This window comes from Mesorhizobium sp. M0894 (genome assembly GCF_040319725.1).
Lineage (GTDB): Bacteria > Pseudomonadota > Alphaproteobacteria > Rhizobiales > Rhizobiaceae > Mesorhizobium.
This window is the reverse complement of sequence record NZ_JAMYOG010000003.1, coordinates 336,162-391,103: the sequence shown is the minus strand read 5'-3', so window position 1 is coordinate 391,103 and position 54,942 is coordinate 336,162. Positions and strand designations below refer to the sequence as shown.

55 protein-coding genes, 1 tRNA gene and 2 pseudogenes (2 of these 58 running past the window's edge) are annotated in these 54,942 nt (G+C 63.6%); 36 read left to right on the top strand and 22 right to left on the bottom strand.

Features of this window, described 5'->3' with window-relative positions; translation table 11 throughout:
• The 5 genes from pcaF to NKH91_RS08200 form a co-directional block, all read left to right on the top strand.
• On the top strand, nt 1-88 hold the end of the coding sequence (pcaF, locus tag NKH91_RS08220) for a 3-oxoadipyl-CoA thiolase (RefSeq protein WP_352494090.1). Its footprint begins 1,118 nt before the window's first position; 88 of the gene's 1,206 nt are visible here — the last part of the coding sequence; the start codon falls outside the window, past its left edge; it ends in the stop codon at nt 86-88.
• Nucleotides 89-255: 167 nt separating this feature from the next.
• Nucleotides 256-1,287 (top strand): BMP family protein, encoded by a 1,032-nt coding sequence (locus NKH91_RS08215; RefSeq protein WP_023721351.1) that lies wholly within the window; start codon nt 256-258, stop codon nt 1,285-1,287.
• Nucleotides 1,288-1,470: 183 nt separating this feature from the next.
• Entirely contained in the window at nt 1,471-2,976 is a 1,506-nt protein-coding gene (locus tag NKH91_RS08210) for an ABC transporter ATP-binding protein (RefSeq protein WP_352857113.1), read from the top strand.
• Complete coding sequence (locus NKH91_RS08205) at nt 2,976-4,031, top strand: ABC transporter permease (protein ID WP_023721349.1); 1,056 nt, start codon at nt 2,976-2,978, stop codon at nt 4,029-4,031. The genes NKH91_RS08210 and NKH91_RS08205 overlap by 1 nt, the downstream gene beginning before the upstream one ends.
• Nucleotides 4,028-4,972 carry an ABC transporter permease gene (locus NKH91_RS08200; RefSeq protein WP_352480999.1) on the top strand — a complete coding sequence of 315 codons (945 nt, stop codon included), beginning with the start codon at nt 4,028-4,030 and terminating at the stop codon, nt 4,970-4,972. Before NKH91_RS08205 ends, NKH91_RS08200 begins: the two co-directional genes overlap by 4 nt.
• 14 nt (nt 4,973-4,986) lie before the next feature.
• On the opposite strand, the gene NKH91_RS08195 is transcribed toward NKH91_RS08200, so the two are convergent.
• Nucleotides 4,987-5,754, bottom strand: coding sequence for an SDR family NAD(P)-dependent oxidoreductase (locus NKH91_RS08195; RefSeq protein WP_352480998.1), 768 nt, complete (start codon nt 5,752-5,754; stop codon nt 4,987-4,989).
• A 268-nt stretch (nt 5,755-6,022) separates the two neighbouring features.
• On the opposite strand from NKH91_RS08195, the gene NKH91_RS08190 reads away from it, so the two are divergent.
• Together NKH91_RS08190 and NKH91_RS08185 are read left to right on the top strand one after the other, a co-directional pair.
• Nucleotides 6,023-6,178: a hypothetical protein gene (locus NKH91_RS08190; RefSeq protein WP_292657228.1), complete on the top strand. Its 156-nt coding sequence runs from the start codon at nt 6,023-6,025 to the stop codon at nt 6,176-6,178.
• Between the two features lie 131 nt (nt 6,179-6,309).
• Nucleotides 6,310-7,257, top strand: a complete 948-nt coding sequence (locus NKH91_RS08185; protein WP_352480997.1) for an LLM class flavin-dependent oxidoreductase — start codon at nt 6,310-6,312, stop codon at nt 7,255-7,257.
• A 34-nt stretch (nt 7,258-7,291) separates the two neighbouring features.
• Here NKH91_RS08185 and NKH91_RS08180 read toward each other — a convergent pair whose 3' ends face one another.
• Genes NKH91_RS08180 through NKH91_RS08170 form a run of 3 tightly spaced genes read right to left on the bottom strand, consistent with a single transcriptional unit; the run spans nt 7,292 to nt 10,195 of the window.
• A complete protein-coding gene (locus tag NKH91_RS08180) occupies nt 7,292-8,242 on the bottom strand; it encodes a dihydrodipicolinate synthase family protein (RefSeq protein ID WP_280940428.1) in 951 nt (316 codons plus the stop codon).
• Nucleotides 8,232-9,227 (bottom strand): Gfo/Idh/MocA family protein, encoded by a 996-nt coding sequence (locus NKH91_RS08175; RefSeq protein WP_023721344.1) that lies wholly within the window; start codon nt 9,225-9,227, stop codon nt 8,232-8,234. The genes NKH91_RS08180 and NKH91_RS08175 overlap by 11 nt, the downstream gene beginning before the upstream one ends.
• On the bottom strand, nt 9,224-10,195 hold the full coding sequence (locus NKH91_RS08170) for a Gfo/Idh/MocA family protein (protein WP_352883943.1): 972 nt from the start codon (nt 10,193-10,195) through the stop codon (nt 9,224-9,226). The genes NKH91_RS08175 and NKH91_RS08170 overlap by 4 nt, the downstream gene beginning before the upstream one ends.
• Nucleotides 10,196-10,292: 97 nt before the next feature.
• On the opposite strand from NKH91_RS08170, the gene NKH91_RS08165 reads away from it, so the two are divergent.
• From NKH91_RS08165 to NKH91_RS08135, 7 genes are all read left to right on the top strand, one after another.
• The gene (locus NKH91_RS08165) at nt 10,293-11,006 is read left to right on the top strand and encodes a FadR/GntR family transcriptional regulator (RefSeq protein ID WP_031194640.1); all 714 of its coding nucleotides are present in this window, start codon (nt 10,293-10,295) and stop codon (nt 11,004-11,006) included.
• A 32-nt stretch (nt 11,007-11,038) separates the two neighbouring features.
• Nucleotides 11,039-12,619: an ABC transporter substrate-binding protein gene (locus NKH91_RS08160; RefSeq protein ID WP_352883946.1), complete on the top strand. Its 1,581-nt coding sequence runs from the start codon at nt 11,039-11,041 to the stop codon at nt 12,617-12,619.
• Nucleotides 12,620-12,685: 66 nt separating this feature from the next.
• Complete coding sequence (locus tag NKH91_RS08155) at nt 12,686-13,645, top strand: ABC transporter permease (RefSeq protein WP_352480994.1); 960 nt, start codon at nt 12,686-12,688, stop codon at nt 13,643-13,645.
• Nucleotides 13,645-14,547 carry an ABC transporter permease gene (locus tag NKH91_RS08150; RefSeq protein WP_352883949.1) on the top strand — a complete coding sequence of 301 codons (903 nt, stop codon included), beginning with the start codon at nt 13,645-13,647 and terminating at the stop codon, nt 14,545-14,547. Before NKH91_RS08155 ends, NKH91_RS08150 begins: the two co-directional genes overlap by 1 nt.
• Before the next feature lie 18 nt (nt 14,548-14,565).
• Nucleotides 14,566-15,483, top strand: a complete 918-nt coding sequence (locus NKH91_RS08145) for a dihydrodipicolinate synthase family protein (RefSeq protein ID WP_352883952.1) — start codon at nt 14,566-14,568, stop codon at nt 15,481-15,483.
• Complete coding sequence (locus NKH91_RS08140; protein WP_352845508.1) at nt 15,480-16,490, top strand: ABC transporter ATP-binding protein; 1,011 nt, start codon at nt 15,480-15,482, stop codon at nt 16,488-16,490. The genes NKH91_RS08145 and NKH91_RS08140 overlap by 4 nt, the downstream gene beginning before the upstream one ends.
• Complete coding sequence (locus NKH91_RS08135) at nt 16,490-17,458, top strand: ABC transporter ATP-binding protein (protein ID WP_352845292.1); 969 nt, start codon at nt 16,490-16,492, stop codon at nt 17,456-17,458. Before NKH91_RS08140 ends, NKH91_RS08135 begins: the two co-directional genes overlap by 1 nt.
• Nucleotides 17,459-17,474: 16 nt before the next feature.
• Here the strand turns inward: NKH91_RS08135 and NKH91_RS08130 are convergent, their stop codons facing one another.
• From NKH91_RS08130 to NKH91_RS08120, 3 genes are all read right to left on the bottom strand, one after another.
• Nucleotides 17,475-18,230, bottom strand: coding sequence for a haloacid dehalogenase type II (locus NKH91_RS08130; RefSeq protein WP_352788026.1), 756 nt, complete (start codon nt 18,228-18,230; stop codon nt 17,475-17,477).
• 249 nt (nt 18,231-18,479) lie between these two features.
• Nucleotides 18,480-18,800 carry a DUF167 family protein gene (locus tag NKH91_RS08125; protein ID WP_352845291.1) on the bottom strand — a complete coding sequence of 107 codons (321 nt, stop codon included), beginning with the start codon at nt 18,798-18,800 and terminating at the stop codon, nt 18,480-18,482.
• Between the two features lie 9 nt (nt 18,801-18,809).
• Nucleotides 18,810-19,100 (bottom strand): YggT family protein, encoded by a 291-nt coding sequence (locus NKH91_RS08120; RefSeq protein ID WP_023678162.1) that lies wholly within the window; start codon nt 19,098-19,100, stop codon nt 18,810-18,812.
• 164 nt (nt 19,101-19,264) lie between these two features.
• On the opposite strand from NKH91_RS08120, the gene NKH91_RS08115 reads away from it, so the two are divergent.
• From NKH91_RS08115 to NKH91_RS08090, 6 genes are all read left to right on the top strand, one after another.
• Nucleotides 19,265-19,340: transfer RNA gene (locus NKH91_RS08115), tRNA-Ala, on the top strand.
• A gap of 629 nt (nt 19,341-19,969) precedes the next feature.
• Entirely contained in the window at nt 19,970-20,869 is a 900-nt protein-coding gene (locus tag NKH91_RS08110; RefSeq protein WP_352845290.1) for a DMT family transporter, read from the top strand.
• The gene (locus NKH91_RS08105; RefSeq protein ID WP_023721330.1) at nt 20,866-21,495 is read left to right on the top strand and encodes a LysE/ArgO family amino acid transporter; all 630 of its coding nucleotides are present in this window, start codon (nt 20,866-20,868) and stop codon (nt 21,493-21,495) included. Before NKH91_RS08110 ends, NKH91_RS08105 begins: the two co-directional genes overlap by 4 nt.
• 65 nt (nt 21,496-21,560) lie before the next feature.
• The gene (locus NKH91_RS08100) at nt 21,561-22,400 is read left to right on the top strand and encodes a hypothetical protein (RefSeq protein ID WP_031194636.1); all 840 of its coding nucleotides are present in this window, start codon (nt 21,561-21,563) and stop codon (nt 22,398-22,400) included.
• Between the two features lie 51 nt (nt 22,401-22,451).
• Nucleotides 22,452-23,138 (top strand): LOG family protein, encoded by a 687-nt coding sequence (locus NKH91_RS08095; RefSeq protein ID WP_352494101.1) that lies wholly within the window; start codon nt 22,452-22,454, stop codon nt 23,136-23,138.
• Complete coding sequence (locus NKH91_RS08090; RefSeq protein WP_023721327.1) at nt 23,135-23,356, top strand: hypothetical protein; 222 nt, start codon at nt 23,135-23,137, stop codon at nt 23,354-23,356. The genes NKH91_RS08095 and NKH91_RS08090 overlap by 4 nt, the downstream gene beginning before the upstream one ends.
• On the opposite strand, the gene NKH91_RS08085 is transcribed toward NKH91_RS08090, so the two are convergent.
• From NKH91_RS08085 to NKH91_RS08070, 4 genes and pseudogenes are all read right to left on the bottom strand, one after another.
• Nucleotides 23,353-25,407 carry a M3 family metallopeptidase gene (locus tag NKH91_RS08085; RefSeq protein ID WP_023721326.1) on the bottom strand — a complete coding sequence of 685 codons (2,055 nt, stop codon included), beginning with the start codon at nt 25,405-25,407 and terminating at the stop codon, nt 23,353-23,355. The genes NKH91_RS08090 and NKH91_RS08085 overlap by 4 nt on opposite strands.
• A gap of 90 nt (nt 25,408-25,497) precedes the next feature.
• On the bottom strand, nt 25,498-25,908 hold the full coding sequence (locus NKH91_RS08080) for a hypothetical protein (protein WP_023721325.1): 411 nt from the start codon (nt 25,906-25,908) through the stop codon (nt 25,498-25,500).
• Between the two features lie 11 nt (nt 25,909-25,919).
• Nucleotides 25,920-26,564, bottom strand: a complete 645-nt coding sequence (locus tag NKH91_RS08075; protein ID WP_352845289.1) for a carbonic anhydrase — start codon at nt 26,562-26,564, stop codon at nt 25,920-25,922.
• 155 nt (nt 26,565-26,719) lie between these two features.
• Nucleotides 26,720-27,503 (bottom strand): annotated as a pseudogene (locus NKH91_RS08070) (3-hydroxybutyrate dehydrogenase).
• Nucleotides 27,504-27,714: 211 nt separating this feature from the next.
• Between NKH91_RS08070 and NKH91_RS08065 the strand changes: the two are divergent.
• Together NKH91_RS08065 and NKH91_RS08060 are read left to right on the top strand one after the other, a co-directional pair.
• A pseudogene (locus NKH91_RS08065) lies at nt 27,715-28,499 on the top strand (acetoacetate decarboxylase).
• Nucleotides 28,492-29,649, top strand: a complete 1,158-nt coding sequence (locus NKH91_RS08060; protein WP_352845288.1) for a patatin-like phospholipase family protein — start codon at nt 28,492-28,494, stop codon at nt 29,647-29,649. The pseudogene NKH91_RS08065 and the gene NKH91_RS08060 overlap by 8 nt, the downstream one beginning before the upstream one ends.
• 24 nt (nt 29,650-29,673) lie before the next feature.
• On the opposite strand, the gene NKH91_RS08055 is transcribed toward NKH91_RS08060, so the two are convergent.
• The 3 genes from NKH91_RS08055 to NKH91_RS08045 form a co-directional block, all read right to left on the bottom strand.
• Nucleotides 29,674-30,699 carry a transporter gene (locus tag NKH91_RS08055; RefSeq protein ID WP_352480984.1) on the bottom strand — a complete coding sequence of 342 codons (1,026 nt, stop codon included), beginning with the start codon at nt 30,697-30,699 and terminating at the stop codon, nt 29,674-29,676.
• Between the two features lie 84 nt (nt 30,700-30,783).
• Nucleotides 30,784-32,388 carry an inorganic phosphate transporter gene (locus tag NKH91_RS08050; protein WP_352845286.1) on the bottom strand — a complete coding sequence of 535 codons (1,605 nt, stop codon included), beginning with the start codon at nt 32,386-32,388 and terminating at the stop codon, nt 30,784-30,786.
• Between the two features lie 120 nt (nt 32,389-32,508).
• Nucleotides 32,509-33,045, bottom strand: coding sequence for a TetR/AcrR family transcriptional regulator (locus NKH91_RS08045; protein ID WP_352641294.1), 537 nt, complete (start codon nt 33,043-33,045; stop codon nt 32,509-32,511).
• Between the two features lie 150 nt (nt 33,046-33,195).
• Between NKH91_RS08045 and NKH91_RS08040 the strand changes: the two genes are divergently transcribed.
• Together NKH91_RS08040 and NKH91_RS08035 are read left to right on the top strand one after the other, a co-directional pair.
• Nucleotides 33,196-34,455 carry an efflux RND transporter periplasmic adaptor subunit gene (locus tag NKH91_RS08040; protein WP_502898976.1) on the top strand — a complete coding sequence of 420 codons (1,260 nt, stop codon included), beginning with the start codon at nt 33,196-33,198 and terminating at the stop codon, nt 34,453-34,455.
• Entirely contained in the window at nt 34,452-37,535 is a 3,084-nt protein-coding gene (locus tag NKH91_RS08035; RefSeq protein WP_352883961.1) for an efflux RND transporter permease subunit, read from the top strand. The genes NKH91_RS08040 and NKH91_RS08035 overlap by 4 nt, the downstream gene beginning before the upstream one ends.
• A 70-nt stretch (nt 37,536-37,605) precedes the next feature.
• On the opposite strand, the gene NKH91_RS08030 is transcribed toward NKH91_RS08035, so the two are convergent.
• Complete coding sequence (locus NKH91_RS08030) at nt 37,606-38,070, bottom strand: L,D-transpeptidase (protein WP_352845283.1); 465 nt, start codon at nt 38,068-38,070, stop codon at nt 37,606-37,608.
• Between the two features lie 601 nt (nt 38,071-38,671).
• Here NKH91_RS08030 and NKH91_RS08025 point away from each other — a divergent pair.
• Complete coding sequence (locus NKH91_RS08025) at nt 38,672-38,839, top strand: hypothetical protein (RefSeq protein WP_023721318.1); 168 nt, start codon at nt 38,672-38,674, stop codon at nt 38,837-38,839.
• 78 nt (nt 38,840-38,917) lie between these two features.
• On the opposite strand, the gene NKH91_RS08020 is transcribed toward NKH91_RS08025, so the two are convergent.
• On the bottom strand, nt 38,918-39,604 hold the full coding sequence (locus NKH91_RS08020; RefSeq protein ID WP_352588153.1) for a winged helix-turn-helix domain-containing protein: 687 nt from the start codon (nt 39,602-39,604) through the stop codon (nt 38,918-38,920).
• Nucleotides 39,605-39,650: 46 nt separating this feature from the next.
• Between NKH91_RS08020 and NKH91_RS08015 the strand changes: the two genes are divergently transcribed.
• Together NKH91_RS08015 and NKH91_RS08010 are read left to right on the top strand one after the other, a co-directional pair.
• Nucleotides 39,651-40,430, top strand: a complete 780-nt coding sequence (locus NKH91_RS08015) for a response regulator (protein WP_198030534.1) — start codon at nt 39,651-39,653, stop codon at nt 40,428-40,430.
• Nucleotides 40,431-40,469: 39 nt separating this feature from the next.
• Nucleotides 40,470-42,557 carry a PAS domain S-box protein gene (locus tag NKH91_RS08010; RefSeq protein ID WP_352845281.1) on the top strand — a complete coding sequence of 696 codons (2,088 nt, stop codon included), beginning with the start codon at nt 40,470-40,472 and terminating at the stop codon, nt 42,555-42,557.
• Nucleotides 42,558-42,650: 93 nt separating this feature from the next.
• On the opposite strand, the gene NKH91_RS08005 is transcribed toward NKH91_RS08010, so the two are convergent.
• Entirely contained in the window at nt 42,651-43,055 is a 405-nt protein-coding gene (locus NKH91_RS08005) for a hypothetical protein (RefSeq protein ID WP_023721314.1), read from the bottom strand.
• A gap of 420 nt (nt 43,056-43,475) precedes the next feature.
• Between NKH91_RS08005 and NKH91_RS08000 the strand changes: the two genes are divergently transcribed.
• Nucleotides 43,476-44,678: an aromatic ring-hydroxylating oxygenase subunit alpha gene (locus tag NKH91_RS08000; protein ID WP_352480981.1), complete on the top strand. Its 1,203-nt coding sequence runs from the start codon at nt 43,476-43,478 to the stop codon at nt 44,676-44,678.
• 31 nt (nt 44,679-44,709) lie between these two features.
• Here the strand turns inward: NKH91_RS08000 and NKH91_RS07995 are convergent, their stop codons facing one another.
• From NKH91_RS07995 to NKH91_RS07985, 3 genes are all read right to left on the bottom strand, one after another.
• Nucleotides 44,710-45,462 (bottom strand): DUF429 domain-containing protein, encoded by a 753-nt coding sequence (locus NKH91_RS07995; RefSeq protein WP_502898978.1) that lies wholly within the window; start codon nt 45,460-45,462, stop codon nt 44,710-44,712.
• Between the two features lie 107 nt (nt 45,463-45,569).
• Nucleotides 45,570-46,454: a pyridoxal kinase PdxY gene (gene pdxY / locus NKH91_RS07990; protein ID WP_023721311.1), complete on the bottom strand. Its 885-nt coding sequence runs from the start codon at nt 46,452-46,454 to the stop codon at nt 45,570-45,572.
• Between the two features lie 11 nt (nt 46,455-46,465).
• Entirely contained in the window at nt 46,466-46,717 is a 252-nt protein-coding gene (locus NKH91_RS07985; protein WP_023721310.1) for a hypothetical protein, read from the bottom strand.
• A 162-nt stretch (nt 46,718-46,879) separates the two neighbouring features.
• Between NKH91_RS07985 and NKH91_RS07980 the strand changes: the two genes are divergently transcribed.
• The 6 genes from NKH91_RS07980 to ppa all read left to right on the top strand — a co-directional run bounded on the left by NKH91_RS07980 (nt 46,880) and on the right by ppa (nt 51,225).
• Nucleotides 46,880-47,518 (top strand): LemA family protein, encoded by a 639-nt coding sequence (locus tag NKH91_RS07980; protein ID WP_352883965.1) that lies wholly within the window; start codon nt 46,880-46,882, stop codon nt 47,516-47,518.
• A gap of 85 nt (nt 47,519-47,603) precedes the next feature.
• On the top strand, nt 47,604-48,413 hold the full coding sequence (locus NKH91_RS07975) for a TPM domain-containing protein (RefSeq protein WP_502895830.1): 810 nt from the start codon (nt 47,604-47,606) through the stop codon (nt 48,411-48,413).
• A gap of 50 nt (nt 48,414-48,463) precedes the next feature.
• Nucleotides 48,464-49,306, top strand: a complete 843-nt coding sequence (locus tag NKH91_RS07970) for a TPM domain-containing protein (RefSeq protein WP_352845502.1) — start codon at nt 48,464-48,466, stop codon at nt 49,304-49,306.
• 10 nt (nt 49,307-49,316) lie between these two features.
• Nucleotides 49,317-49,955 (top strand): TPM domain-containing protein, encoded by a 639-nt coding sequence (locus NKH91_RS07965; RefSeq protein ID WP_352494107.1) that lies wholly within the window; start codon nt 49,317-49,319, stop codon nt 49,953-49,955.
• 117 nt (nt 49,956-50,072) lie between these two features.
• Nucleotides 50,073-50,579, top strand: coding sequence for a GNAT family N-acetyltransferase (locus NKH91_RS07960; RefSeq protein ID WP_023678138.1), 507 nt, complete (start codon nt 50,073-50,075; stop codon nt 50,577-50,579).
• A 115-nt stretch (nt 50,580-50,694) separates the two neighbouring features.
• Nucleotides 50,695-51,225 (top strand): inorganic diphosphatase, encoded by a 531-nt coding sequence (ppa, locus tag NKH91_RS07955; RefSeq protein ID WP_023721304.1) that lies wholly within the window; start codon nt 50,695-50,697, stop codon nt 51,223-51,225.
• Between the two features lie 17 nt (nt 51,226-51,242).
• Here ppa and NKH91_RS07950 read toward each other — a convergent pair whose 3' ends face one another.
• Both NKH91_RS07950 and NKH91_RS07945 read right to left on the bottom strand, forming a co-directional pair.
• Entirely contained in the window at nt 51,243-51,833 is a 591-nt protein-coding gene (locus NKH91_RS07950; protein ID WP_352845280.1) for a hypothetical protein, read from the bottom strand.
• Between the two features lie 97 nt (nt 51,834-51,930).
• Entirely contained in the window at nt 51,931-52,536 is a 606-nt protein-coding gene (locus NKH91_RS07945) for a TetR/AcrR family transcriptional regulator (RefSeq protein ID WP_352845279.1), read from the bottom strand.
• 82 nt (nt 52,537-52,618) lie between these two features.
• On the opposite strand from NKH91_RS07945, the gene NKH91_RS07940 reads away from it, so the two are divergent.
• A complete protein-coding gene (locus tag NKH91_RS07940; protein ID WP_352494109.1) occupies nt 52,619-53,902 on the top strand; it encodes an MFS transporter in 1,284 nt (427 codons plus the stop codon).
• A gap of 366 nt (nt 53,903-54,268) precedes the next feature.
• On the top strand, nt 54,269-54,942 hold the 5' portion of the coding sequence (locus NKH91_RS07935) for an alkaline phosphatase D family protein (protein WP_352787997.1). 901 nt of this gene lie beyond the right edge of the window; 674 of the gene's 1,575 nt are visible here — the first part of the coding sequence; its start codon is at nt 54,269-54,271; its stop codon lies beyond the right edge, outside the window.

The window sequence follows — 54,942 nt, the reverse complement described above, 5'->3', positions numbered from 1 at the left end:
ACTGCGCGAACGCGGCGGCCGCTACGGCCTCGCGACCATGTGCATCGGTGTCGGCCAGGGCATAGCGGTGGCGCTGGAGAGATTGTGAGCGAGCAACTCCGGCCGTTCTGAAGGTGCGGCTGCGCGAATTCCCACGTCGTTCCGCCCTTCAAATTTGACCATGTGGACAAAAGCCGGGCACCGTTCCATAGTTCCTTCGCTGATATTCCAGAGAAGAGAGCCGGCTCGACACGGCGCCAATCAGAGGGGCATGCAATGGACAACGGGAAGAGCAGAATCCAATCGAAACGCGAAGGGCTTTCGCGACGCAACGTGCTGGAGCTGGGCGCGCTCGGCCTTGCGGCGGCGATGCTGCCGGGCAGCGCCTTTGCTAAGACCAAGAAGCTGAAAGTGGCGGCGATCTTCGCCACGCCGATCGAGGAGCCGTGGGACAACCAGATCCACGTCGCCCTGCAGAAGGCCGAGAAGGAACTCGGCATCGAGTACAAATGGTCGGAGAAGGTGCAGACCGCCGATTTCAGCCGTGTCATGCGCGAATATGCGCAAGGCGGCTATGAGCTGGTGCTGGGCGATGCCTTCGCCGCCGAGCGCGAATCCCGCAGGACCGCCAAGCAGTTCCCGAAGACCGCCTTCCTGTTCGGCTCCGGCGCCGGGCCGGCCGAGCCGAACTTCGGCGTTTTCGACAACTGGATTCACGAGCCGGCCTATCTGTCCGGCATGATCGCCGGAAAGATGTCGAAATCGGGCACGATCGGCGCGGTCGCGGCTATGGGCATTCCGGAAGTGAACCGGCTGGTCAACGCCTTCTTTGCCGGCGCCAGGGAGGTCAATCCCAACATCAAGAAGAAGGTCGCCTTCATCGGCTCGTTCTTCGATCCGCCAAAGGCAAAGGAAGCGGCTGTTGCCCAGATCGACGCTGGCGTCGACGTCATCTATGCCGAGCGCTTCGGCGTCATCGAAGCGGCGGCGGAGAAGAAGATCCTCGCCATCTCCAACATGTCGGACCAGTCGAGCCTCGGCCCCGACACGGTGATCACCGGGCCGGTCTGGGACATGTATCCGACCGTCGAGCAGGCGATCAAGCTGGTCAAGGCCGGGGTCTTCACCGCGCAGGATTACGGCGATTTCTCGCGCATGGCCAAGGGCGGCTCCTACCTCGCGCCGTACCATAAATTCGACAAGACGCTGCCGGCCGAGGTCAAGGAATTGGTCGAGAGGAAGAAGGCCGAGATCCTCGACGGCAATTTCCGAGTCGACGTGGACGAGAATACGCCGGTCTCGGACTGAGTGCGCCCGCCCCTCCCCCTTGAGGGGAGGGTGGCCCGCAGGGCCGGGTGGGGTCCTCCGCGACGCGCTCCGTCTCTTAAGTCAAAAGTCGAGGCGGTTGAGGCGACCCCTCCCGCCTCGCTTCGCTCGGTACCTCCCCGCAAGGGGGAAGGGTATCCGCGCCATCTCTCACCAGGAGTGCCCTTGCCCGCCCCTCTCATCGAAATGCGCGGCATCACCAAGAGCTTCGGCGCCGTCAAGGCGAACGAGGCCGTCGATCTCAGCGTCGCGCCGGGTGAAATCCTCGGGTTGCTCGGCGAAAACGGCGCCGGCAAGACGACGCTGATGAACGTGCTGTTCGGCGCCTATGCGCCCGACGCCGGCGAGATCCTGGTGCAGGACCGGCCAGTGGCGATCAACAGCTCGGCCGATGCGCTGGCCGCCGGCATCGGCATGGTGCACCAGCATTTTCATCTCGCACCGCGACTTTCGGTGCTGGAGAACCTCTTGATCGGCATTCCCGGCAGATCGGGCCGGATCGACCGCGCCGGGGGGCTGGCGCGGCTCGCCGAGATCGGCCGCCAGCATGGGCTGGCGCTCGACCCGGACCTTCCCGTTTCGGCGCTGTCGGTCGGCGAGCAACAGCTGCTCGAAATCGTCAAGGCATTGTTTCGCGGCGCAAGGCTGCTGATCCTCGACGAGCCGACGGCGGTGCTGGCGCCAACCGAGGTCGACGGACTGTTTTCGGCGCTGCGCTCGATGGCGGCACAGGGGCTCGGCATCATCTTCATCTCGCACAAGCTCAACGAGGTGCGGGCGCTGACGCATCGCTGCGTCGTGCTCAGGCACGGGCGCGTTGCCGGCCGCGTCGATACGCCGGCCAGCACGATATCTTCGGAGATGGCGCGGCTGATGTGCGGCCACGAGATCGTGCCTCCGGCCAGGGGACCGTCGACACCGGGTCCGGCGGTGCTGACCCTCGATGGTATCTCGACATCGCATCATTCCGGCATGGCGCTGCGCGATGTGTCGCTGTCGGTACGCGGCGGCGAGATCCTCGGCATTGCCGGCGTCTCCGGCAACGGCCAGCGGGCGCTTGCCGAGGTCATCTCCGGCGTGCGAGCGCCCGATGCCGGCCGCATGACGATAGCCGGCAAAGCCGTTTCGCGGTTCTCGCCGAGCGCAGTGCAGGCGCTCGGCCTTGGCCGCATCCCGGAAGACCGTATGACGACCGGGCTGGTCACCAATCTGCCGCTTGCCGATTCGATGGTGCTGCCGCGCATCGGCACGGTGGCGTTCAGCCGCAACGGCCTGCTCAGACAGGATGCGATCCGCACCTTCGCCGAGGCGCAGATCAAGGCCTACGATATACGTTGCCCCGGGCCGATGACGCGCGCCGGGGCGCTGTCCGGCGGCAATCTGCAGAAGGCGCTTTTGGCGCGCGAACTCGCCTTCGACCCAAAGGTGCTGATCGTTTCGCAGCCGACACGCGGCCTCGATATTGGTGCCGCGCGCTTCATCCACGAAAAATTCCTCGACATGCGCGCCAAGGGCTGCGGCATTATCGTTATCGGCGAGGACCTGGAAGAGTTGCTGATGCTCTGCGACCGCATTGCCGTGATGTATGAGGGCCGCATCGTCGGCACGCTGAACAGCGCCGATGCCAGCGTCGCCAGACTCGGGTTGATGATGACCGGGGCGGAGGCCTGATGTTCCGTCTCGAGGCCCGCACCTCAACGCCCGCCTGGTTCAATCTGGCGCTGCCGCTGCTCGCCATCGGCGCGACGCTGATCCTGTGCAGCGGCCTCATTGCATTGGCCGGCGCCGGCGTCGTCGAGGCATATGGCGTGATGTTTTCGGCGTCGTTGGGCGACAGCTACGCCATCACCGAAACGCTGGTGCGTGCCGCGCCGATGATCTTCACCGGTCTTGCCGTGGCGGTCGCTTTCCGCGCCAAATTCTGGAACATCGGCGCCGAAGGGCAATTGCTGGCCGGTGCGGTGGCGAGCTGTGCCGTCGGCGCCATCCCGATGCCGGGGCCGCTCGCCATGTTGCTGATGGCGCTGGCGGGCGCCGCCGCCGGCGCGGCCGTCGCCCTGATCCCTGCCACACTGCGGGTAAAATTCAGGGTCGATGACGTGGTCAGCTCGCTGCTGCTCAATTCGGTCATTTTCTACGCGCTGATGGCGCTGATCGAGGGCCCATGGAAGGATAGTTTCAGCGGCTACCCGATCTCGCCGCCGATCGAGGATTCAGCGAATTTCCCAGTGCTGCTCGAAGGCACGCGACTGCATCTCGGCGTCGTCGCGGCGCTGGTCGCCGCACCGGTCATCTGGTTCGTGGTCGCGCGCACGACGCTTGGTTTCCGCATCAGGGTCACCGGCGAGAACCCGGAAGCCGCGCGCTATGGCGGCATCAATGTCGAGCGGGTGCTGATTTCGACGGCGCTGCTATCAGGCGCGCTGGCCGGCCTTGCCGGCGTCGGCGAGGTCGGCGGCGTGCATTTCCAGGTGATGAGCGACATCTCGCCGGGCTATGGCTATTCCGGCATCGTCGTCGCCATGCTGGCGAGGCTCAATCCGCTCGGCGTCGTGCCGGCGGCGATCTTCCTTGCTGCCGTCATGACCGGCGCCGAGGCGATGTCGCGGGCGACCGGCGTTCCGGCCTTCCTCAGCGATGTCATCCAGGGAACGGCGCTGCTCGCCATGCTGGTGGCGCTGCTGTTCACCGCCTATCGCATCCGTCGCGTGGGAATAGCCAAATGAGCGTGGTGCTGGAGCAGATATTCCAGGTCGGCTTCCTGGCCGCCATCATCCGCATCGCCACGCCGCTTGCCTTCGCGACGCTGGGCGAGATGTTTTCCGAGCGCGCCGGCGTGCTCAATCTCGGCATCGAAGGCATCATGCTGTTGTCGGCAATGACCGGCTTCACCGCGGCGAGCCTCAGCGGCAGCCTTTGGCTTGGCGTGCTCGCCGCCGTGCTGACCGGCGCGCTGATGGGCGCCGTGCATGCGCTGTTCACGGTGGCGCTCGGCCTCAGCCAGCATGTCTGCGGCATCGGCGTGACGCTGTTCAGTTCAGGCCTTGCCTATTTCCTCTACAGGCTGATCTTCGGCCAGCAATCGGTACCGCCGAACATCAAGGGGTTCGAGACGCTGCCGATCCCGATATTATCCGGTATTCCGGTGCTTGGGCCGGCGGTGTTCAACCAGTTTTCGCTGGTCTACATGGCAATGCTGTCTATTCCCCTGGCCGCCTTCGTGCTCTACCGCACGCCATGGGGCCTGTCGGTCCGCATGGTCGGTGAAAACCCGCGCGCCGCCGATTCGGCAGGCGTCAGCGTCATCGCGACGCGCTCCCAGGCGGTGATCCTCGGCGGCGCCTTGATGGGGCTTGCAGGCGCCTTCCTGTCGATGGCGCAATTCAACGCTTTCACCTTCGGCGTGGTTTCCGGGCGTGGCTGGGTGGCGATCGCACTCGTCGTCTTCGGCCGCTGGGATCCATGGCGCTCGGCAGGCGCCGCACTGCTGTTCGCCTTCGTCGACGCGCTGCAATTGCGCATGCAGGCAAGTGGGCTCGGCCACATTCCTTATGAGGCGTTCCTGATGCTGCCCTTCATCTTCACCATCGTCGCCATGGCGGTGATGTCGCGCAATGCGGTGGCTCCTTCGGCACTGCTCAAGCCGTTCCGGCGCGAAGAGCGGTAGCGGCGCGCCGTCGTTCACATCGCGGTAAAGCCGTTATCCACGAACAGATGGGCGCCGTTGACGAAGCTGGCCTCGTCGCTGGCCAGGAACAGGGCTGCCCTCGCCACCTCTTCCGGCTCGCCGATCCGCCCCTGCTGCGCCGCCATTGCCGCGTCTGAGACATCGACGCCGAGTTTGTCGAGATCGGCGACCTCGCGCAGGCCATGCGGCGTCCTGATGAAGCCGGGGCAGACCGCATTGCAGCGGACGTTGCGGTCGCGGAATTCGACGGCAATGGCACGCGCGAACATGTGGCAGGCACCCTTGGTGGTGTCGTAAAGCACCTCCATCGGCGTCGCCGCCACCGCCGAGATCGACGAGGTGCAGACGATGGAACCGCCGCCGGCGGCGATCATGCCGGGCAGCACGGCGCGCGTCATCAGGAACATCGAACGCACATTGACGGCATGCAGCCAGTCCCATTCCTGCAGCGTGGTCTCCAGGAAGGGTTTGATGACGATGGTGCCGGCATGGTTGAACAGAACCGTGACCGGGCCGAATTTTTCCATCACGCCCTTCACCGCCGCTTCGACCTGCCGCTCGTCCGATACGTCGGCGACCCAGTGCTCGGCGACCTGGCCGCGTTGCCTGATTGCCGCTGCGGTGGCAGCCGCCGCTTCGCCGTTGCGGTCGATGATCGCCACCTTGGCGCCCTCCGCCGCGAAAAGCTCCGAGGCCGCACCGCCCATTCCCGTCGCGCCGCCCGAAATGATGGCGACCTTGCCGGCCAGTCTTGTACCCATGTTTTGCTCCCTGCTGCCTTGCCGTGACGTCGCGGCTTTCCGCTCAAGCAGCGATGCTATCCCTCATCCATTGGATGGCCAAGGAGCCACAGACACATGGACCGGACGTTTTCTGCCGTCACCCCGGCACGCCTCAAAAAGGCAGCGCTAAGCAGTAAAAGCACTAATTTGTCTAGCAGTTGGAGAAAATTGTTCTAAAGATCGCGCGAAAATAGCACTCGACAAAGTCTACTGATTTTATAGATTAAGCGCCGAGACGGAGGTCGATATGTCCTATAGCCAGAACGCTCAGACTGCCCGCAAAGGCCAAAGGCTGAGTTCCGACCAGGTATGGCGGCCGGCCTACGCCGGCGCTTTCGCTTATCTCGTCTTTGCCCTTGCGTTCGTATTCACCGGGGCAGTGGTACTGGGGCTGATCCCCTGATTTGTAAAGGCTCTGATCGTCGAGGCTTCCTCGGGATAGCGGCCTGCCGTTTGCAGAAATTCCGGAGTTGAATGAACCGAATGCCGGTGCGCTTTCGCGCGCCCTGATTCAACGTGATGGAGGAGATGGCAATGCCGATCGAGTTCACGCATGTTCCCGGTAAGATCCACGCTGCCGACGCCAGCTTTTTCTACGACTTTGTCGAGACCGCGACGAAGCTGTCACTGATCGAGGATGCCGGATTCCAGAAGATCGTCATCGACGACCAGGCCGGGCTGCTGACCAATATGGACCTTGCCGCCCAGACGCTGGACCGGACCTCCTCCCTCGAGGTCGTGCTCACGCATTGGGCGGGCGTGATCGAACCAACCGTGGCGGCGCGGCAGCTCGCTGCCCTCGACGCGAGAAGCCGTGGCCGGCTGTCGCTCAGGATGCTCAGCGAGCCGCTGAGCGACGACGATGCCGAGGCACGTCCGGCCGGCCATACGGTGGTCTGGCAACGCATCGACGAATATCTGGTGCTACTGAAGCGGTTGTGGTCGAACGACAGGCCGTTCGACCATGAAGGCGCCTTTTACAGCGTCAACGGCGGCTATGTGCCGCGCAAGGGGCCGCATGGTGCCGACGTGACCATCCGCATGGGCGGACAGTCGGGCACGGCGCTCAGGGTCGCGGGCAGGCATGCGGATGTGTTCGAGCTGGCGCCCGGCTCGCTTGCAGAAATCCGACAGTCAATGGAGCGCGTACGCGGCGCTGCCGCCGAACACGGTCGGGCCGGCAAGCTGCGTTTCGCGCTTCCCGTCCGAATCCGTTCGGAAGATAAGCCGGCCGCTTCCTGCCAGAAGGCGCTCGAACTTGCCGGGCCGCCGGCGCAGGTCGCGCTGTCGCTGCTTTCCTACGCCGCTTTGGGGATCAAGGAGTTCATGATCGTCGGCGTCGACAGGCCGCGCGAGATTGCGACTGCCGGCCGCGAGGCGATCGCACTGCTGCGCAACTCGCTGGCGCGGCGCGAGGCCGATATCCCTCAGCCGGGGGCGTTTGCGTCCCGTGCGACACAGGGCGCGAGAGCCGGCTGCTGAAGAGCCCCCGTCGTCCCGCGCCTTGCTGACGGGTCTACCACCATTCCGGGAAAGCCGCGTGAGCGGCCCTGGCCAGCGTCGGGATTTCCTGATCGGGAACGGAGCTGTAGGGCCAGAGCAGTCGCGGGCCGAGTGGCGCCCAGCCGCCGGCCGCCGCCATCGCCTTGTCGAGCGCTGCATCGCTGACATTGTAACGGGTGCGAAACGGTAGGACATGTGCGGCGAGGAAGGCCTGTATGCGGGCCTCGACCTCGGCAGCGGCGGCCATGTCGGTGCGGATCATCTGCCACCACTGTACCGCACCCTTCGGGTTGAGGCAGGCAACGTTGGAATAGCTGCCATGGGCTCCCCCAGCATAGCCTGTCGCCAGCGTGTGGCCGGGGACGAAGACGGAGAATCCGTCCAGTTTGTGGCGCATATCGGCATACCAGTCGGCGTCACCGCCCGGCAGTTTGGCGCCGACCAGCGACGGCACCGCCGCGCGCAGCCGGGCGATGCCTTCGAGTGTCAGGCGACGCTTGGCGTGCGGCGGGTTGTAGAGCACCAGCGGCGTTTCGGGCGCGGCCTCGCAGAGGCGGCCGACAAAACGCATGACCTCGTCGTCGCTGGGCGGCCACCAGTCGGGCAGTGTGAATTGCACCGCCGCCGGGCCAAACGCCGAGACCCGCGTCAGCCGCTCCAGTGCGACGCGCGGATTGGACTGGCTGATGCCGATCTGGAAAGGAAGGCGCGCGCCGCCGGCTGTTGCGGCGACCAGCCCACAAAGCCGGTCGAATTCGGGCTCGGTCTGGCAATGGAATTCGCAGGCCGTGCCATTGGAATAGACGCCGTCGACGCCTGACGCGCAAAGCCGCGCGATCGTCTCTTCCGTCGCCTGCCAGTCGATCGCTCCGCGATCGTCGATGGCCAGCATCACCGCGCCCCAGACGCCGCGCGGTGCGTGTGCGGGCAAGCGGGCCAGATGGTCGTCGAGGTCAGCGTGCACCGGCGATCTCGTGTTCGTGGCGGGTTTCGTTCGACGCGAAGGCAGCCTCGATAATGCCGATGATCTTGCGTGCATAGAGACCGTCGACCGGCACCGGCGTGTCGTCGGCAATGGCATCGCGCATCGCGCTCCATTCGCGCACCAGCGCGTTGTGCATCCAGTTCGGTTCGAATGAACCGGGCAACTCGGTCCAGACCGTATCGCGTCCAAGCATCGTGCCGCGATCCATGTCGATGCGCAGCGTTCCCTGCTCGCAGACCAGATCCATGGCGTAGGTGGTAGCGCCGGTGCGATAGCCGATGCTCTGCACCTGGCCGATGCCGCCGCCGGCGAAGCGCAGCCCAAGCAAGGCGCTGTCGTCTGCTTCCTGGTCATGGAACTTGGCGCCGAGCATGCCGCTCACCGACACGACATCGTCATCCATCAGCCAGACCAGGCGGTCGAGCGCGTGGATGCCGGCCGTCAACAGCATGCCGCCGCCGGTCGACTTGCGCAGATGCCAGTCGCGGCGATTGTGCTCCATCCATAGCTTGATGATCCAGCTCGATCCGATGAGCGGCCGGCCGAGCTCTCCTTGCTCCAGCTTCTGCCTGGCTGCCATGCAGGGCAGGGCGAAATGCATGAGATGGGCGACCATCAGCTTGACGCCGCTATCGGTTACGGCGGCGTTGATCGCGTCGCAGGCAGCCGCCGTCGGCGCCATCGGCTTTTCGAGCAGGATGTGCTTGCCGGCGTTTGCTGCGCCGATGGCCATTTCGGCATGGAGATGGTGCGGGGTGGCAATGAGGACCGCGTCGACCTCCTTGTCGTCCAGCAGCTTGCGCCAATCAGTGTAGCCGCAGCCGCCATATTCGGCGGTGAAGCGCTGCAGCGCATCGGCATTTCCACGAGAGGCGGCGACGAGACGAATGCCTCCCACCTCACGGATTGCCCGCGCATGGGCTGCGCCGAAATCGCCGGCGCCGATAATTCCTATCCCAATCATGATCCTGCCTTTTCATAAGCGGCGTCGATCAGAGACATCGCCGCAACATAATCCTCGATGGACACCGGCGGAGGCGCCTTTCTGGCCAGCCGGTCAAGCGTATCGCGCATGAACAGACGATAGCGCGTTGCCGGCAGTTCGACCGGCAAATCGGCAACGGCCGCATCGTCGAGCGTTGCGCAGGTGGCATGGTCGCCATGATCGATGAGGGTGGCATTGGCACTGACGATACGCCACTCGAAGTCACCGCCGGGGCGCATCGAGGCAAAGGTGTAACCGGCCTCGACGATGAACACCGCGCCGGCCTCGTCTTCCAGCACCAGCAGCGCATGGTCCTCGACCGGGCCGGGATGAATGCGGTTCGCGATCGAAACGCTTTTCAGGCCGAGCTTGCCGGTTGCGAGGCTGAGTGCCGCGTCGACGCCGTGTATGCCGAGATTCCTCAACGCACCCCCGCCGCCAACCGCCGGATCGACGACCCAGGCGACACCGTCGGCGATGTAGCGTTGCGGCGGGCCGTTGAGCAGCCGGAACTGGCAATGCGCCACCGGCCCGGCGCGACCTTGCCGGCGCAGCCGTTCAAAGCCGGCAACGGCCGGCCCGAAACGGTTGGGCAGGGGAACAGCGACAAAAGCCTGGTGCTGCCTGGCAAGCTCGCGCAGCGCCATCAGTTCCCTCGTATGGCTGGCCGCCGGCTTCTCCAGGATCAACGGTATCCCTGCCGCGATGATCGCGCGTGCCCGCGCCGGCACCCTCGAAGGGTGCCCCATCAACAGGATCGCATCCGGCGGGCTGGAGAGTATCTCCGTGAAATCTTTGATAAACGGCAGATCGTGGTGCGCGGCGAACCCATGCGCTTGGCCAGGATCCTCGTCCCAGATTCCGGCGATCTCCGCACCGTAAAAGCGTGCGGCGTCGAGGTGCATTTCGGCGTGCCAGTGGCTCGAGCCGGCGAGGGTAATCTTCATTCGAAGGCAGCAGGTTTGTTATGGGCTTGCAGGATATCCTACAAGTAGCTATACGACAAGGGGGCAGGCTAATCCGGCGGATGATGAAAGCAGTGGGATGGCGGAACTGAAGTCGATCGAACCGTTGAGCAGACCGCCGCTTCTTCACGTCACCGTGCAGGAAAGCCTCAGGGCCTATATCGAAAGCAACCAGCTCAAGGCAGGCGATCCCTTGCCGCCGGAAACGTTCCTGGCGCAGCGGCTCGGCGTCGGCCGCAACTCCGTGCGGGAAGCCATCAAGGCGCTGGAATCGATCGGCATCCTGGAGACGCGGCGCGGCATCGGCGTCTTCGTCAAGGAGTTCTCGTTCAAGCCGCTGCTGGATAACCTGGCATACGGCTTGCAGGATTCGCTGCGCGATGTCGAAGAGCTGCGCGAAATCCGCCGCGTGCTGGAAACCGGCCTCATCGCCAAGACGATCGAGATGATCAGTGCCGAGGATATCGAGGCGCTGCGCCAGTTGACCGAGCGCATGCGGCAACGTGCCGAGCGCCATGAGAGCTTCGCCGAAGAGGACCAGCAATTCCACCAGCTGCTGTTCCGCTGCCAGAACAATCACATGCTGAGCGCACTGATCGACATCTTCTGGACGGCGTTCGACAAGGCCTCGAATTTCACCAATCTCGATAATCCGACGCCGCTGGCGACATGGCGCGACCATCACGAGATCGTCGAGGCTGTCGCCGCCAAGGATGTCGACCAGGCGCGTCGGCGGCTCGACGACCATTACCGGGGGATCCAGCAGGTTATCGCCAAAAACCGAGCAAGCTGAAGAACAACCTGAATATGCCAAGGGAGGAAACCATGCGCATCAGGACCATCGCATTCTCAGTCGCCGGGCTGCTGCTCGCCAGCATTACCCCATTGACCAATGTCCAGGCACAAAGCGCCAAGACCATTGCGGGCGGCTTCGACGTCGGCCCGGGCGGTTTTCCCAAGAACTTCAACCCGCTGGTCGCGACCGGCGGCTACACCTGGCTCAGCACCTATTTCGAACCGCTGGTCATCTTCAATGCCGGGCTGACCGAGATCGAAGGCGACCTCGCCAAGGACTACAAGATCAGCGACGACCAGCTGAGCTATACGTTCAACCTGGTCAACGAGACCTGGCATGACGGCAAACCGTTCACCTCGAAGGACGTCAAGTTCACCCTCGAGCTTGCCAAGAACAAGGCCTCCGGCAGCCTGTTTGCCGCCCGCCTCGCCAACATCGCCTCGGTCGATGCACCGGATGACCACACCGCAGTGGTGAAGCTATCGAAACCGAACGGCTCGTTTCTATCCATCCTCTCGCAGCTAATGATCCTGCCGGAGCATGCCCTGGCCGCTCTGCCGCCGGAATCACTGGCGACAAGCACCTGGTGGTCGACCGCTCCGGTGGGCACCGGCCCGTTCAAGTTCAAGCGCTACGTGACCGACCAATATGTCGAACTGGCAGCCGATGAAGACTATCGCAGCGGCAAGCCGAAGGTAGACGTGCTCATCAACCGCTATTTCGAGTCGCCGGCGGCGGCCGTCGCCGCGCTCCGCGCCGGCGAGATCCAGTTCACCTATGTCGAGCCCGACGATGCGGCATCCTTCAAGAGCGACAGCAATTTCAAGGTGATCGAAGGTGCCTCGTACGTGGTCAACTATATCGGCCTGAACCAGGAGGTCGACCTGTTTAGGGATATCCGTGTCCGCCAGGCGATTATGTATGCGATCGATCGCAACGCCATCATCGACAGCCTCTACGGCGGTGCCGCCAAGCCAGCCAATTGCGGCTATGTCGCGCCGCATCTCGTTCCGGCAGACCTCGAACCCTATGCCTACGATCCGGCAAAGGCCAAGGCGCTGCTGACCGAGGCGGGCTGGGACAAGATCAATGGCGACAAGCCGATCACCTTGCTGACCTATTACGGCTCGCCGCAAGCCGCCAATGTGATGGCCGCTGTCCAGTCGATGCTGGCCGAGGTCGGCATCAATGTGGTGCCTCGCGTCGTCGATACGCCGACCTACAATGGCATCGTCTACAAGCAAGGCACGCCGGACTGGAATGCATTTCCGATGGTTTATGCCGGCCTGCAGAACGGCCCCAACCCGGCCGGCCTCAATCCCGGCCTCAACAAGTCGCAGATTCCGCCGGCAGGCTTCAACACCATGCGCATCGAGTTCGACGACCTGAGCACCGCGTTGGACGCCGCGCTCGGCCAAACCGATCCGGCCAAGCTCGATCAATCCTGGCAGGAGGTCTGCAAGGTCATGAACAAGGAGCTGCCCTGGGCGACGTTGTGGGTGGCCAACCGCTATGGCGTGGCCTCCAACAGGCTGCGTGACTTCGGCTGGACGCCGGCGCCGGGCGGCGGCCCCTACGCAGCTCACCCCGAGCGCTGGGACATCCAGTAAGAACCCCGAAACGAAGCGAGCAGGCGGGACCACTTTGGCGCCGCCTGCCACGGCCACGGAAAGCCCATGCTGAGCTTCATCGCCCGCCGCAGCGCCACAGGATTGCTGATGCTGGTCGCGCTCAGCGTCCTCATCTTCATCCTGCTGCGGCTGGCGCCGGGCGATCCGATCGACGCCTATATCAACCCGTCGGTCCCCATGTCGGCTTCCGACCTCGAGGGCCTGCGCGAACGGCTCGGGCTCGATCGGCCGCTTCCCGTGCAATATCTCGCCTGGCTGCGCGCGGCGCTGAGCGGTGACTTCGGCTATTCGATCCAGCGCAGCGGCGTTGCCGTGCTGCCACTGGTCATGGAACGCATCGGCCCGACGGCGCTGCTGATGGGCACGGGCCTGGCGATCGCCATCGTGCTCGGCATTTCCGCCGGCATTTTCAGCGCGGTGCGCCGTAACGAACCGTCCGACATCGCGCTGTCGGTGCTGTCGTTTATTGGTATCTCCAGCCCGGCTTTCCTGACGGCGCTGCTCGGTCTCTATTTCTTCTCAGTGCTGCTGCGCTGGGCGCCGTCCGGCGGCATGCAGACGGCCGGCGCGCCGTTCTCGATGACGGATGTGCTAGCGCACCTCATCCTGCCCGCCTGCCTGCTATCGATCGGCCATGCCGCGCTGATCATGCGCTACATGCGCGCTTCGCTGCTGGAAGTGCTCAACCAGGACTACGTGCGGACGGCGCGCGCCAAGGGCGTGCGCGAGTTCTGGGTGATCATCAAGCACGCCACCCGCAATGCGCTCTTGCCGGTCATTACCCTGATCGGCTCGACCGTCGGCATCGCCGTCGGCGGCGCCATCTTCCTGGAAAGCGTGTTCAACTGGCCGGGCATGGGACTGCTTCTGGTCAACGCCGTCGGCACCCGCGATTACCCGGTGATCATGGGCGCTACCCTGGTGATCGGCGTTTGCGTCATCCTGGTCAACCTCCTGACCGACGTCGTCTATGCCGTCGTAGACCCGCGCATTCAGGTGGCGTGATGGCAATCACCGCGCCGGACCCGACAGCCGACCGGACAGCCGCGCCACAGACCAAAGGCCCGCTTCGCCGCGCGCTCGACCGCTTTTTTGAAAACCGAGCGGCACGCGCCGGGCTTTTGATCGTCATCCCGATCCTGCTGGCGGTTTCGACCTATCCTCTGTGGTGGCCGTTCGGCCCGAACGCCATCGACCTCAGGGCGATGAACAAGGCGCCGTCCGCCATTCATTGGCTGGGCAGCGATGGCGTTGGGCGTGATGTCATGGCACGGTTGCTGCAAGGCGGGCGGATCTCACTGCTGGTTGCCATCTGTTCGGTTGCCATCTCGACCGTCATAGGCTTCCTGATCGGCGCCGTCGCCAGCTTTGGCGGGCGTCTCGTCGACGGAACGGTGATGCGCCTGGTCGATCTGGCGATGACGCTGCCGCCGGTGATCTTCCTGCTGGTGCTGGCTTCGATTGCCGGCACCGGCATCGCCCCGACCATCCTGGTGATCTCGCTGCTCTCCTGGCCAGTGCTGTCGCGCAGGGTGCGCGCCCGGCTGCTCGAACTGCGCGAGCGCGATTTCGTCGTTGCGGCCCGGGGCATGGGCGCGGGGCTGCCGCATCTGCTGTTCCGGCATGGCCTGCCCAACTGCATCGATATCCTGGTCGTCTACGCCACCTTGCAGATCGCCAACGCTATCCTGCTCGAGGCCGGCCTGTCCTTTCTCGGCCTTGGCATCGCACCGCCAGAAGCCAGCTGGGGCAACATGCTCAATCTCGCCCGCTCCACCGTCGTGCTGGAAAATTACCCGTGGCAATGGATGTTCCCGGGCGCCGCACTGGTGCTCACCGTCCTCGCCATCAATTTCATCGGCGACGGCTTGCGCGATGCATTCGATCCTCGCTCCGATCTCAACTGACCTCAAAGGTTCATCAAAATGCCCCTGTTTACCGGCGTCGTGCCACCTGTCGTCACCCCGCTCAATGCCGATTTCAGCATCGACTTCCCGTCGTTCACCCGCACCATCGAGAACCTGCTCGACGGCGGTGTCCACGGGCTGTTCGTGCTCGGCTCGACCAGCGAGGTGGTCTTCCACGACGAGGCAGGCCGCAGGGCCATCCTCGAGCATGCAGTCAAGGTCAATAACGGCCGGGTTCCGATCTTCGCCGGCGTCATCGATCCGACGACCGATCGTGTCATCAACCACGCCCGCATCGCCAGATCGGCCGGCGCCGACGCTATTGTTGTCACCGCGCCGTTTTATACCCGCACCAGCCAGCCGGAGATCGGCGACCACTTCCGCTACATCAAGGATGCGATCGACCTTCCGGTCATCGCCTACGACATCCCGGTCTGCGTTCACATCAAGCTGGAGCGCAAGACCACCGTCGGCCTTGCCCGGGAAGGTGCCATCGCGGGCATCAAGGATTCCAGCGGCGATGACGGCAATCTGCGTTACGTGCTCAAGGACATGGCCGATGACCCAGGGTTCTTCGGCATGACCGGCTCCGAAATCCTGGTCGACAGCGCGCTGGCCATGGGTGCGCATGGCGTCGTGCCGGGCCTCGCCAATGTCGACCCGCATGGTTACGTCAGGCTGTGGAAGCTGACGCAGGCCGGCCAGCATGCCGAAGCACGGCTAGAGCAGGAGCGATTGTTGAAACTGTTCGAGATCGTCTGGATCTCGCTCGGCAGGACAAGCGCCGGCTCGGCCGGCGTCGGCGCCTTCAAGGCAGCGATGAAGAGCCTCGGCATCATCGCCTCGAACACCATGGCGCGGCCGCAACGCAGTCTGAACGGGGAGGAAACCGCAAAGATCGACATGATCCTTCGCGACGTGGGGCTGCTCCGCTGAGTGTCGAGCCGATACTCTCGATTTCCGGCCTGCGCGCGGTGTTCCGCATTGCGGGGCGCGACATCGCGGCGGTAACGGATGTCGACCTGACGATCGGCTCCGGCGAGACGGTGGCGCTCGTCGGCGAATCCGGATCCGGCAAATCCGTCACCAGCCTGTCGATCATCGGCCTGTTGCCGAAAAGGGTCGGGCATATCGCTGAGGGGTCGATCGCGCTGCGGCGCAAGAACGGCACGGTCACCGAGTTGACCGGCCTCGATGCCGAGTCGCTGCGCAAGATACGTGGCAACGAGATCGGCATGGTGTTCCAGGAGCCGATGACCAGCCTCAACCCGGTCTACACGATCGGCGAGCAGATCGCCGAGCCGATCCGCATCCATCTCGGCAAATCGCACCGCGAGGCAGAGGCAGACGCGGTGCGGCTGCTGGAGCAGGTCGGCATTCCCGATCCGAAGCGGCGGGCGCGACAATATCCGCACGAACTTTCGGGCGGGATGCGCCAGCGCGCCACTATCGCCATGGCCCTGTCCTGCGATCCAGGCTTGCTGATTGCCGATGAGCCGACGACCGCGCTGGACGTCACAATCCAGGCCCAGATTCTCGATCTTTTGGCCGAGCTGCAGGCGCAGCGCGGCATGGGCATCCTGTTCGTCACCCACAATCTCGGCGTCGTCGCCGAAATCGCCGACCGGGTAGCGGTGATGTATGCCGGGCGTATCGTCGAAACAGGTCCGGTGAGCGAAGTGTTCACCCGCCCGCGTCATCCCTATACGGTGGGGTTGATGCGCTCGGTGCCGAGGCTCGGCGAGGCCACGGCGCTGAAGGTGGCGGGAACGCCGCTGCCGACCATTGCCGGAAATGTTCCGTCGCTCGCCTTGCTACCCAAAGGCTGTTCCTTCGCGCCGCGCTGCCCGATGGCTATCACTGCCTGCCGCGCCGCGGTCCCGCCACTATTTGCGGCGACGCCGACCCAGCAAAGCCGCTGCCTGCGCTGGGAGGAGCTCTGATGGAGGGCGCCCCGTTCCTATCGGTCAAAAACCTGACCAAGCATTTTGCGCCGACCGCGTTTTCGCGCGGCCCCATCGTCAGGGCACTGGAGGATATTTCGTTCGAGGTCAGGCGTGGTCAGGTGGTCGGGTTGGTCGGCGAATCCGGCTCCGGCAAGACCACGATCGGCCGCTCGGTGCTGCGTCTGATCGAGCCGACATCCGGCCAGATCAGCTATGGCGGCACCGACATCACCAGGCTGGGTGCCGCCCAGTTGCGCCGCCAGCGCCGCAAGATGCAGTATATTTTCCAGGATCCCTTCGCCAGCCTGTCGCCGCGCATGACCATCGGGCAGATCCTCACCGAAGGCTTGGACATTCAAGGCATTGGCAGGAAATCCGAGCGGCGGGCGAAGGCCGAGAAGGCACTTGCCGCGGTCGAGTTGCCGGTCGACGCCTATGATCGCTACGCCCATGAATTCTCGGGCGGCCAGCGCCAGCGCATCGGCATCGCCCGGGCGCTGACGCTCGAGCCGGAATTCATTGTCGCCGACGAGGCGGTCTCGGCGCTCGACGTCTCGATCCAGGCCCAAATCATCAATTTGTTGCGCGATCTGCAGCTCCGGCTTGGGCTGACCATGCTGTTCATTTCGCACGATCTGGCCGTGGTCGAGTACATCTGCGACACGGTCATCGTGCTCTATCTCGGGCGCATCATGGAGGTTGCGCCGGCGGCCGCGCTCTATGCCCGGCCGCAGCATCCCTATACGCGCGCGCTGCTGTCGGCCATTCCGTCGCTCGATCCGTTGGCCAGGCAAGACCGGCAGGTGCTCAAAGGCGATATTCCCAGCCCGGCAAACCCGCCGTCGGGCTGTGTTTTCCGGACCCGTTGCCCGTTTGCGCTGGAGGCTTGCGCCGGGGCTATGCCGCCGCTGAGGGCGACAGCCGAGGGTCATCTGAAGGCCTGCATCCGCGACGACATCGCTTAGGTTTTTTGCCCTCGGCCTACGGGAGAACTTGGGCGAGATGGACAAGGTCGTCGGCCACAAAGTCCCAGCTCTCACGAGGCGAGAGATCGGTCGTCTGCGCCGGACCATGCTCTTTTGGACGAGCAACAAAAGCGGTTCCGATACCGCACCTTCGTGCCGCAGCCAGGTCGTCGTTATGCGCGGCGACTAACACGGCCTCCGAAGGTCGCACCCCCAGGATCTCCACTGCGCGGAGATAAGCCTGTGGCGCAGGCTTGTAGGTGCCGAACACATCCGAGCCAAGGACGGTGTCCCAAGGCAGGCCGGCGCGCTTGGCCATGTCCAGCAACAGCCGGGTATTGCCCCCCGACAAGGGCGCGATGATGAAGCGTTCCTTCAGCCTCGCAAGGCCTTTCAGCGAATCGGGCCACGGCTCCAGCCGGTGCCAGGCGAGATTGAGTTCTTCAAGTTCGGTGGCCGGCAGCGCGGATGGGGTTAGCCCGAACTGGACGAAGGCGGCGTCCAGATTCTCCTTGTTGATCACGTCGAGTGAAACGAAAGGCCGGTGCCCCGTCCGCACCGCCTCGGTCGAGGCGTCATAGCGCAACGCCCATGCATCCGCGAATTCACCGGGATCGACCTGCTGTGCACCGTTTCGCGCGAGGAAGGCGCCAGCCTCCCTTGCAATACCGTTGCGCCAGTCAACGACGGTTCCCAGAACGTCGAAGAATAGAACTCGAGTAGCGGTCATATTGAGCTTTCCGGTCGGGTTGCGGTGGGTGTCCTGCCGCATCGGTCGCGATAGGACGGATCGGCCTCGTCGAGCTGCTGATCAGATAGTCGAAATGTTTAAAAGCCTGATCGCGAAGGGCGGTTCCCCCGACCTCATTGAAACGTCGTCGACGCCAACCCATATGCAATCCGCGTCGGATGTTTCCTCCCATTCGTCCGGCGCGTTCCCCTCTGAAGGTTTTCGACCTTCACATCTGGCCGGGCTTCGCAGCCCGGCCTTTTTTCTGCGGGGTAGGTGAGCGAGCCGAGATCATGGCGCAGGCGAGCCCAGCGTATCGATGCGTTTGGTCAGCGCCGCGGGATCGCCAAGCACGCGCAGCGTCTTCAGCCGCGCGGTGCCGCCGGCGACGATCGAGACGGCTGATGCGGGTACGTCAAGAGCCTTGGCCACCAGCCTTTCCAGCGCTCGATTGGCGACGCCGTTTTCCGGCACGGCGCGGACACGGGCTTTTAAATAGCTTCGCCCATCCGCCGATGTCTCGATGCCTTCCAGCCTGTCCATCGCTGATTTCGGCGTCAGCCGGACGAACAGGTCGGTGCCGTCGGCGCGCGTGCGGAACGGCGCGCTCATGGCCTGAACTCAGACGACCAGCGAAAGCACGGTGGTGAGCAGGAACTGCCGGATGAAGAACAGGATCAGCAGCAGGATGATCGGCGAGATGTCGATGCCCCCGAGATCTGGCATGAAGCGGCGGATCGGCCGCAGCGCCGGCTCGGTCAGCCGATAGAGCATGTTGCTGATGGTGTCGACGAACTGGTTGCGCGAGTTGACGACGTTGAAGGCGTAGAGCCAGGAAAATATCGCCGAGGCGATGATGATCCACCAGTAAAGGTCAAGCGCCATGACAATGGTCTGAATTAGGGCGATCATGCCGGTCTCCGATTGTTGCCGACATGTAGCCACTGTAGGTGAAAGCGGCAAGAGCCGCCTTCCGCCGCATGGCAAAGCCGGACGAGCGGCCGAACGGCATTTCGGCAGCAAGCGCAGTCTTGACAGGAAACCGCAGCGGCCGATAAAAGCCCCATCCGCTGGACGGGGCTGTAGCTCAGCTGGGAGAGCGCGTCGTTCGCAATGACGAGGTCAGGAGTTCGATCCTCCTCAGCTCCACCAGCGGATTTTTCGAATCCCCTTGCCTGGTTGCATGCCGAAGACAGCGGCCTTGGGCGCTGTTCCGCTTGCGCAAGCTTACTCGGGCAGGGGCGATTTCGCGACGCCGAGAGAAGGCCGCTCGCGACTTGCGGCCATCGACCGGCGTTTACGAACGCGTTAGGCATCGGGCGGCAAAGATCAGCCTCTCAGGTCGCTCGTCCGGCAGGCCAGAGGGCGTTGCCTCCTTCTCCAACCTTCCGAACGACCCCCTAACCTTGCTGCGCTGAGCGTCGCTTCGGCACCATGACCACCTCGAAAAACGCCCCGTAAGCCATCCGTAAGCCACGTTATCGGAACCTCACCCCGTCGATAAAAGTCGATTGCCGCAGGCCCTTCGCCTGTGTCCATCGATCAGGCGGCGGGGGTTTGAAATGGCGGCTACTTCAGCACTTCGAGACAAAATCCGCGACGCCGGACCGAGCGCGCAGAGCGGTTCCAAAGGTTCTCAGCGCGGCCGGCACACAGCACCACCGGCAGCCTGCAAGCGCAGTTCCAGCGCGTCTTCAGGGCGTGCCGGCCGAAGCCCGCCAGGCTCTCGCAAACAGCTTGAATCGGCACATGCCTGCAATCGGCTCTAGGGGGAGGAGCCGATGTCGAAGCTTCACGCCAACCTGCTTCTCCTGCTTGCCGCCGCTTTGTGGGGTTTCGGCAATGTCTCGCAGAAGACTGTGCTCGGATATCTCGACCCGCTGAGCGCGGCCGGCATGCGCTGCCTGATCGCCGGACTTCTGGTGCTGCCGCTGATGATTGGAGAAAGCCGGGTAGCGAAGACCGAAGGTTTTCGCGCCAGCTTGGCAAGGGTCGGCGCGCTATTCGCCATTTCGATCGTTCTGCAGCAGATCGCCTATCTCGGCACCTCCGTCACCAATGCCAGCTTCCTGATCAGCACCGCGACCGTGATGACGCCGGTTGCAGCGTGGGTTCTGGTCGGCGAGCGGCTGACCGCGACGGTCGGGTTTGCCGCCGGCATGACCCTGATCGGCGCGCTGCTATTGTCTGGCGGCATCGCCGGCTTCAATGGCAGCGACACGACGGTGGTGCTGTCGGCCGCATGCTATGCATTGTGGACGGTCGAACTCGGCCGCCACATGCAAACCCATGGGCGCCCGTTTGCCACCATGGCGGCGCAGTTCCTCGGCACTGCGGCGGTCACCCTGCCGCTAGCCCTCTCGCATGGCAATTTGTCGGTCGCGACGGCACTCGATGCCTGGCCGCAACTGCTTGTGCTCGGCGTGTTCTCGACTGCCGCCGGCTTCGGCATCCAGACCGTTGCCCAGCGCTTTACCTCTGCCAGCCACGCAGCGGTGATCGTCAGCGCCGAAAGCCTGTTCGGCGCGACTGGCGCCGCCCTTTTTCTCGGTGAGCGGATTTCGCCCATGGGGGCCCTCGGCGCGACGATGATGCTCGGCACCATCCTCTATCTCGTCACCTCGCCCGGGCCGGCGAATCCGGCCGATCCCGTCATATCATCGCTGGAGGAAGCTCCATGAGCTTTGCCGACGCGAGCGGATTCCAGGCTGGGCTTGCGCTCGGCATGGCCTCGATGGCCTCGATAGGGCCGAACAACCTGATGATGATCAGGGAAGGCTTGCTGCGCGGGCGGGTGATGTTCGTGGCGAGCCTGGTGTGGGCGACCTATGTCGCCCTGATCGCCATCTCCTATATGCTCGGCAGCTCGATCGCCGGCCTCGATCCCTCACTCGGAACGGCGCTCTCCTGGCTTGGCCTGGCGGCGGTCTCCTGGTTTGCGGTGAAATCCTTTCGTGCAGCATTGGCCGTCGGCGAGGCCGAGGACCGCTCCGGCAAGGCCGAGACCAGCCGCTCCTGCGTAGCCCGCGTCATGGGCGTGGTCGGGATGAACCCGCTGACCTACGTCGAGCGGCTGTTCGTGCCGGCGGCGTTCGGCCAGTCTTTCGCTGCGAGTGGTACGCAGCTCGAATTCATGGTGACGCTGATCCTGATGTCGGCGCTCGGCTGTTACGGCTATGCGCTCGGCGGCGGCCTCGTGGCGCCGCTGCTGCGCAGCCGTGCCAGCCTGCGCATCTTCGATCTCATCTCCGGGCTCATCCTGTCCACCGTCGCATTGGTCATGGCCGTGGGGCTCGTCTCGCCATGACCGCCCGTAGCAAACGCCCGCTCATCGTGCCGTCAAATGCCACCGCAGCTGAAAAGGAGGATCCAATGCAATTCGACAACGACCGTGCGCCGTTCGGCCGGCATTTCGCGCTTTCAATCTGGAACGACGCGCCGGCCAGCTGGCGTGATGCCTCCGGGCTGGTCGATCGCCTCTCCTTCGAGCCGTCGATTATCGACTTAAAACCGAAATCTGCCGGCCCCAGTCGGACCGCCCGGGCGGTGTCGCGATTTGCGGCTGCCATCCGGGCGCGCATTTCCGGTCCGGGCGGCTACTACAATCTTGGCAACGCGCTGGGGCTGGCAATGGGCGTGGCGATGCAGCTCGCCACCGGCCCTGAATGGGGTGCCGGCACCCTGTTCGACTATTTTGCCGGCAGCGGCAGCGCCGTGGCGTTGACGCTGGCGACGTCGATCTTTTTCTGCAGCGGCGAAGTCTATCACCGCGCCTGGGCTGGCCGCGATGTCCCCGATCCGGCGCTTAACCGGCGCGCCGATCTCCTGTCGGGGCTCGGCGCGATCGGGCTCGGCGTAGCGCTGTTCCTGCTCGGCCAACCGGTGCTGGCTGCGACTGCCGGACTGCTGCATGCGTTGGGAAAATTCGGCAGCGCCGTGTCCGGCATGATTGTGCCCGGTTGGCCGGCCAGGTGGCCCGATCCGTTCCGCAGCGCAGTGTTGGCCAGCCGCCTGCCTGCGGCATTGGCGGCAGCCCTTTCGGCCGGCTCCGCCGTGCCTGAAGTGTGGTCGGGGGCCTCACCCGCCCTTGTCACCGCGCCGCTGACATTGCTCGCCTGCTACGCGCTGTGGGCGAGGGCCGACCTTCTGCTGTTTGCCGACGCCGGCGAAAGCCCACCAACCCGTTCCGCCGCGGCGGGGCAGGGCGACTAGAGCCGCGCCCGCAGGACCATCGTTCAACTGAAGCCAAATGGAGACAGAGCCATGTTCGGAATTTTCAATGACGACGATGCGCCTTCCCTGGAGGGGCTGCTCTATCCGACGCAGACCCGTATCGGCACCGTCTGCGTGTTCGGCGGCGCCCGCGCCGGCAACGACCGGCGCCTCGCGCAAGCGGCCGCGGCGCTGGGCCGCGAAATCGGCAGTGCCGGCATCCGCCTCGTCTATGGCGGCGGCGGTGAAGGGTTGATGGGCGCCGTGGCTTCCGCGGCGGCAGACGCCGGCGGCGAGGTGATCGCGATTGCGCCGCACTTCCTTCTGGAGCGGATGCGGATGCCGCGCGGCGTCGCCCAAATCATAGCGGTTCCGGACATGCACATGCGCAAGCGGCTGATGTTCGACTATGCGGATGCATTTGTAGCGCTGCCGGGCGGAATCGGCACCATCGAGGAACTGGCCGAAGTGATGACCTGGCGCAAGCTCGACCGGCACGACAAGCCGATCCTGGTCGCCGACTTCTTCGGTTTCTGGTCGCCCTGGCTCGACCTGCTCGATCATCTCGAGGAGGCGGGGTTTCTCAGCGGCCACGTGTCGACGGCATGTCTTGTTGCCGACGTGCCGGCGGCAATCCTGCCGATGCTGCAGCGCGGCGTCTGCTTCACGCAAACGCAGCAAGGCGCGAGTACCGTCGGGCGCACCGCTCAATCTCTGGCACCCGTGGCGACACCATGACCGGAGCTGTCGATATGAAGGACCGCTTCGAAGCCATAGCGAACCCAAGCTGCCGGTTCGATATCTGGGACAATGAGAGCGGCGAGCCCGTGGTCCATCGCGGCCGATTGCTCTCCTTTGCCACGACCAAGACGGCGGAGCGGATCGCCGGCTTCCTCAACGAGACAGCCGCGGCCGGTGAGGCCGAGCCGGCCCGAGAAGGGCCGGGCAAGGCTTAGACCAGTCCGCGCTTGGCCATCATTGCTTCCGGTGAAGGCATCTTGCCGCGGAAGGCGGTGTAGAGTTCTTCGGGGTCCTTCGAGCCGCCGGCGGCGTAGATGTTCTTGCGCAGCCGCTCGGCCAGCGCCGGGTTGAACGGATCGCCTGCTTCCTCGAAGGCGGCGAAGGCGTCGGCGTCGAGCACTTCCGACCACATGTAGGAATAATAGCCGGCCGAATAGCCATCGCCGGCAAAGATATGGCCGAAATGCGGAGTGCGGTGACGCATCGCGATGGTGTCCGGCATATTGAGCCTTTCGAGCGTTTCGGCTTCGAAACGAAGCGGCTCTTGCGGCGCCTCCGGGCGCGCATGGTAGGCCATGTCGACCAAGGCCGAGGCGGTGAACTCGACCGTGGCGAAGCCGGCGCCGAAGGTGCGCGCCGCCAGCATCTTGTCGACCAGCGCCTTTGGCATCGGCTTGCCGGTCTTGACATGCAGCGCATGTTTTTCCAGCACCGCCGGTACCGTCAGCCAGTGTTCGTAGAGCTGCGAGGGCAGCTCGACGAAATCGCGGCTGACCGAGGTGCCAGCGACCGATGGCCAGGTGACGTCGGTCAGCATACCGTGCAGGGCATGACCGAATTCGTGGAACAGCGTCTTGGCTTCATCGACCGACAGCAAGGCGGCCTCGCCGGCCGGCGGCTTGGCGAAATTCATGATATTGTAGATGACCGGCTTCGAGCCAGGACCAAGCTTATAGCCGGATTTGAGTGCACTCATCCAAGCGCCGGAGCGTTTCGAGGGTCGCGCGAAATAATCGGCGAGGAAAAGGCCGCGCTCGCTGCCGTCGGCATTCTTCACGACGAAAACACGTGCGTCCGGATGCCAGGTGGCAATGCCCTTCTTTTCCTCGAAAGAAATGCCGAACAATCGTGTCGCCACGTCGAAACAGGCGTCGATGATCCGGTCGAGCTGCAGATACGGCTTCAGTTCGGCCTCGTCGAAAGCGAATTTCTCGGCGCGCAGCTTCTCCTGATAGAAGCGCCAGTCCCAGGCGGCGAATTTTTCATTGCTGCCGGCCTCGGCCGCCAGCCGCTGCAATTCGGCCTGGTCGGCGGCGGCCTTCTCCAATGCCTTTTTCCAAACCGGGTCGAGCAGCGTATGCACCGCCTCCGGCGTCTTGGCCATTGTGTCGTCGAGCTTCAACGCGGCATATGATTCGTAGCCGAGCAGCTTCGCCTTTTCGGCGCGCAGGCGCAGCATGTCGCGCACTACGTCCGTGTTGTCGGTGGCGCCGCCATTCTGGCCACGCATGATGAAGGCGCGGAACGCCGTCTCGCGCAGGTCTCGGCGTTCTGAGAAGGTCGAGAACGGCTCGTAGATCGAACGCGACAAGGTGACGGCGTAGCGGCCCTTCTGGCCGCGCATCTCGGCGGCTTCCGCCATCGAGCTTTTCAGGAATTCCGGCAGGCCGGCAAGGTCAGCCTCGTCGAGGAACAGCGCCCAGTCGCGCTCGTCGGCAAGCAGGTTCTGGCCGAAATTGGTGCCGAGCGACGACAATTCCTCGTTGATCGACGCCAGCCGCTTCTTGCCTTCGGCGTCGAGCTTGGCACCGGAGCGGACGAAGTTTTTCCAGGTCTTTTCCAGTACGCGCAGCGTTTCGGCATCGAGCTTCAGAGTCTCGCGGCGTTGATAGAGATCGTCGATGCGGGCAAAGAGGCGCTCGTTCATCGAGATCGCCGAGAAATGCCGCGACATCTTCGGCGAAATGTCGCGCTCCAGCGCCTGGATTGCCTCGTTGGTGTGGGCGCCAGCGCGGCACCAGAAGATCGACGAGACATGGTCGAGAGCCTCGCCGGCGAGTTCGAGCGCGGCAAGTGTATTGTCGATGGTCGGCGTCCCGGTGTTGCCGGCAATCGCCTCGATCTCGGCCTCATGCGTCTTCAGGGCGGCGTCGAACACCGGAGAAAAATCACCGTCGCCAATGCGCGTGAAATCGGGCAGGCCGAGCGGCCCTTGCCATTCAGTCAGCGGATGGGCGGCGAGGTCGACGGCGGACGGCATGGGCAAACTTTCGCTGGATGGCGGGAGGAGGCGGATCGTCACCGATGTAGGACGCCGGCCGGCTCCACGCAACAGCACGCCCCGTTCATGATTTCCTCAGTAGCCGTCGCAGTTTTCCGCGATCGCGGCTTGCGAACTGGCGGTGATCTGGTCGTTGGCGACCGCAAAGGTCTCCTGCATCAGCATGTCGTTGCTGGGAAAATCATAGCAGGCGATCACAGTGGTGACGCCGCCCTCGGTCTTCTCGATCCGGTGGCGGATTTCGGCGCCGGCGACGGCGCCTTGCCACTCGGCGATCGAAGCGATGAATTCCTGCTTGCTTTGCACGACGCCGAGGTCGTCGAGCTTGATGCGGACGTCGTCGGCGAGCAGGTCCGACAATTCGGTGCGGTCGGCGACGAGCAGTGCCGAATACCAGCGGTCGATGATCGCGCTGTCGTCGGCGCGGGCGAAATCTGCCGAGCACAGCAGTGCTGCCGCCGCGAACGCGACCGGAATTCGCACCATGCCCTTGTCTCCTACTCCGTCTCCGGCCGCTCGAAATCGCCGGTCTCCTTGTTCATCACCCAAAGCTCACCGGTCGAAATATCGAACCAGGCGCCGTGCAGCGATAGCCGCCCCTTGCCTTCGAGGATCGAGACGCAAGGGAAGGTACGCAGATTGGCGATGGAATATCGGATCGATATGCGCTCCAGCGCGGTCTGGCGCTCGGTCGCGGTCATGAAGGTGCTGGACGATACGGTCTCGGCCGCCGGCGCGATCAGGCTCATCCATTTGCCGATGAAATCACCCGGCGACAACGGTGCGGCCGTGGTGTCGAGTGCCGCGCGGATGCCGCCGCAGCGGCCGTGGCCCATCACCACGATGTTCTTGACCTTGAGGCTCTGCACGGCAAATTCGAGCGCCGCCGATGTCGAGTGGAACTGATCGTCGGGCGCATAGGGCGGCACCAGATTGCCGACATTGCGCAGCACGAACAGTTCGCCGGGCCCGGCATCGAAGATCGCTTCGGGCGCGGCGCGGGAATCGCAACAGGCGACGATCATCGTTTCCGGTGCCTGGCCCTCCCGCGCCAGCGAGCGATAACGGCCGCTTTCGGTGAGATAGCGGCCACCCATGAAACTGCGGTAGCCGGCGAGAAGATGCTCGGGAAGGTGGGGCATGGGCAGCGGTAGGAGCCTTTCCGGGTTAAAGGCACGGTTCAATCCCGAAAGGCTCTAGCGCATCGGCCCGAAAATCGGAACCGATTTTCGGAGGCGCGGAGACGCAGGTTCAAAGCATTGCAGCGTACTTTGTAGGCAGGCTCTCTCCAGAGTGCCTATTGCGCCGTCCACCCGCCATCCATCGGCAAGGTCGTGCCGGTGATCTGCTTGGCCGCATCCGAGCACAGGAACAGCGCCAGTGCCGCAAGCTCCTCGACGGTGACGAATTCTTTGGTCGGCTGGGCCGCGAGCAGCACGTCGTGCTTGACCTGTTCCTCGGTCATGCCGCGTGCCTTCATGGTGTCGGGGATCTGCTTTTCGACCAGCGGCGTCCAGACATAACCAGGTGCGATCGCATTGACGGTGATGCCGGCTTGCGCTGTCTCCAACACTGTCTTTGTCAGGCCAGATATGCCGTGCTTGGCCGCCACATAGGCGGACTTGAAGGGCGAGGCGACCAGCGCATGTGCCGACGCGGTGTTGATGATGCGGCCCCATTTGCGCGCCTTCATGCCGGGCAGCGCCGCCTTGATGGCATAGAAGGCCGCAAGCAAATTGATGCGGATGATGGCTTCCCATTTTTCGTCGGGAAATTCCTCGATCGGCGCGAGATGCTGGATGCCGGCATTGTTGACCAGGATGTCAAGGCTGCCGAAGGCTTCCTCGGCCTCGCGGACCATGGCAGTCACCGCCGCGCCGTCCATCATGTTGGCGCTGGAGTAGCGACTGGACGCCGAAATCGGCTTCGATGCCGGCGCGCTCCTGTTCGATGGCGGCCGCATCGCCGAGACCGTTGATGGTGATGTTGGCGCCTTCGGCGGCAAGGGCGCGGGCAATCGCCAGACCGATGCCGCTGGTCGAGCCGGTGACGAGGGCGTTCTTGGAAGACAGGAAACCCATGATGATCTCGCGAAAGGTAGGAGGGAACGGCGATGCTGGTGTGCGTCGCAGCATGACCATGCCATCGCCGTGTGTCGGCGCGATTACAGCGCTGTGGCAGTCCAACGGCCTTCAGCTGCTGGCGGCAGGCTGACACGGCGTTGTCATGGTGCCGTGCAAGATAACCGGTGCGCACTCGCGCGGTCATTCCTGCAGTACATGGGGGAGCAGCTTGGAAATCGCCGATGTCGTGAAGCGCGCCTATGCGATGCCGCTCACCAACCCGTCCTTCCCGCCCGGGCCCTACCGTTTCTTCGACCGCGAATACGTCATCATCACCTATCGTACGACGCGCGAAGCCCTCGAGGCCGTCGTGCCGGCGCCGCTGGAAATCGACGAGCCGCTGGTCAAATACGAGTTCATCCGCATGCCGGATTCTACCGGCTTCGGCGATTATACCGAGACCGGGCAGGTCATCCCGGTCCGCTTCCAGGGCCAGCATGGCACCTATGTCCACTCGATGTTTCTCGACGACGATGCACCGATTGCCGGCGGACGCGAGCTCTGGGGCTTTCCCAAGAAGCTTGCCAGCCCGAAGATCGTGCATGAGGGCGAGGTGGTTGTCGGCACCTTGCATTACGGCAGCGTTCTGTGCGCCACCGGCACGATGGGCTACAAGCACAGGCCGGCCGATCACGGCCAGATTCTCGCCTCGCTCGCGGCGCCCAATTTCCTGATCAAGATCACCCCCATGTCGACGGCACGCCGCGCATTTGCGAGTTGGTGCGCTATCACCTCACCGACGTGACGTTGAAGGAGGCCTGGACAGCGCCGGCGGCGCTCGATCTCAGGCCCCATGTCATGGCCGACGTGGCGCGGTTGCCAGTGCTCGAGATCGTCTCGGCGGTTCACTTCATCGCCGACCTGACGCTCGGCCTTGGCGAGGTGGTTTACGACTATCTCGCCGGACGCGAGCGGTCAGTCAGTCCAAATCTGGAGGCATTCAGCCGTGCTTGAACGCAACACCAAGAGGGCCGTCGCCACCATCGAGGAAATCTCGGCGCAGTACGACCGCGTCGCGCTGGTGTTCCAGGGCGGCGGTGCGCTGGGCGCCTACCAGGCCGGGGTGTACCAGGCGTTGGCCGATGCCGGCTGCGAACCGACCTGGTTCTCCGGCGTCTCGATCGGCGCGATCAATGCAGCGATCATAGCCGGCAACGAGCCGAGCCGCCGGCTGCAGCGGCTCGAGCAGTTCTGGCAGACCATTTCCGGCCGCAAGATCTGGGCCTATACGCCCGAGGGCGACGTCTACCGGGACATCCGCAACCGCACCAGCTCGTGGATGACGATGACGATGGGCCAGCCCGGCTTTTTCAAGCCGCGCCATCCCAATCCGTGGTTCGAGCAGCCAGGCGCCGAGGGCGCTACCAGCTTCTACGACACCGCCGAGCTTAAAGAGACGCTGGAGAGCCTGATCGATTTCGACGTGCTCAATGACGGCAAGAAGCGGCTCAGCGTCGGCGCGGTCAATGTCAGGACCGGCAATTTCGTCTATTTCGACACCGAGAAGGTGCGCATCGGGCCGGAGCACATCATGGCAAGCGGCGCGCTGCCGCCGGCCTTCCCGTCGATCCGCATCGAAGGTGAGCATTATTGGGACGGCGGCATCGTCTCCAACACGCCGCTGCAATATTTACTCGACCAGGAAGAGGACCGCAGTTCGCTGGTATTTCAGGTCGATTTGTTCAGCGCCCGCGGCGCCTTGCCGCGCGGCATGGCCAATGTTTTGTCACGGCACAAGGACATCATGTATTCAAGCCGCACACGCCAGAATACCGACAACTTCCAGCGCATCCATGCGCTGAAGATGAAGCTGCTCGATGCGCTGAAGCGCGTCCCCGTCGAGTTACTGAAAGAAGGGGAGCAGGAATTGATCGCGGACTATTCGGATGCCGGCGTGGTCAACATCGTCCACCTGATCTACCAGCATAAAGGCTATGAGGGGCACGCCAAGGATTACGAATTCTCGGGCACCTCGATGCGCGAGCATTGGGAGATGGGGCTGGAAGACACGCAGCGGACGCTGCGCCATCGCCAATGGCTGACACTGCCGACCAATGTCGAGGGCGTCGCCATCCACGACCTGCACCGCGAAGATCCGACTTAAAGCGCGCCGCGCGCTTGACCGGCCTCAGAACCGCAGTTTGGCGCCGGCGCGCAGCAAAAGCCAGTAGAACAGGCCGGTCGCGCCGACCGCGAGCAGCATCGCCAGGATGAAGCCGCTGGGGCTGTCGGTGAATGGCAGCCCGCCGGTGTTCATGCCGAATATGCCGACGATCAGGGTGCCCGGCAAAAGCAGTGCGCTCATCACTGCCAGCGCCTTGAGGCTGCGGTTCGATTCGTCGGCAAGCTCGGCCGCAAGCTCCTCCTGCAGCAGCCTTGCCCGGTCGTTGATCATGACGACCTCGCGGTCGAGCCGTTCCAGGCGGGCAGCAAGCCGGCGCAGAACTTCATGTGCGCCGGCGGAAAGGTTCCAGGCGGAACGGTCTTCATCCTGGAAAAGTGCTGCCAGGGCCGAGATCGGCCGATGCAAGGATACGGCAAGGCGGCGCACATCCTTCAGCTGTCGTCTTTCGTCGGCAAGCCGCTCGGTCACGAGATGGTCCTCGACCGCATCGAGCCGCTTCGTCGCCGCGGCGAGCCGCAGGCTGGTGGTCTTGCAAAAAGCCATGACCAGCGTTTCGAACAGCTCGAATGCTGTGGCGGGCCGCAGCCCTGCGGCAAGGGCGGTGTGCACTTCCTCCACCGCCGCCAGCGGATGGCGCCGGCCGGTGACCAGCAGCCGCTCCGAGACCGCAAAATGCAATCTGCCGATGGTCGTCGACTGATGGGCGATCTCGCCATGCAGGTCGGCGGAAATGCCGTGGACGACGCCATTCTCATGCGCCAGCACCAGGCTGTCCTCATGTCCTTCGAGGATTGCATGAGCCGACGCCGGCAGCGCGCAGGCATGGCTGACCCAGGAATGGGCGCGCCGGTCGACAAGGTCGACATGCAGCCAGACCCAGCCGTCCAGTGAGGCCAGCGCGGCCTCTATGTCCCGGGGCGCCAGCGATTCGGGAGCTTTGCCGGGAGCGGCATGATAGGCCCAGACCAGCCCGGGGGCATGATGCTGGTCGTCCGCGGCAAGCAATGTCAGATGCGATGCGTCATTCATGGCCGCCGCCGAGACAATGCACGTTCAGGATCCGGGCGGCGCCGGAGCCGGCGCCGCGACATTCTGGCCAAGTCCTATCCCCGCTCAGAATATCTGGCGGAAGATGACGAACAGCACGAAGGCAAGACAGATGGAGACCGGAAGGGTCAGTATCCAGGCCATCAGCATGTTGCGCACTGTCGACCATTGCAGGCCCGAGCCGTTCGCCGCCATGGTGCCGGCAACGCCCGACGACAGCACATGGGTGGTCGAGACCGGCAGGCCGAGATAGTCGGCCGATGCGATGGTCGCCATTGCAACAAGCTCTGCGGACGCACCCTGGCCGTAGGTCAGATGGCTTTTGCCGATCTTCTCGCCGACGGTGACGACGATGCGCTTCCAGCCGACCATGGTGCCGAGGCCGAGCGCCAGCGCGATGGCGACCTTGACCCAGAGCGGGATGAACTTCGTCGCGTTGTCGACCGCCTTGTGATAGGTCGTCACCGCCTTCAGGTCGTCGACCTCCATCGGCAGCAGCTTCTTCTTGTCGATCAGTTTCAGCGCTTCACCGATAAGATAGATGTTGTTGCGGGCGTTGCTGACCAGCGTTGCCGGCAGCTTTTCCACGGACGGATAGGGCGACAACATTGCGCTAGTGTCGTGGATGAAGCTCTGCAGGGCAGGCGTGGTCTCGTCCTTCCAGGTCTTGGTGCGAACGGCGTCACCGACCACGGTTGCCGCGTCGGTCACGGCGACGCCGGGCTTGACGTATTTGCCGAGTACCGTTTCGACCTGCGTCGCTGCGGACTTGTAAGCTTCGAGATAGTTCACGTCCGGTGTGCGGTTGAGCGCGAAGGCGGTCGGCACCACGCCGATCAGGATGAGCATGATGAGGCCCATGCCCTTTTGCCCGTCATTGGAGCCGTGGGCAAAGCTGACGCCGGTGCAGGTGAAGATGAGCAGCGCCCGGATCCACAGCGGCGGCGGAGCGCTCGACTTCGGCGCCTCGTAAAGCTCGCGGTTCCTGACCAGCAGCTTCATCACCAGAAGCAGCAGCCCAGCCAGGCAAAACCCGACCAGCGGCGAGATCAGAAGCGACAGGCCGACATTGCTTGCCTGCGACCAGTCGATGCCGCTGGTGATGGAACCGGCGGGCGCCGTGAACTGGTTGGCGAGGCCGACGCCGATGATCGAACCGATCAGCGTGTGCGAGCTCGAGGCAGGCAGGCCGAGATACCAGGTTCCGAGGTTCCACATGATCGCTGCGACCAGCAGCGCGAAGACCATGGCCAGCCCGGAGCTTGATCCGACCTGAAGGATCAGTTCGACCGGCAGCAGCGAAATGATGCCGAAGGCGACCGCCCCGCTGGCGGTGAGCACGCCGAGGAAGTTGAAAAAGCCGGACCACATCACTGCAAGCTCGGCCGGCATGGAATGGGTGTAGATCACCGTTGCCACCGCATTGGCGGTGTCGTGAAAACCGTTGACGAATTCGAAGCCGAGCGCGATCAGCAGCGCCAGGCCAAGCAGAATCCACGGCACCGCGACGGTGCTGGTCAGGTCCTGGCTGAGCGCGTAGCCGACATAGGCAAGGCCGCCCAGGATGATGACGGCAAAGGCCGGCAGAAACCATTTGCCGGTGCTGTTTGGCCGGTCGAGCGGATGCTCCGGCCTTGGAATTCCTGCTTCGCTGGAAACAATATCGACCATACCCCACTCCTCTTGCGTTGCAGCAAAGAATGGGAGGACGCTATGTCGGCACAATGAAGCCTGTGTGACGGCAGAGCACTTTGAGATTGGAGCAGATAGTGCTGGACGGTGGTTCCTGATCTATTCCGCGATCTCCAGCAGGGTCGATATCAGCAACCGGCGCTCGTCGGCGGAGAGAATGTCCGAACCGAACAGGTTCATGCTGCGAAGCCCTTCGATAGCAAGATAGCAGACCAGCAGCGCCTTGAGATTCGGCGTCTCCTCCTTCAGCCGCTCGAACACTTGCCGCCTGAACGATTTTATCGGCGTCAGGAAATCGGGATCCTCGGCAATCGCCGAAAATATCCAGGTCGCCGACGGTTTCGACTCCTCGGCATGCTCGGCCGAAAGCCTGATATAGGCCGCAAGCGGGCTCTCACCGCTGACGCCGTTGGTGCGGGCGGCCTCAAGCGCCTGTTGGAACGCGCTGAGGTAATCCTCCACCAGCGCCTGCATCAATTTCGCCTTGGTCGGGAAATTGTAGAGAAGACCACCCTTCGACACGCCGGCACGGCTGGCGACCGCATCCAGCGACAGGCTGCCGGGACCCGTCTCGCGCGCCACGTCGGCGGCGGCGGCGAGAATCTTCTCGCGCGAATTTGTTCTGCGGGCCTTCATCAATCGTTCCCCATTCATTAGCTTAAGCGGAATTGACAAGACCGTCCAGACGGTACAGTAAGATTGCCGTCATTTGAAATTGGGACCAGTCACAGGTATGTGTTCCGGTCATCCGACCGTTATGCTGGGCCATGGCCGAGGGGACTGTTCGTGATCAAGCGCTTCATCATCGCCTTCATTCTGCTCGTGCTGGTGTGCGGCGGCATCGTCGGCTTCAACCTGTTCCGCGACAATGCGATCAAACAGTTTTTCGCCACCATGAAGCCGCCGGCCGCGACCGTGTCGACGGTCATCGTCAAACCGATGTCCTGGACGCCCGGCGTCGAGGCGATCGGTACTGTCAGTGCCGTGCGCGGCGTCGACCTGACCGTCGAAACCGCGGGTATCGTCAAGGACATCCAGTTTCATGCCAATCAGAAGGTCGCCGCCAACGCCGTGCTGCTGCAGCTCGACGATGCCGTCGAGCGGGCCGACCTCGTGGCGTCGAAGGCGCAAGCCACATCCGACCAGACGACGCTGATGCGCGCTCTTGAGCTGCAGAAGCGCGGGGTCGGCACCGACGCTACGCTGGACACGGCGCAGGCGGCAGCATCGGTCTCCTCCGCGCAGGTAAACAAGCTGCAAGCCGTGCTCGACCAAAAGCAGTTGACGGCCCCTTTCAAGGGCACCGTCGGTATTCCGAAAATCGACATTGGCCAGTATCTCACACCCGGCACCGCCGTGGTGACCTTGCAGGATATGGACACGATGCGTGTCGATTTCACCGTGCCGGAGCAGCAGCTTCCGCTGCTGAAGATCGGACAGACGGTGCGGCTGGGCATTGGCGACGGCGACATGCCGTTCGCCGGCAGCATCCGCGGTATCGATCCGAAGATCGACCCGACGAGCCGGCTGGTGACGGTGAGGGCGGAGGTCGCCAATCCTGAAGGCAAGCTGACGCCCGGCCAGTTCGTCCAGGTGCGTGTCGAACTGCCGGAGGAGAACAACGTGCTGGCGCTGCCGCAGACTGCGCTGACCTCCAGCCTGTACGGTGACTTCGTCTTCGTGGTGCGCCCGGCCAAATCCGCCGAAGCCAACGGGGCGGCTCCCGAGGCGAACCCGGAAGAAAAGCCGGCTGCAGATGCTGCCAAGCCCGCAGCCGAAGCACCCGCCGCAAAACCCGAAGAAAAGCCGGCCGCTACCCCAGCCAAACCGGCAGCGGAAGAACCGAAGCCGCAGCTCGTGCTCGCCCAGGTGTTCGTCAAGCCAGGCCGCCACAACGCCGGCCTGGTCGAGATCCTGGAAGGCATCCAGCCCGGCGACGAAGTCGTTACCGCCGGCCAGAACCGGCTCTCCAACGGCATGTCCGTTGCCGTCGACAACACGATCGATCCGAGCAAGCCGGGGAACCAGCAGGCAGCCCAGCAATGAGCTTTTCCGACCTCTTCATCCGCCGCCCGGTTCTTTCGACCGTGCTTGCCTGCATGATCCTGCTTCTGGGTTTTCAGGGCATCTTCAACCTTTCGATCCGGCAGTATCCAGAGGTTGAAGAAACGGCCATCACGATCACCACGGCCTATCCCGGCGCCAGCGCCGACCTGATCCAGGGGTTCATTTCCGCGCCGATCGCGCGTGCTGTCGCTTCGACCGAAAACATCGATTATGTCACGTCGTCGAGCCGGCCGTCATCCAGCACCGTGACAGTGCAGATGAAGCTCGGCTCCGACCCCGACGTCGCGCTGAACGAAGTCTTGTCGAAGGTTCAGAGCGTTCGCGGCGATCTGCCGGACGAAACCAAAGACCCGGTGATCGTCAAGGGCACCGGCCAGCAGTTCGCGATGATGTACATCTCGATGCAGAACCCGAACATGACGCCGGAACAGCTCACCGAATATATCGAGCGCGTCGTGCGGCCGCGTATGTCGACGGTCGAAGGTGTTGCCGACGTGCAGATTTTCGGCGCCGCCGAATATTCGATGCGTGTCTGGATCGACCCGATCAAACTGGCGGCGCGCGGTGTGACGGCGGCGGAAGTGCTGACCGCCATCAACGAATCGAATTTCCTCTCCGCGCCCGGCGATACCGAAAACGAATATGTGGCTTCCTCGATCACGGTTCGCTCGACCCTGCAGACGCCGGAGGCTTTCGCCGCCCTTCCGCTCCGCTCGAAAGACGGCAATGTGGTGAGACTGCGCGACGTGGCCCGCGTCGAACTCGCCGCGGTGAACACCGACACCAGGGTCACCTTCAACGGCAAGCCCGGCATCTTTCTCGCCATCTTTCCGACGCCGGCCGCCAATCCACTGACCACCGCGGCGGCGATCCACAAGATTGTGCCGACGATCCAGGAGACGCTGCCGCTCGGCATGACGATCGAGATCGTCTATGACTCGACCGAGCAAATCAGCGCGTCGATCGAGGAGGTGTTCAAGACCATCGGCGAGGCGGTCGCCATCGTCATCGTCGTCATCCTGCTCTTCCTCGGCTCGTTCCGCTCGGTGCTGATGCCGATCGTGACCATTCCGCTGTCGCTGATCGGCGTCTGTTTCCTGCTGTTTTCTTTGGGTTATTCGATCAACCTTTTGTCGTTGCTGGCCATGGTGCTGGCGATCGGACTGGTTGTTGACGATGCCATCGTGGTGGTGGAAAACATCCACCGCCACATGGAGGAAGACGGCTTGTCGCCGATGCAGGCGGCTTTCAACGGCATGCGGGAGATCTCTTCCGCCGTCGTCGCCATGACGATAACGTTGGCCGCCGTGTTCGCGCCGCTGGCCTTCACCGGCGGCCTGACAGGCGCACTGTTTCGCGAATTCGCAGTGACGCTTGCCGGCTCGGTGGTCCTTTCGGGTGTCGTTGCCCTAACCGTCACGCCGATGATGTCGGCACGCATCCTGAGGGCCGGCTCGCACAGCCGCTTCCAGCGCATTGTCGACAACACGTTCGGGCGCGTCGAAAACGTCTATGAGCGGCTGGTCAGCGGCTCGCTGAAATATCGCCCGGTGACGCTGATGATCGTCATCGCACTGGTCGCCACGACCGGCTTCATGTTCACCAAGACCGCGAGCGAACTGGCGCCGGAAGAAGACCAGGGCTTCTTGCTGTCTATTGTGAACGCACCGCGCTATGCGACGTCGGACTACACCGAGACCTATGTGAACCAGATTCTCGGGCTGGTGAATGATATCCCCGAAACCAGGGCGCGGTTCTCCGCCGTCGCGTTCCAAGGCCCGACGAACAGCGCTTTCGTCGGCTTTGCGTTCAAGGACTGGGCCGAGCGCGCGCGCAGCTCGAAGGAACTTCAGGAAGACATCACTGCCCGCCTTGCCAAGGTGGCGGGCGTCGAGGCTTTCGTCTTCGCACCGCCGACACTGCCCGGCTCCGGCGGCGGCCTGCCAATCACGATGGTGGTGCGCTCGACCGGCGAGGCCTCCCAAGTGTACGAGGCGGCCGAGAACATCAAGAACAAGGCGCAGGCCTCCGGTCGCTTCCTCGCCGTGCAGAATTCGATGTCCTACGATGCGCCGCAAGTGACGGTGACGATCGACCGCGACCGCGCCGCGGCACTCAACCTGCCGATCGCCGATATCGGCCGGACGCTGACCCTCTTGGTCGGTGGCGCCGAGGTGGCGCAATTCGACCGCGAATCCAACAGCTACGACATCATCCCGCAGGTGCCGCAGAGCTTTCGCGACAATCCCGAAAAACTGGGGGAGTATTTCGTGCGCAGCGTCTCGGGTGAGATGGTGCCGCTCTCTGCGGTGGTGAAGATCTCGACCAACGCGTCGCCGGCGGCGATCGAGCAGTTCAACCAGTTGAATTCCGCAACGATTTCCGCCCTGCCGCTGCCTGGCGTCACCACCGGCGACGGTTTGAAAGCGATCGAGGATATCGCCAAGGAGAGCCTGCCCGACACTTTCTTCATCGACTATACCGGCCAGTCGCGGCAGGAGAAGCAACAGGGCTACACGATCATCATCGCCTTCGCGGCAGCCGTTCTCGTCATCTATCTGGTGCTGGCGGCGCAGTTCGAAAGTTTCCGCGATCCGTTGATCATCATGATGGCGGTGCCACTCTCGATCTTCGGCGCGATCGTGCCGCTTAATGTCGGGCTCGGCACCCTCAACATCTACACCCAGGTCGGCTTGATTACGCTGATCGGCCTGATCACCAAGCACGGCATCCTTCTGGTCGAGTTCGCCAACCAGCAGCGTGAAATGCACGGCATGCGGCGGCGCGATGCGATCATCGCGTCGGCCAAGGTGCGGCTGCGGCCGATCCTGATGACGACGGCGGCGATGGCGCTCGGAGTGGTGCCGCTGATCATCTCCAGCGGCGCTGGTGCCGCGGCACGCTATTCGATGGGCCTGGTGATCTTCACCGGCATCCTGGTCGGAACCATGTTCACGCTGTTCGTGGTGCCGATGTTCTACACGTTTATCGCCAGCAAGGACCTGCCGCATCACGCCGAAAAGCCGGACCCCAAGCTGATGCCGGTGATGCCGGATTAGATTGTACTAACATTGCACAATAAAGAAGGCCGGATTTCCGGCCTTTCTTGGGAGCTACGAAAAGCATCGCTCATTTGACGATGACGATGCTGGTGTTGGCCGGGCCGAAGACCTCGACGAGCTGATAGAAATCGGCGGCGTTATCCGGATGCAGACGCACGCAGCCATGCGAGGCCGGCTGGCCGAGGCGCTTGATGGCGCTTGTCGCATGTACGGCGTAGCCGCCGCTGAAGAACACCGAATGCGGCATCGGGGCGTTGTCGTATTTCTTCGAATACCACATTTCATGCATGCGGGTCGGCTTGAACGAACCGGTCGGCGTGACGTGCGTCCTGTCGCCGGTCGAGACTTTCCAGGCGAATGTCGGCCGGCCGTCGACCAGGATTTCCATGGTCTGCTGCGATAGCGACACACGCGCGACGATCTTGTTGGCGGCGGCGTGGGCTGCGCCGTTGCCGGCGCCGAAGAGCAAGGCAGCACCGGTGATAGCGACGGCGGCGATGTTGATGAGCTTGGCGGAAATGGCGGTGTACATGATGTCTCCCCTATTCTGCCGGTCGGGGCCGGCTCAATTCGATGACCGGCTTATCGGGGCGTCATGTTTCGAGCCGATTTCGCTAGATGCTCGTTTGTGTTTCGATTCTGTTTCCCTTGGTTAACAGAAAACGCCGTGCAAAGCGGCTTACAGCTGTTGGACGTCGTCATGACAGCGGCTGCGTGTTTGCCTAAGCGGATCAGCCAAACCGCGGCACGAATACGCGATTGTTTTCGTTTGAGAGGAATTCCACCTGACTCCGAAACCGAGCTGCAACAAAGCGCGGCCTCGGCGGCATGATCCGGATACAGCGAACGGGCAAAGTTGACGCAACGAAAACAGCGGGCAACGAACGATCGGAAGCCAACACTGTTTTCGCTACGGTCTGGATTGTCTGGACAGTTTCCAGCCTGCGCGTCGACCGGCTCAAGCCCCTCTGGCGGGGGCGGCTTAGAGCCGTTGAGGATGCGCGGCGCCTCCGGCAACTTGCAGCCGAGAGGACCGAAGGCCCGCGCCGCAACGGGGGGCTCCGCTGGCGGCGCGGGCGCTTCGGGGGTTCCCCTGAAGTGCCCGTAAATCCCAATTTTGAGGAAAGAACAGGATGAAAACGAAATTCGCCGCTTCCGTGCTTTCTGCCCTGCTCTACGTGCAGGGCCTGCTCGGCATTGCCGGCCTCGCAACCGTGCTGCTGAAGGAACGTGCGCATGCCGGCGAGGTCAGCACGAACAGTGACATGCCGTCAGGCCCGTCGCTTCTCGTGGTGCGCTGAGGAAAGAGCATCGGACCCAAAAGCGGGAACCGGTTTTAGGAAAATCCGATACTCAAAAAAGGGGTGGCTGTCCTGCATTCAATCGGCGAATTGCGTTGGCGGATCGAACCGGTAACCCGCACCCCGTATGGTGGTGATGGTTTCGGTGTCGAGCTTGCGGCGCAGCCGCACGATGCGCGAATCGATCGACCGGTCGAAGGCTTCGGCATTTTCGGCGGGCGCGGCGGCGATGATGTCGTCACGCGTCAGCACCTTGCGCGGGCTGGCCAGGAACAGCCTGAGCAGCGCCACCTGCCCGGCGGACAGCTGTTCTTCCGTGCCCGAGCGGTGCATGACGATGGCCGACCGGAGATCGACGGTCGCGTTCTCCAGCACGATCAATTCCCCGGCGCTCCTGCCGCGCCGAGCCAGCAGGCCGCCAACGCGGGCGGCAAGCTCCCTGACATTGAGCGGGCTTTCGACGACGTCGGCGGCGCCGAGCTCGAGCGCCAGCACCTTGTCGACCAGATCGGCCGGGCGGCAGATCAGGATGAAATCCGGTCCACCTTCGCCGCCATGTCGCCTGAGCAGGTCGCGCCCCTCCGCCTGGCTGACGCTGTCGCCGACAACCACGACATCGATACCCTTTTCAGAAAGCAGCGATTCGGCTTCCCACGGCTGTCGCGCGGCGCGGACGTCATGACCGCGTCGCTTGAGATGATCGGCGAGATCGGTCGCAATTACTTCAGCGACGGAAACAAGCGCGATGACGGATCGTGCAGCCATGTTTTTCTACCCCGCATACGGCAACCCAAGAAGAGTGCTGGACATCATGTTTATACCCAATCTACTTTCCGCTGAAAGCGGGAGCGAACGCATCGTGCGGGCACGAATTGTCATTGTCGAGGACGAGCCCGACCTGAGGGACGCGGTCGCCGAGTATCTCGGCGCCAGCGGCTATGATGTGGCCACGGCCGAAAGTGCGGCGGCGGCGCGCGACCTGTTGGAAGCCCAGTCCTTCCATCTGGCCATTCTCGACATCGCCATGCCGGGCGAGGACGGCCTGTCGCTCGGCCGCTGGATGCGGTCGAAAATGCCGATCGGCATCATCTATGCGACGGCCGCCGGTACCGCGCTCGACCGCATTGTCGGACTGGAGCTCGGCGCTGACGACTACATCGTCAAGCCTTACGAGTTGCGCGAAGTGCTGGCCAGGGTGCGCAGCGTGCTGCGCCGCGTTCCGGAGCCGACCGAACCACAAAAAGCCAAGGCTGAAACATCCGGTGGCCGCCGGTCCGTGAGCTTCGGCGCCTTTCACGCCGACCTCGACGGCAGGCTCGTCACCGGCGCCAACGGTGCGGTCATCGACATGGCCAAGAGCGAGTTCGACGTGCTGGAGGTGTTCCTTACCCGCGCCAACCGGCTGTTGACGCGGGCGGCGATCTCCGAGGCGATCGGTTTCGTCGAGGACGCGGAATCGTCCCGCGCCGTCGACATCCGCATCATGCGGCTGAGAAAGAAGATCGAGGCGGATCCGGCCAATCCGAAATTCCTGCGCACGGTGCGCGGCGAAGGCTATATCTTCTCGCTGCCAGCCGGCGAAAATAACTGAGGCCTGGCGGCTTGAGCAAGCCACGGCCAGGAAATGACCATGACGGCTGAAACAGCACGCGCGGACTCGCAGGGCGCCAGGCAGGGCGCGGCGATGGCGGCCGTGCATGTGGTTCGCCGGCTGCGCGAAGCCGGCGACTGGCAGCGCGAGATGGAGGGTATCCTCCAAACGCTTTGCGAAGCCATGGATTGTCACCGCGGCATCCTGTTTCGCCTGCGCGAACTGCCCGGCCAGGGCTTCGCCCAGTCGGTCGCCGCTTATTGGATCGCCCCCCGGTTTGGCGGCGAGCTGGCGTCACCGACCGTCATCATGCAGTCGGTCGTCGATTCGGACCCATTGTTGGAACAGCTGGCGGAGGACGAGCGCCAAGGCAAGATATTCGCCGGGCACACACGCGATCTCGAAGGCTTTCTGCGGACCGATTTCGAAAAGCAGAACATCAAGTCGTTCCTGTCGGTGTCGGTCTTTTCGCACGGCAATTTGTGGGGCACGCTGGCGGTCAACGACTGCGTCAACGAACGCGAATGGACCGACCAGGAAGAGGCGGCGCTGCACATGGTGGCACTCGCCATTGGCGACGCCATCGAACGGTCGCCCTCCGACGCGCATGCCAGTGACGTCATTCGCCGCACCATGCTGCAGGCCTCGCTCGACGCCATCATCGTCATCGACGAGACCGGCTCGATCATCGAATTCAATCCGGCCGCCGAGAAGATGTTCGGCTATCGACGCAGCGATATCCTCGGCAAGGACCTGCTCGACACGGTCGTGCCGGAATATTACCGCAAAGGCTATGCGTCGGGCGCCGAATACATGTCGGGCCGCGGCGCGCCGATGGTCGGCCAGCGGCTCGAAACGGTCACCCAGAATGCCGCCGGCGAGGTTTTTCCGATCGAGCTGACGGCGACCGAGATGCGGGTCGCCGATCGCCATCTGATCTTCGGCTCCATCCGCGACCTGCGCGACAGATTGCGCGCTGAGGAGGAAATCAACCGTCAGCGCGAAAAACTGCACCAGAACGAGAAGATGGCGGCGATGGGCTCGCTGCTTGCGGGCGTTTCGCACGAGCTCAACAACCCGCTGGCCGTGGTCGTCGCCCAGTCGACGCTGCTGCATGAATTCGCCGCCGATCCGCAGACCAAAGTACGCGCCGAAAAGGTGCGCGCCGCTGCCGAGCGCTGCGGCCGTATCGTCAAAAGCTTCCTGTCGATGGTCCGCCTGCACCCGACGGCGCAGGCCGAGACCGACCTCAACCAGGTGATCCGCGCGGCACTCGAAGTGACCGCCTATGGCGCGCGATCAAGCGGCATCATCATCGACACCGATTTCGCCGGCGGCCCGCTGCTGGCCATGGCCGATGCCGACCACGTGACGCAGGTAGCCGCCAACTTCCTCATCAACAGCCAGCATGCCTTGGCCGGCATTGCCGGCGACCGGCGGATCAAGGTCCGGACGTTTCGCAGCGACCGCGGCAATCCCGGATTCTCGGTCGAGGACAACGGGCCAGGCGTGCCGGAAGCGATACGCGCACGCATATTCGAATCCTATTTCACCACCAAGCCAGTCGGCGTCGGTACCGGTATCGGCCTGTCGATTTCCAAATCGATCATCGAGCGGCACAATGGCAATATCTGGTTCGAGGAGGTTTCGCCGAGAGGCGTGCGTTTTGTCGTGCAGTTGCCGGCGATCGCTGCCGGCGCGGTCGCCGCCGGCGACAGTCCGTCGCGGTCGAGCGGCTTGCGTCACGCGCTGATCATAGACGATGAGCCGGATGTCGCGGCGTCGCTGTCCGACATTCTGGAGTTGATGGGCATCAAGTCGCGGATCGTGCCGGCCTGGGTCTCGGCCGCCGCGACCCTGAGCGGCCACATGCCGCCGGACATCGTGTTTTCCGATTTGCGCATGCCCGGCACCAGCGGCATAGCCGCCTATCGCGAGCTGCTTGCCGAAATGCCGGATCTGGCGCGGCGTTTCGTGCTTGTCACCGGCGATCTGATCGGCGCAAAAGGCGAAATCGAGGCGCTGCCGGCGCCGCAGCGGCCGCCAATCCTCGAAAAGCCGTTCAGCACGCTGGATGTGCGCGGCGTGCTCTCGGCCATTGCCGAGCAGGTCGCTTTGGGCGGCTAGACTCCCAGAGCGACAAAAAGGAAAGAAAAAAGGCTCCCAGCCGACATTGCGGCGGGAGCCTGACTGGAGTGCTGGAGGGCGCTCGCGAAAAGATCAAAAAACGTTCGGCGTATCGGCCAGCGGGGCGGCGTTGGCGATCATGCGGACGGGCCGTGCCTTGCCCGACTGGGCAGCGATGGCGCGCAGGCAGTCCAGGCTCTCGGCGCCCCAGGCCTGACCCTTGCAGGCAAAATCGATGTCCGGGATCGGCAGGCGCGCCGTCTTGGTCGTGGTCGTCGCGCCGTCGATGAGGTTGACCGGCGGGTTCAGCGAGGCGAAGGCCGGACCGACGGTCGGCGTGAACGCCATGCCGGCAAACGCGGCAGCGGCAAGCAGCAGGAACATCGCCATCGGGTGATCGCTGGCGCGCTGGCGCAGCGCCAGCTTCGGGCGCCGGTCGTTGCGCTGCGGACCCTGCAGGCGATGGTCGTTGTCGGTGATCTGGGTTTTCGTATGCATCGTCGTTTCCTTCGGTGTTCTTCTTTTCCCTGTTGAAACGAACTTAACCGCACCTTGTAACGGGCCAACGATGATGGATTAACGATTGTGTAACCGGCATGAAACCAGGCCCGCGGCCATTCCGGGGGCAAACCGATGATGCGTAGCTGGCCGCACCGGTGACATTCAGCGCTCGTTTTCCGCTATCCACGGCACCGGATCCACGTCGACTTTTCCGGTCCACGGAGGGCTGGGCGCTCAACAAGCGTAAGGGGATTAATGCCCGGAATTCCCGGGATTTTCCCGGCTTCGATCGTTCGAGCTCGGCTCTCAATTACCGATCGGTTTCGCGTCGGGAATTCGCCCTATTCTCGCAAACTATTGCATTTCAACAGAAAATATGCTTGTATTGAACGGCCATTCAATAAATAAGAGCCTTTTATGAACCCGCATCTGCGTGACGTGGCAATCCCCAACGATTGGGATCGGCGGGGCCTGCCGGGCTGGAGCTATCATTCCGACGCCTTGCTCGAACTCGAGAAAGAGCACGTCTTCCGCAATCACTGGCAGATCGCCGGCCATGTCTGCGACCTGCCGAACGCCGGCGACTATCTGACGATGGATGTGGTCGGCGAGCGGGCGCTGATCGTGCGCGGCAAGGATGGCGTGGTGCGCGCCTTCAACAATATGTGCCGCCACCGCGGCAGTCGCGTCGTTGCCGATAGCCAAGGCACTTGCAAGAATGCGCTGGTCTGCCCCTTTCATGGCTGGGTCTACAATCTCGACGGCACGTTGCGCGGCGCTGCCCGCCCGCGGTCCTTCCCCGACCTCGACAAGACCGAATTCGGCCTGATGCCGCTCGAGCTCGAAATCTGGATGGGCTTCATCTTCATCCGCTTCCGCAAGGGTGGCCCGCAGCCATCCGTTGCCGAGCTGTTGAAGCCGATCGAAGCCGAGATTGCCCATTACGGCGTCGCCGAGATGGTGCCGTCCTGGGGCATCTGGACCCAAAAGACGCCGGTCAACTGGAAGTCGGTGCGCGACGTCGACAATGAAGGCTACCACGTCGCCATGGCGCATCCGGCGCTGCAGGATCTTTATGGCGCGACCTACTTCGACGAGCCGTTCGTCAACGGCGTGTCGCGCTCGTTCGCCACTTACAACCCGCATGCCGGACGGCGCTGGAGCGTCGCGCAATACATCAAGCTCGCACCCGAGGCGAAGCAACTGCCGGAGCACCTGCGCAAGGCCTGGATCTATTACGGCATCTTCCCGAACAACGCGCTGTCGATCATGCCGGAGTCGGTGCAGTTCTATCAGGAGTTCCCGCTGTCGACGGGTGAGACGCTGCTGCGCGGCGCCATCTACCGCTATCGCGACGAGAGCAGGGAGCAGGCGGCTGCCCGCTACCTATCCTACCGCATCGACCGCGACACGCTGGCCGAAGATGTACAGCTTTCGATATGGTCCAACGAATCCATGCTGTCAGAAGCCTTCGGAGGTTTTTACCTCTCCGATCTCGAATATGGCGTGCGCACCCACCACGACCATTTGCGCAAGCAAATTCCCGTGCTCGGATTGGAGACCGCGCCCGAGGAGAAGGATATGTGGGCGCTCAACGAGGCGCTCAGATCACGCTCCTGACGCATGCCACCTAAAACGTTAGCCCTGGTCCTCAAGCCCAGATGGCGACGGGAATGCCGAAACGATCGGCGAGCGGCGGATCCGGAAACGGCATTGCCTCGCCTCTGGCGATGCGGCCGGCAATCAGCATCATCGCCGCGGCATCGAGGAAATCGTCGGTGGCCGCGCCGCGCGGCGGCCTCTGGTCGAGAAAATGCTGGCCATAACCATGCCGGGCAAGCAGCGCCTTGCGTTCGGCCATGCCGGCCGGATTGATGTTGCCCTTGATCTTCTTCGGCAGACGCATCGCCCGGTCGCCGTTCAGTCTGCAGAAGGCAACTTCCGGATGCGATTCGAAGACGCGGCTGCGCAGTTCGGGCCGCGCGATCAGCAGCGAATCGATCTCACGGATCTTGGCAAAGATGCCGAAGGCCTGGCTCGAGACACCGCGCGGCGGATCTGAGGTCGTCTTGGCCACGTCACTTGCCCTGCGATGTGCCGCGTACCAGGCTTCGACCGTGGTGAAGGCTTCGATCTCCGCATAGAGCGCGGCGCGGGAGGGGATGGCAAAGACACTGGATTGCCGGGCGCCAAGAAATGGCCGCACCAGCGCCTCCGGACCGCGACCGCCTCTTTGCGAGAAATCGGGCAGGCCGATCGGCATATCGACCGCTACGATTGCATTGACGGGTAGCTGGTCGAGCAACGCCGCGAAGCTTGGGAAAACGGCTGTCGACGGTGCGGCACCGGAATCGCGGCGGACGGCTATCCAGCCGGTCTTGCAACCGTCGACGCCGACAAGCACAACATCCCTAGGCGCAACATCCTCGGGCACAACATCCCCAGGCACAACATGGTCGGGCGCAGCACCCTTGGGCGCATCATCCTGGGGCACGGCGTCTTCGGCCTGCGTCACGCCCGGCGATCCCGTCCCGGATGCAGGAGATGGCGAAGCTGCACCATCGCCATCGGGTGCGACAGGCTCTGGGCATCGGTCTCGAGCTGCAATTCGTCGCCGCCGCGCTTGGCGGTGCGCGCCAGGATCTCGTAGACCGCTGCCGTGGTCGATTGCAGCGCCTTGGCGGCCGTTTGGCCGGACAGGATGCGCGCCAGGTAGACGGCCGCCGTCAGGTCGCCGAGCCCATTCGGAGGCTTGTCGATTAGCCGGTGTTCGGCAAGCAGCGCCTCTCTGCCGTTGAGCAGCAAATTGCCGATGCCGCCGGCCATCATCGCCGGTGCCGAAGTGACCAGCATGGCCGGTGGGCCGGCTTGCAGGGCAGCAGCCATTGCCGATTTCAGGTCGGGCAGCGGCGCTCCGGCCATCCATTCCAGCTCGTAGCGGTTGGGCGTGGCGATATCGGCGATCGGCATCAGCCGGTCGCGCATGGCGATTGCGGTCGGCTCAGGTACGTAGAGGCCGCCCGAATCGCCCATCACCGGGTCGCAGATATAGAGGGCGTCCGGCGTCTTCGCCTTGACGGCGCCGACCAGCGAAGCGACGGCTTCGGCCTGGCCAGCCTCGCCGAGATAGCCGGACAGCACGGCGCCGACCTCGCCCAGCCACGGCGCGCGCTCGAGGTCGGTCATCAGCGCCTTGAACTGGTCCAGCGGCGGCACGATGCGGGTGGCCCGGCCGTGCCCCGGATGCCAGGGCAGAATGACGGTCGGCACCGCCCAAACCGGAAACCCCAGCGTCTCCAGCGCAAACACGGCGGCACGGTTGCCGACCGAGCCACGTGCGACATGGCTGGAGACGACGATGACCGCGCGCGGCGCGTCGGCTTTTTCGGCGCTCATTGATCTTTGTCCTAACCGCCCCTGGTGATGAAAAGCACGAGCCAGATCAACAGGCCGATGGCAATAAGCAAGCCTGCCGCCCGACCAATACGGGTGCCCCAATATTCGATCGGGTCCGATCGGTCGGCATCGGCCGCTGTGACGTGGTCGCGCGCGCCTCTGGCGGTTCGTGCGAGGAACGAGGTGCCGCCCGGGTCGGTCTCGCGCGCCACCCGTTCGATGATGCGGCGCGATTCCGCGTCGCTGTCGTGGCGTTTCGCCATGGTGATATCCCGTTTCATGCCGAGCTTAACCCGTTCGCCTCGTCTGTCACAGGGCCTGACGGCGAATGGTAGAAACCAGTAACGCTTCTCGGCCGAAGTCATTTTCTTGCGCAAGGATTGTGCTAATGCTTCGCGTGCCAATGCTATCGAGGGGACCTTATCATGCTTGTCCAGCGCCTTGCTTTACCGCCAATCTTCCGTAATTTAGCTGCGTTCCTGGTGATGGCCGTCATGCTGCCGCTGCTTGCCGGCTGCGGCTACAACACCATCCCGACGGCTGAGGAAAACGCCAAGGCCGCATGGAGCGAGGTGTTGAATCAATACCAGCGCCGCGCCGATCTCATCCCCAATCTGGTCAACACGGTCAAGGGCTATGCCGCGCACGAGAAGGACACGCTCGATGCCGTGGTCGAAGCGCGCGCCAAGGCGACGCAGGTGACCGTGACGCCGGAAACGCTGAACAATCCGGAAGCCTTCAAGAAATTCCAGGACAGCCAGGCCGGCCTGACCAGGGCGCTGTCGCGCCTGCTGGCGGTGGTGGAGAACTATCCCGATCTCAAGGCCAACCAGAACTTTCTGGCGCTGCAAGCACAACTCGAAGGCACCGAGAACCGCATCACGGTCGCCCGCCGCGACTATATCCAGGCGGTGAGAGAGTACAATCTGACGCTGAGGACCTTCCCGTCGGTGATCTGGGCGACCTTGTGGTTCCGCGGCAACCAGCCGTTTGCGAATTTCACCATCGAGGAGGACAAGATGCAGCCGCCGAAGGTCGATTTCGGCACGCAGCAGGGCGGGTGAACGGCGCTTAGCGGGTCTGTTCCCGTTGGCCTTGTACTCCGTCCCACCCCCCTCTGTCCTGCCGGCCATCTCCCCACAGAGGGGGGTGGGAAGAAATGCCGGCCGGATTTTTTTTGGCTTCGTTCTAAGCTTTCTCCTCCTCCCTCTCACCGTTCTCGCGGCCGAATTGCCGGCGCTGACCGGACGGGTCGTCGACAATGCCGGCATCATCGATGCCGCGACCAAGGCGGCGCTGACGCAGAAGCTTGCCGATTTCGAGACCAAGGGTTCGGACCAGATCGTCGTTGCGACCATTCCCAGCCTCGACGGCGAGGAGATCGAGCCTTACGCCAACCGGTTGTTTCGCGCCTGGAAACTCGGCCAGGCGAAGGAGAACAACGGCGTGCTTTTGCTGGTGGCGCCGAACGACCGCAAGATGCGCATTGAGGTCGGCTATGGGCTTGAAGGCACGCTGACTGACCTGCACACCAAGTTGATCATCGAAAATGACATGGTGCCGGCCTTCCGTGCCGGCGATTTCTCCGGCGGCATCAGCAAGGCTCTCGACGACATGATCATGGTGCTGGAAGGCAATCCCGAAGAGCTGGAAGCGCGCGGCGAACGCAACCAGCAGCCGCCGTTCAACAGCGACGATCTGTTCTTCACCATCTTCATAGCCATCTGGGCAATCATCTTTTTCGGCGGCCTCGCAGCCTCCATCCTGCCGCCGATCTTCGGCCAGAAGATCGGTCCCGGCCGCTATCGCTGGCTGGGCATGACCTTCGAGCCGAGCCGGCGGTCGTCCGGCGGCTGGTCGGGAGGTTCCGGCGGGGGATGGTCGTCGGGTTCAAGCGGTGGCGGGTTTTCCGGCGGCGGCGGTTCGTCCGGCGGCGGCGGCTCCTCGGGAAGCTGGTGACGATGACAAGACACGCCGTCAGCCCGGTGGAATCCGGCCGTTTCATCAAAATGACCGGCACCGCGCTGTTGGCCATAGCGGTGCTGCTGTTCGGCTTCGCGGCCTTCGCCGCCGAATTGCCGGCGCTGACCGGACGGGTCGTCGACAATGCCGGCATCATCGATGCCGCGACCGAGGTGGCGCTGACGCAGAAGCTTGCCGATTTCGAGACCAAGGGGTCCGACCAGATCGTCGTCGCGACCATTCCCAGCCTCGACGGCGAGGAGATCGAGCCTTACGCCAACCGGTTGTTTCGCGCCTGGAAACTCGGCCAGGCGAAGGAGAACAACGGCGTCCTGCTTCTGGTGGCGCCGAACGACCGCAAGATGCGCATCGAGGTCGGCTATGGGCTTGAAGGCACGCTGACCGACCTGCACACCAAGTTGATCATCGAAAACGACATGGTGCCGGCCTTCCGTGCCGGCGATTTCTCAGGCGGCATCAGCAAGGCCGTCGACGACATGATCATGGTGCTGGAAGGCAATCCCGAAGAGCTGGAGGCGCGCGGCAAGCGCAATCCGGCGAATGACAATCCTGTCGATCCCATCTTCATGCTGTTCATCATCCTGTGGGCGACGATGTTCTTCGGCGGCTTGGCAATGGCGTTCCTGCCGCCGATCTTGGGCACGAAACTGTCGCCGGGCGTGTACAAGTGGCTGGGCATGACGTTCCGCTACGGCCGCGGGCCAGGTTCGTCACCCTCCGGTGGCGGTGCCTGGACGTCGGGGACCTCGTCCGGCAGTGGCTGGTCGTCGGGAAGTTCAGGCAGTGGTTGGTCGTCAGGAAGTTCCGGCGGCGGGTTTTCCGGCGGCGGCGGTTCGTCCGGCGGCGGCGGTTCTTCAGGAAGCTGGTGAGACATCAATCATGGCAACACGACCGATCAGCCCCGAGGATCATGAGCGCATCGCCGATGCGATCCGCGCTGCCGAATCAAAGACCGACGGCGAGATCTACTGCGTCGTGGCGCATGCAAGCGACGGCTATTTCTTCCCGGCCGCCTTCATGGCGATGCTCGGCATGCTCGTCGTCAGCCTCGCCGTCGGTTACGGGCTGGAAGCCTGGTGGCTGTCGATCCGCTTGCCGCATTTCGTCATAGCCGAGCTTCTGGCGCTTGCCAGTGTGCTCATCCTGTTGTGGGCATTGCCCGCATTGCGCATCCATTTGGTGCCGAGGCGGCTGCGCTACCAGGCCGCCCACGCCAATGCGATGAAGCAGTTCCTCGCCCGCAACGTCCACCGCACCGCGGCGCGCACCGGCGTGCTGGTGTTCGTCTCGATCGCCGAGCGCTATGCTGAAGTGGTCGCCGACAGCGGCATCGATTCTCGTGTCGGCCAGCATGTCTGGGACGGTGTCGTCCGCGACCTTACGGCGCATGCCGGCGACGATCGGCTTGCCGACGGCTTCGTCAGGGCGGTCGAAGCGGTCGGTGCGGTACTGGCCGAGCATTTTCCGGTGTCGACCGGCGACAGCAACGAACTGGACGACCATCTGGTCGAGATTTGATCTCGCTAAAGGCGGTTTTGCAGCGTCTCAAGGACCCACCGTTCGGCTGTGCGAAAGCATCGCAGTGGCTGACCGGACTCTTGCAATCGGGCGCCGCGGGTTTATGGTTAACCAATCATGAATACGCTGAGCATCGACATCAGGAAAGCCGAGCCGCGCGATGCAGCCGCCATTGCCGACGTGCATCTCGAGGCCTGGCGCGGCGCCTATTCGGGCATCATCCCACACCGCACTCTGACATCGATGATCAACCGCCGCGGTGCCGACTGGTGGGCGAATGCCATTCGCCGCGCCGCCACCGTCCTGGTCGTCGAAATCGGCGGCAAAATTGCCGGCTACGCGACGATCGGCAAGAACCGTGCCCGCGAACTCAGGCAGCAGGGCGAGATCTACGAGCTTTACCTGCGGCCGGAATATCAAGGCATCGGGCTCGGCAGCCGGCTGTTCTCGGCGGCACGGGCACGGCTGGCCGACCATGGCTTGAAGGGCATGGTGGTGTGGGCGCTGGAAGACAATCAGAACGCACTTGCCTTCTATGCCGGCGCCGGCGGTCGCGATGTGGCCGAGGGCGTCGAGATATTCGAGCAGAAGGCGCTGAAGAAGGTCGCTTTCGTCTGGGAATGACGGCCAGCGCATGATCCGACCGGTTTCGGTTCGGACGATCCCCCAGTACCATTCGCCGCATTGCACCATTCGCCGTCGCCCGCTATCGATCTTCAATCGAGAGAGGGATAAAGCGATGCGTATCGAAGCGATTGCCAGCGGAAAGAACCCGCCCGAGGACGTCAACGTCATTATCGAGGTGCCGATCGGCGGTGAGCCGATCAAGTACGAGATGGACAAGGAGGCCGGCACGCTGTTCGTCGACCGCTTCCTGCACACGTCGATGCGCTATCCCGGCAATTACGGTTTCGTACCGCACACGCTGTCGGGCGACGGCGACCCGATCGACGTGCTGGTCTGCAACACACGCGCGCTGGTGCCGGGCTGCGTCATCAATGTGCGGCCGATCGGCGTGCTGGTGATGGAGGACAATGCCGGCCAGGACGAGAAGGTCATCGCGGTGCCTTCGCCCAAGCTGACCTTGCGCTATGAGGACGTTCACGAATACACGCAATTGCCCGACATTACCCGCCAGCAAGTGCAGCATTTTTTCGAGCACTACAAGGATCTCGAACCCGGCAAATGGGTCAAGATCGAGGGCTGGTACGATGCCGCCTATGCCAAGAAGATGATCGTCGAGGCAATCGAGCGGGCCAAGCGTAAGTAATTAACGGGCGCAAATAATCAGTTATCGACGCGGCCGAAAGCGGGCGCATCGCCGATCACTACGCGCTTGTCCTTGCCGCAGGCGAAGGTGCGTGCCTTCTCGTCGGCAAGCTTGCGCGCCTGATCGTTGGCGGCGGGATTGCCGGTGGCGAGCACGAGAGCGATCGTGCAGCCTTCGTGGGCGCCAGGCTGGGCAACCTTGGCGACGATCAGCACTTCCGTCGACTTGTTCTCGCCCTCGCTATCGCTGATCGAGCGACGATGGATGACTGCGAAAGGAACGGCCATATCGCCCTTGGTTTCGATACGCCACTCGACTTTGGGTCCAGCCGAGTTGAGGCCGGAAAAGCTTTCCCAGACCGTGGTCATGTCGCCAGGTGGAAACCCGTAGAACAGAGATTCCCGCGCGTCGTCGTAGGAAACCATCACCGGGTAGCCGCCATAGCCCGAACAGGCGAGGTCGGCCCAGTCGCCGTCGCCTTCCTCCGCCTGGGCATAAGTCACGCAGTCCTTCTCCCAGACGAGATCGGTATAGACGCTGGATATGTCGCCAGCCCGGGCCGCCTGGCAGAAACCGGCGAGGACAAGCAGGATCAAAAGAGCGCGCATGGCGGACAACTCCGTTCGGGCTGCCGCAGCGTACCGTCAAATTCAGCGGTAGCCTAGACGAAGTCAGGCTGCTCACAGTGGTCTGGTAAACGGAACGCTATCTCTTCAAGCTTGCCTCGATCAGAAGATCGGCGTTGCGGGCCACCGACTGCGCCGGTCCGCCGGCACCGAACAGCTGGCCGCTGATATAGGCGCCCTCGATCAGGAGCAGCAGCCCGTCACCCAGCGTGTCGGCGTCGCCGGCGCCCATCGCCGCCGCCATGGCACGCAGGCGCCGGCGCAATTCCTGCTTGTTGGCCTCGCTCACGACGCGGGCCGGATGGCCGTGTTCGGGATATTCGACCGCGGCATTGGTCATGCCGCAGCCGCGATAGTCGGGCCTTTGCGTGCGCTTGCCGACACGCGTCAGGAAGGCGACGATCTGCGCGCGCGGATCGCCGGGATGGGCATTCACCGCCTCGTCGAAGCGCTCCCAGAATTCGAGGTCATAGTGCCGAAGATAGGATGCGGCCAACTCATCCTTGGACGGAAAGCTGCGGTAGAGGCTTGGCTTGGTGACGCCGGCACGCCGTACGATCTCGTCGACGCCGATCGCCCTGATGCCTTGCCGGTAGAACAGGTCGCGCGCCACCTGGAGAATCCGTTCGGCGGCGCGAGGCAGCGGTGCGCCATTCTCCTTGATCGTTGGTTCAATGCTTTTCATATCTGGTTTGCCGATTGCCTGGTTGACAATGTTACCGGTCGGTACGTATGTTCCGCACACCTGAAACGTACCGGTCAGTAACATGATAGCTCAATCCCGCCCGTTTGGCCAGCGCTACGCTTTCGTCGTGGTCGCCGTCATCTTCCTCTGCCTGCTGATCGCCGCGGGCCTGCGTTCGGCACCGGCAGTCATGATGCTGCCGCTGGAGAATAGTTTCGGCTGGCGGCGCGACGTCGTCTCGCTGGCCGCGGCCACCGGCATCTTCCTCTATGGCCTGACCGGGCCGTTTGCCGCGGCGCTGATGGAGCGGATCGGGCTGCGCCGCACCTTGCTTGCCGCGCTCCTGTTGATGTCGGGATCGACTGCGCTCAGCCTACTAATGACCAAGCCGTGGCATCTGCTCCTCACCTGGGGCGTGTTTTCCGGCATCAGCTCGGGCGCCGTCGCCACCGTGCTCGGCGCGACCATCGTCAACCGCTGGTTCAAGACCAATCGCGGCCTGGTGATGGGACTGATGTCGGCGTCCAGCGCCACCGGGCTGCTGGTCTTCCTGCCGCTGCTCGCCTCGCTCGCCCAGTCGGGTGGCTGGAAGCCGGTCGCCATTGCCATTGCCGTGGCCACCGCCGCCTTGGTGCCGCTGGTTTACATGCTGGTGCCGGAGCGTCCGGCCGCGATTGGCATGGTGCGTTACGGTGCCGAGGCCGACGACGTGCCGCCGTCGCCGCCGGCCGCGCAAGGCAATTTCCTCGCGCATACGCTGAGCACGTTGCGCCGCGCCGCCGGTACGCGTGTGTTCTGGTACCTGTTCGCCACCTTCTTCGTTTGCGGCTTCACCACCAACGGGTTGGTCGGCACGCACCTGATCGCCTTTTGCGGCGATATGGGCATCGGCGAAGTGCAGGCCGCGGGCCTGCTCTCGATGATGGGTATCTTCGATCTTATTGGCACGACGCTGTCGGGCTGGCTCACCGACCGTTTCGACCCGCGCAAGCTGCTCGGCATCTATTACGGCATTCGCGGCCTGTCGCTGATCTATCTGCCCTATTCCGGCTTCTCGGCGACCAGCCTGATCATCTTCGCCGTATTTTACGGACTGGACTGGATCGCCACAGTGCCGCCGACGCTGCGGCTTTCCAACGAGGCGTTCGGCGACCGCAGCGGGCCGATCGTCTTCGGCTGGATCGTCGCCGGCCATCAAGTCGGCGCAGCGACAGCGGCCTTTTTCGGTGGCACTATGCGTGAGTTGCAGGGCAATTACGAGCTTGCCTTCCTGATCGCCGGCATGACGGCAATAGCCGCCGCCTGCATCTCGCTGCTGATCAACACCAGCCGCCCGGCGTTCGATCCTGAACCGCAGGCGGCATAGCTTCTCGTTGCAGGAGAGATGCCGTCGGCCAAATTGCCGATCTCCCCCCTCGCGGGGGAGATGCCCGGCAGGGCAGAGGGGGCGCGAAGGTTCGCCAGCCTCCGACTTTACGCAATATTCTGCCCAAACTCCGCTGCTCCGTCTGATTTCTTTCTGATTTGTACGTCGGCGGGACAGCGCCCCCCTCTGGCCTGCCGGCCATCTTCCCCGCAAGGGACCCGCAAGGGGGGAGATCAGCAGCTTCGCCGCCGAGCGGTCCAGCCTTCCAGCCTGTTGATGTCAGAAAACCTTCATCGTTTCGAAATGTGCCTGAAACATTGAAGCTGGAGCTTGGCGGCGACGTTCAACGCCATCCAGGAGACAGCCATGAACAAGATTTCAATGACGCGGCGCGCTTTCGTCACGTCGGCCAGCGCCGTTGGCCTGGTCGGCGCGTCGGGCCTTGCGCTTCCCTATTATTCGCGCGCCAATCAGCGCCCGGCCTTCACCCATGGCATCCAGTCCGGCGACGTCGACGCGACCAGCGGCATGGTCTGGACGCGCACGGACCGGCCGTCGCGCGTCATGTTCGAAGTGTCGTCGACGGAAAGTTTCGCCAATGCCGTCCGCCTGGCGCCGCTCGATACCTCGCCGGCCAGCGACTATACGGTGAAGCGGCTGCTCACCGATCTCGCCTCCGACCAGGATATTTTCTACCGCATGGTCGCGGCCGATCTTGCCGACATCAACGCCGTTTCCGAGCCGATCGTCGGCCGCTTCCGCACGGCACCTGCCTCGAAGCGTGACATCCGCTTTGCCTGGTCGGGCGACACCGCCGGCCAAGGCTGGGGCATCGACGAGACCGGCATGAAGACCTACGCCACGATCGCCAAGCACACGCCCGACTTCTTCCTGCATTCGGGCGATACGATTTATGCCGATGGTGCGATGAAGGACGAAGTCGACCTGCCCAATGGCGGCAAGTGGAAAAACACAGTGCTGATCGACGAAAAGCGCAAGGTTGCCGAGACGCTGGACGAATACCGGGCGCAGTGGAAATA

Excerpts from the sequence above, each read along its gene's own strand:
- NKH91_RS08215 (WP_023721351.1), top strand. The coding sequence starts at position 256 with ATGGACAACGGGAAGAGCAGAATCCAATCGAAACGCGAAGGGCTTTCG.
- NKH91_RS08205 (WP_023721349.1), top strand. The coding sequence starts at position 2,976 with ATGTTCCGTCTCGAGGCCCGCACCTCAACGCCCGCCTGGTTCAATCTG.
- NKH91_RS08200 (WP_352480999.1), top strand. The coding sequence starts at position 4,028 with ATGAGCGTGGTGCTGGAGCAGATATTCCAGGTCGGCTTCCTGGCCGCC.
- NKH91_RS08195 (WP_352480998.1), bottom strand. The coding sequence starts at position 5,754 with ATGGGTACAAGACTGGCCGGCAAGGTCGCCATCATTTCGGGCGGCGCG.
- NKH91_RS08190 (WP_292657228.1), top strand. The coding sequence starts at position 6,023 with ATGTCCTATAGCCAGAACGCTCAGACTGCCCGCAAAGGCCAAAGGCTG.
- NKH91_RS08185 (WP_352480997.1), top strand. The coding sequence starts at position 6,310 with ATGCCGATCGAGTTCACGCATGTTCCCGGTAAGATCCACGCTGCCGAC.
- NKH91_RS08175 (WP_023721344.1), bottom strand. The coding sequence starts at position 9,227 with ATGATTGGGATAGGAATTATCGGCGCCGGCGATTTCGGCGCAGCCCAT.
- NKH91_RS08170 (WP_352883943.1), bottom strand. The coding sequence starts at position 10,195 with ATGAAGATTACCCTCGCCGGCTCGAGCCACTGGCACGCCGAAATGCAC.
- NKH91_RS08165 (WP_031194640.1), top strand. The coding sequence starts at position 10,293 with ATGGCGGAACTGAAGTCGATCGAACCGTTGAGCAGACCGCCGCTTCTT.
- NKH91_RS08160 (WP_352883946.1), top strand. The coding sequence starts at position 11,039 with ATGCGCATCAGGACCATCGCATTCTCAGTCGCCGGGCTGCTGCTCGCC.
- NKH91_RS08155 (WP_352480994.1), top strand. The coding sequence starts at position 12,686 with ATGCTGAGCTTCATCGCCCGCCGCAGCGCCACAGGATTGCTGATGCTG.
- NKH91_RS08150 (WP_352883949.1), top strand. The coding sequence starts at position 13,645 with ATGGCAATCACCGCGCCGGACCCGACAGCCGACCGGACAGCCGCGCCA.
- NKH91_RS08145 (WP_352883952.1), top strand. The coding sequence starts at position 14,566 with ATGCCCCTGTTTACCGGCGTCGTGCCACCTGTCGTCACCCCGCTCAAT.
- NKH91_RS08135 (WP_352845292.1), top strand. The coding sequence starts at position 16,490 with ATGGAGGGCGCCCCGTTCCTATCGGTCAAAAACCTGACCAAGCATTTT.
- NKH91_RS08130 (WP_352788026.1), bottom strand. The coding sequence starts at position 18,230 with ATGCGGCAGGACACCCACCGCAACCCGACCGGAAAGCTCAATATGACC.
- NKH91_RS08125 (WP_352845291.1), bottom strand. The coding sequence starts at position 18,800 with ATGAGCGCGCCGTTCCGCACGCGCGCCGACGGCACCGACCTGTTCGTC.
- NKH91_RS08120 (WP_023678162.1), bottom strand. The coding sequence starts at position 19,100 with ATGATCGCCCTAATTCAGACCATTGTCATGGCGCTTGACCTTTACTGG.
- NKH91_RS08110 (WP_352845290.1), top strand. The coding sequence starts at position 19,970 with ATGTCGAAGCTTCACGCCAACCTGCTTCTCCTGCTTGCCGCCGCTTTG.
- NKH91_RS08105 (WP_023721330.1), top strand. The coding sequence starts at position 20,866 with ATGAGCTTTGCCGACGCGAGCGGATTCCAGGCTGGGCTTGCGCTCGGC.
- NKH91_RS08100 (WP_031194636.1), top strand. The coding sequence starts at position 21,561 with ATGCAATTCGACAACGACCGTGCGCCGTTCGGCCGGCATTTCGCGCTT.
- NKH91_RS08095 (WP_352494101.1), top strand. The coding sequence starts at position 22,452 with ATGTTCGGAATTTTCAATGACGACGATGCGCCTTCCCTGGAGGGGCTG.
- NKH91_RS08090 (WP_023721327.1), top strand. The coding sequence starts at position 23,135 with ATGACCGGAGCTGTCGATATGAAGGACCGCTTCGAAGCCATAGCGAAC.
- NKH91_RS08080 (WP_023721325.1), bottom strand. The coding sequence starts at position 25,908 with ATGGTGCGAATTCCGGTCGCGTTCGCGGCGGCAGCACTGCTGTGCTCG.
- NKH91_RS08075 (WP_352845289.1), bottom strand. The coding sequence starts at position 26,564 with ATGCCCCACCTTCCCGAGCATCTTCTCGCCGGCTACCGCAGTTTCATG.
- NKH91_RS08055 (WP_352480984.1), bottom strand. The coding sequence starts at position 30,699 with ATGAATGACGCATCGCATCTGACATTGCTTGCCGCGGACGACCAGCAT.
- NKH91_RS08050 (WP_352845286.1), bottom strand. The coding sequence starts at position 32,388 with ATGGTCGATATTGTTTCCAGCGAAGCAGGAATTCCAAGGCCGGAGCAT.
- NKH91_RS08045 (WP_352641294.1), bottom strand. The coding sequence starts at position 33,045 with ATGAAGGCCCGCAGAACAAATTCGCGCGAGAAGATTCTCGCCGCCGCC.
- NKH91_RS08035 (WP_352883961.1), top strand. The coding sequence starts at position 34,452 with ATGAGCTTTTCCGACCTCTTCATCCGCCGCCCGGTTCTTTCGACCGTG.
- NKH91_RS08030 (WP_352845283.1), bottom strand. The coding sequence starts at position 38,070 with ATGTACACCGCCATTTCCGCCAAGCTCATCAACATCGCCGCCGTCGCT.
- NKH91_RS08025 (WP_023721318.1), top strand. The coding sequence starts at position 38,672 with ATGAAAACGAAATTCGCCGCTTCCGTGCTTTCTGCCCTGCTCTACGTG.
- NKH91_RS08020 (WP_352588153.1), bottom strand. The coding sequence starts at position 39,604 with ATGGCTGCACGATCCGTCATCGCGCTTGTTTCCGTCGCTGAAGTAATT.
- NKH91_RS08015 (WP_198030534.1), top strand. The coding sequence starts at position 39,651 with ATGTTTATACCCAATCTACTTTCCGCTGAAAGCGGGAGCGAACGCATC.
- NKH91_RS08010 (WP_352845281.1), top strand. The coding sequence starts at position 40,470 with ATGACGGCTGAAACAGCACGCGCGGACTCGCAGGGCGCCAGGCAGGGC.
- NKH91_RS08005 (WP_023721314.1), bottom strand. The coding sequence starts at position 43,055 with ATGCATACGAAAACCCAGATCACCGACAACGACCATCGCCTGCAGGGT.
- NKH91_RS08000 (WP_352480981.1), top strand. The coding sequence starts at position 43,476 with ATGAACCCGCATCTGCGTGACGTGGCAATCCCCAACGATTGGGATCGG.
- pdxY (WP_023721311.1), bottom strand. The coding sequence starts at position 46,454 with ATGAGCGCCGAAAAAGCCGACGCGCCGCGCGCGGTCATCGTCGTCTCC.
- NKH91_RS07985 (WP_023721310.1), bottom strand. The coding sequence starts at position 46,717 with ATGGCGAAACGCCACGACAGCGACGCGGAATCGCGCCGCATCATCGAA.
- NKH91_RS07980 (WP_352883965.1), top strand. The coding sequence starts at position 46,880 with ATGCTTGTCCAGCGCCTTGCTTTACCGCCAATCTTCCGTAATTTAGCT.
- NKH91_RS07970 (WP_352845502.1), top strand. The coding sequence starts at position 48,464 with ATGACCGGCACCGCGCTGTTGGCCATAGCGGTGCTGCTGTTCGGCTTC.
- NKH91_RS07965 (WP_352494107.1), top strand. The coding sequence starts at position 49,317 with ATGGCAACACGACCGATCAGCCCCGAGGATCATGAGCGCATCGCCGAT.
- NKH91_RS07960 (WP_023678138.1), top strand. The coding sequence starts at position 50,073 with ATGAATACGCTGAGCATCGACATCAGGAAAGCCGAGCCGCGCGATGCA.
- ppa (WP_023721304.1), top strand. The coding sequence starts at position 50,695 with ATGCGTATCGAAGCGATTGCCAGCGGAAAGAACCCGCCCGAGGACGTC.
- NKH91_RS07950 (WP_352845280.1), bottom strand. The coding sequence starts at position 51,833 with ATGCGCGCTCTTTTGATCCTGCTTGTCCTCGCCGGTTTCTGCCAGGCG.
- NKH91_RS07945 (WP_352845279.1), bottom strand. The coding sequence starts at position 52,536 with ATGAAAAGCATTGAACCAACGATCAAGGAGAATGGCGCACCGCTGCCT.
- NKH91_RS07940 (WP_352494109.1), top strand. The coding sequence starts at position 52,619 with ATGATAGCTCAATCCCGCCCGTTTGGCCAGCGCTACGCTTTCGTCGTG.